Raw genomic sequence first — 47,434 nt, 5'->3', positions numbered from 1 at the left:
CTGGACCTGGTGAACCTGCCCAACAAGGCGGACTTCAAGGCCCGGGTGCAGGGGCTGTGCTGGTGAATTCAGGCGAGTCGCCCTGGTTGAGCGAAGGTCGTTGGCGCTGGGGCCAGCGCCTCGGCTGGCTGCTGGTCTTGCTGCCGCTGCTCATCCTGCTTCCGCAGGTGCTGGGCAGCACCGACCGGGTTCGCCTGCGCAATGCTCTGGTGCTGGATGAGTCGGTCAATCCGGCCATCGACTGGCCGGCGAGTGCGCCACCGCCCAGCTTCAAGCGTGAGCAGGCGCCGGCGTCACCTGTGTTTGTCGAACAAGTGCGCAAACTCGGCTTGGCCGAATTGCCCGGCCCTTGGGAGCGCTCGCTGGCGATCGCTTCCCATCTGCTGAGCTCGGCGCCGGTGCTCACCGGTGGGCCGATCCAGAGCGATCTGCAGAGCACCTACCAACGCATCATTCAGGACGGCGAAGGGTATTGCGGCGATTTCGTGCGCAGCTTCATGGCCCTGGCCCATGCGGCCCAGATTCCGACGCGCAGCTGGGGTTTTGCCTTTGACGGCTTCGGCGGTCACGGCCACATTTGGGTAGAGATATGGAACGAGCCGCTGGGTCGCTGGCAACTGCTCGATGTCTTCAATAACGTGTATTTCAGCCGGGGTCAGGGGCCACTGTCGGCGCACGAGGTGCGCACTGCCTTGCTGGCCCGTAATGCAGAGCTGCGCATGTTGCCTATCGCGCCCAAGGCCCGCCCGGGTTATGTCGAGGAGGTCAAGGCCTGGGAGTACTACCACCGTGGCGAGACTCAGTGGTTCCAGTGGTTAGGCGACAACCTCGAGAGCTACGACCGCGAGCCGGCCGTGCGGTGGTCGGGGGCGCTGTCGCGCAGCCTGGAACAGTTTGCAGCCATCGCCATTGGCGTCTATCCGGGCATGGCAATTTGGCCCATGGCTGAGAGCCGTGACGCCCTCGAACACCTGCACCGACTCAAGAATTTGCTGCCGGTGCTGGGACTGACTTTGACCTTGGGTCTAGGTGTTTGGGTGATCAGCACCTGGCGCTTGCGGGTATTGAGCCCGGCCTTGAGGGCCTGGTCGGGGGCGTATGGCCCTGTGCTGCTGGTCGGTCCCTTGCCGCCACCCTCAGGCGGAATGTCAACGCAATGCGAGCAGCTTTTGCGTTTGCTACGGGAGGATGGGCAGTCGGTTCGCATGCTGAGAACCAACCCACCGCATCGCCCGCAGTGGGTGAGCCGGGTGCTGGTGCTTAGAGCGGTTTGGCGTTTGCTTCAGTATTCGTGTACCGCCAGTCGCGAAGTTCGGCGTGCCCGGCTTGTGCACATCATGGCCAATTCAGGATGGGCTTGGCATCTGTTCGTTCTACCAGTCGCAGGATTGGCTTTGTTGCGTCAAGTGCCCGTCATCATCAATTACCACGGCGGTTTGGCAGACGAGTTTCTATCGAGCGGGCCGCGTCATGTACGAGCCTTGCTGCGTAGAGTTCAGGTTTTGGCTGTGCCCTCGGTCTTTTTGCAGCGTGTGTTTGCCAAGCATGGCTTGAGCGCTGAGATTATTCCCAACATCATCGACCTTTCTCGCTTCAAGGCCAAGACCCCTGCGGTCGCTGCGAGCGCGCCGCTGCTGCTGGTGGCGCGCAATCTGGAGCCGATCTACGACAACGCCACGGCAATCCGTGCGTTTGCTCGCGTGCTCGAACAGTTCCCGGCGGCGCGGCTGATCGTGGCCGGGGAGGGGCCGGAGCGCGCCGCCCTGCAGCAGCTGTGCGAACAACTGCAGATCGCCGCTGCGGTCGAGTTTGCCGGGCGTGTCAACAATTCCGACATGCCTGCGCTCTACCAGCGCGCCGACTTGGTCCTCAATGCCAGCACCGTGGACAACATGCCCATCTCCATCTTGGAGGCCTTCGCCAGCGGGGTGCCGGTGGTGAGCACCGATGCCGGTGGTATTCCCGACTTGCTGGAGTCGGGCCGCACTGGCCTGCTGGTGCCCGTCGGCGATGCCGATGCCATGGCGGCCGCGGCCTTGGCGGTGCTGAACGATCTGCCGCTGGCTCAGCGGTTCAGTGCGGCCGGGCAGGTCGAAGCCCAGCGCTATGCCTGGGCCGCGGTCAAGCCTTTGTGGCTGGCGGCTTATGCCAAGGCGGGTCAGCCCTTTGGTGCACCAGCGGCGCCGGTGCCGTCTGCCACTGTTTGAGATCTTTGAATCGTGAATCTCTACACCGATCTTTGCGCACAGCTTCTGTTCCCGCTGCACGAGGCCTTGAAAGGTCATGACAGTGTGGCCCGGCTGCGCCTTCTGGAGCACAGCCAGTGGTTGGCGCCGGCCGAGTTGCAGGCCTTGCAACTGGCCCGTCTGCGCGACTTCCTGGGCGATGTGGGGCGCCATGTGCCTTACTATCGCCAGCTTTTCAAGGAGCTCGGCTTCGACCCGGCAGCCCTGCAAAGCTTGGCCGATCTGGAAAAGCTGCCGCGCCTGGACAAGCCCTTGATCCGAGCCCATCAGGATGCGCTCAAGGCCGAAGACCACGGCGTTCTCAGCCGCTACAACACCGGCGGGTCCTCGGGCGAGCCCCTGATCTTTTACATGGGCAAGGCTCGCAAGAGCCATGATGTGGCGGCCAAATGGCGCGCCACGCGCTGGTGGAATGTTGACATCGGTGACCCCGAGATCGTGGTCTGGGGCAGCCCGATCGAGCTGGGCGCGCAGGACCGTGTGCGCCGCCTACGTGACGGGCTGATGCGCAGCCATCTGCTGCCCGCTTTCGAGATGAGCGAGGACAAGCTGGACGCCTTTGTCGCCGACATCCGCCGCATCCGACCGGCCATGCTGTTTGGCTACCCGTCCAGCCTGTCCCTGATCGCGGCCCATGCCATGAAGCGCGGCGTGAGCATGCGCGATCTCGGCATCCGCGTGGCCTTTGTCACCTCGGAGCGGCTCTACGAAGAGCAGCGCCGTTTGATCTCGGAGGCTTTCGCCTGCCCGGTGGCCAATGGCTATGGCGCGCGCGATGCGGGTTTCATCGCCCATCAATGCCCGGCCGGCAGCCTGCACATCAGCGCCGAGGACATGATTGTCGAAACCCTGGACCCGCAGGGCCAGCCGGTGGCCGAGGGCGAGATCGGCGAGATCGTCGTCACCCATCTGGCGACGCGCGATTTCCCCTTCATCCGCTACCGAACCGGCGATATGGGCGTGCTGGGCAGCCAGCCCTGCAGCTGCGGCCGCGGCCTGCCGGTGTTGAAAGAGGTGCATGGCCGCAGCACCGATTTCGTGGTGGCGCAGAACGGCACCATCATGCACGGCCTGGCCTTGATCTACACGGTGCGCGATCTGCCCGGCGTCGAGAAGTTCCGCATCGAACAGCTGAGCCTGGATCACACCCAGGTGCAGGTGGTGCGTAACGCTGAATTTGATTCGGCTGGCGTGCAACGCATCGAGGACGACTTCCGGCGCCGGCTGGGTGCGGCGGTGCGCATCGAGGTGCTGCTGGTGGATGACATCCCCGCCGAAGCCTCCGGCAAATTCCGCTACGTGATCAGCCGCGTCAAGGCTTTTTCATCTTGAGCTCGGGCATGCCACAAAACCCCGGCCATTGGAACGACACACTGACATGCTCACGAAACTTGCCTACAACCTGCTCTCGCCCGCCGGCGCCCGCGGGCGTTTGACTGCCCTCATGTTTCACCGCGTTCTGCCTGAACCCGATGCCATTTTCCCCGGCGAGGTGGACGCTGCGCGCTTCCGCGAGATCCTCGGCTGGCTGAAGGACTGGGCCCATATCATGCCCCTGGACGAGGCGGCCGAACGCCTGGCCAGCGGAAGCCTGCCAGCGAGAGCCTGCGTGCTGACTTTTGACGATGGCTATGAGGACAATGTTTCGGTGGCCCTCCCCATCTTGCAAGAGTTCCGTATGCCGGCCGCCTTCTTCATCGCCACCGGCTTTCTCGGCCAAGGGCGCATGTGGAACGACCGCATCATCGAAGCCATCCGGCATGCACCGGTGGGCACGCTGGACCTGAGCGGCGTCACCGGCGATGAGCGCTCACGCTTTCAAATTGGCGAAGCCGGCAGCCGACGCCAGGCCATCGAGGCGCTGCTCGGCGCCATCAAGTACCGTGCGCCGGACGAGCGCCTTCAGCGCGTCGCTGCCATTGAAACCCTGTGCGGCGGTGCCCACGATCAGGCTTTGATGATGGGCGATGCTGGCATCCGCCAGCTGCATGCCGCCGGCATGCAGATCGGTGCGCATACGGTCAATCACCCCATCCTGGCCACGCTCGATACGGCCGGCATGCGCCGCGAGATCGGTGACAGCAAGGACTATCTTGAAGCCGTGCTGCGTGAGCCGGTGCGTTTGTTTGCTTACCCCAATGGCAAGCCGGGCCAGGACTACAACGCCGACAGCGTGGCCCAGGTCAAGGATCTGGGTTTCCTGGCCGCGGTGAGCACGGTCTGGGGCGCGGCCCGCCAGGGCGACTCGATGTTCGAGCTGCCCCGTTTCACGCCCTGGGACACGAGCCGTTTCCGCTACCGCAGCCGCATCGTCGAAAACCTGATCCGCCACTGAGGCCCGCATGACCGACTTGCGCCGCAGCCAGCTTTCTACCGCGGCGCGTGCCGCGCTTGCGCCTTTTGGACGCGCATCGTCCTGTCGCCTCGGGTCGCGCGTGGGCCTGTGTGGTGCCGTGCTGCTGCAGGCACTGGCATGGCCGAGTCAGGCCGTGGCGCAGGTGCCGGCCAGCGTAGGGCCTGGCTTGGTGGTCGGTGATGGCGAGGCGGGCCCGAGTTGCGCCTTTCTCACCGGCATGGGCGAGATCCGATGGCAGCACCCGGGCGGGGACTGGATCGATACCCAGGGCAAGCCGCAGGGCGATCGTGCCTTCTCGCAGATCAAGCTGCAGCGCGGTATGGGCCGGCCCTTTGTGGAGATGGACCTCAGCAGCCTGGTGCAGCGTTGGCAGTCGACGCCCAGCCTGCCACGCGTGGTCTTGCTGCGCGCCCTGGGTGCGGCCGGGGCCGGTGACATCGTCGACTTCCACAGCAAGGAGTCACCCGACCGAGCCGCCCGTCCCATGCTCAAGCTGGAGTTGGACGACGGAAGCCGCCTGCGCCTGAGCCCTGCGGCCGACACCTTCACCGATTGCAGCAGCTTGAGCAGCCTGGGCCAGCGGCCGGAACTCAAGTTGGGCGGTGGCCGGCATGTGCTGTTGCGATTCGACATCCCCGAGTCGGCCAAGGTCAAGAAGGCGGTGCTGATGCTAACTTCAGACCAGCAGTACGGCAGCGCCTTTATTGACATCGGCAGTTTCGCGCTGTATCCCTCTTTCGTCAGGCCCGCTCAGCTGCAATTGGGACTGGCTGCCAGGTACCCAGGGGACCGAGGCATTGCGGCCCACCCTGAGGTCATGTTCAGCGCTGACTTTGAAGCCTCGGACTGGCTACGCCAGTTCGGCGAACGGGTCCTGCACGGCGATGGTGCTGCAATCGCCGCGAACGATGTGGCCCCAGGCTTTCAAGCTTTGTCTGGCCGTGCGCTCAAGGTCCGCATCCCCAAAGGCCAGAACCTGGGCCTGGATTTGCGCTACAAGTTCAGCGCTCACGGGCAGTCCGAGCCGGAAGAGCTCTACTTCCGCTACTACCTACGCCTAGGTCGCGACTGGCAACCCGTGGTTGACGGCGGAAAGCTGCCCGGCATCGCCGGCACCTATGGAAAGGCTGGCTGGGGTCGGCGAAAGGCCGACGGCAGCAATGGTTGGTCGGTACGCGGCGGCTTTGCAAGGCGTCCGGCAGGGGACCGTTTGATGGCCGAACTCAATGCCTTGAATTTTTACGTTTACCACGCCGACATGAAGGACGAGACTGGCGACCCTTGGGACTGGTCGCTGGGGCCTACGGGTCTGGTGCGCAATGAGCGCTGGTACTGCATCGAGCAGCATGTGAAGCTCAATCAGATCGGTAAGTCCGACGGGCTGGTCGAGGCTTGGATCGACGGCCAGCAGGTCATGAAACGCAGCGGTGTCCGCTTGCGCGATACCAAACGCCTGGCTATCGAGGAGGTCTGGTTCGATGTTTTCCATGGAGGCGTCTCACCTGCTCCTCAGGACATGCATCTCTTCATCGACAACGTCGTGATCGCACGCAGCTACATCGGCCCGATGCAGCAAGTTGCACCGTCCGCCCGGCCCTGAGGCATTCATTCAATGCGCAGGTAGTGCGCTGCCCGTGGCTGCTGCGGAGGGCGAGCTTGATTGCGCTTGGACCTTCTTCATCATGTGATCGGCGATCATTACGATGGCGCACAGGTAGTAGGGAAGGTCAAAGTGGACCAGGGTCAGGAAGGCGCCGCCGACTGCGAAGCCGAGTAGGCTCGCTTGTGCCATTCGCATCAGCAGTGGTAACCAAGGCGCCAAGTCAGGGGCTTTGGCCGCAGCGCTCGAAACTGCGCTTGCTCGTGTCCAGGTCACTACTCCGAGCAGAAGAAACAGGGCCAAGCCAGGAAAGCCATGCTCACCCAAGGCTTGGAAATAGATGCTGTGTGCTACGAGCACTTGGCCGCCCGCGAAGTCATATCCACCCACTTCAATCGCGGGGCCATAGAGGCGAAACACCAGTGGGTTGTCAGTTCCAAAGCCGGCGCCCACCAAGGGTCGATCGACCGCACAGTTCCACAAGGTGGTCCAGGTATACAGCCGCGACATGGCCGAGCCGTCGGCTTGAAAATCCTGGATCGTGTTCATTCGTTTGTTCCAGCTGTCTGGCATAAACACGATGGCCACGCCCAACACCATAACGATTGCCACCAATGTCAGCACGGGGCGGCGGCTCTTCAACCCAAGCATACATGCCATGCTGACAATCGCGAGCAAGGCCCCGCGTGATTGCGTCCCTAACACGCATAGCATGGTGACGAGACCCGAGAACAGCAAGCCACGCCTCAGCCACTTCTTTTCAGTGATTTGATAAAGGTAAAAGAGCAAGGGCAAGATGACCACCAGGGCAACGCCAAGCTCATTGTTTCCCTCGATAACTCCGCCCGATGGACCCCAAACGCGACCGCTACCTCCACTGGCTATGGTGAACAGGCCACCTTTCACGCCGTAAAACGCAAGTGAACCGACCAGTGTCCAGACCAAGACCTCCAATTGTTTGCGTTCGTGAATCAATGCAACCGCCAACATCACCATGAAGTGGATTTTCAGCACCGTCACCAATTGAGCGATGACTTTGTCTGAGCTGTTCAAGGCAAAGATCGAGGTGACGAACATCCATCCGATGAAGAGCAGGTAGACCGTCTTCACACTGCTCTTCGGCCAGGCCATCTTGGGCCGCATGGCGACGATGCCGATCAAGGTGCAGATCGCCACGATCATGGCGAAGGGCAAGCCCCGCGCAAAGCCATAAGCCAGGCGATAGGGAATCATCATGGCCAGCCAGACCCAGACCACAGTGCCGGTCCAGGGGCGTTTGATCACCATGGGCAGCAGGCCCAGGATGATCATGGTGATGATGATGTCTCTCATGGCTTCGGCCGGCTGCAGCGTGCGCGTGTGGGGTTCACGGTCGGGGGGGGGGCGGGCCCGCGAACTCAGTTTCCTTGGAGGCGGTAGTTGGGCTTGTGCTGCTCCAACCATTGCTCCAGCATCATCAAGATCCAGACCATTTCGCCGTAGTAACCGGGGTAGGCAGGCAACTGCTCGTTGAGCAAGGTGTGGATGTAGTCGGCGCGCACCAGGCCGCGTTCGACCAGGGAATCGAGTGAGCGCCGTGCCAGTTTCTGAAGGCCCGGATTCTTGACCGTCCACACGCCGAAGGGCAGGCCGAAGCCTTGTTTGCGCTTGGTGATGATCTCGTCGGGCAGGAAGCCTCTCAGCGCCTCCTTGAAAAACCAACGCAGCTTTTGGCCGCGCAGCTTGAAGTTGCTGGGCAGTTGCAAAGAGAAATCCAGCAAGCCTTGGTCCAGCATTGGGAAGCCCACCGACACACCGGCCAAGCTGGTGGCGGCCCGCACCTTGGGTAAATCGCTCTCGCCCAGGGTGTAGCGCCAGTCATAGGCCAGTTCGCGGTTGAGTTCACTGCAGGGCTGTGGGGTGGCGCGCCAAGTTTGGCGTTGGTGTTCCAGCGGAGCATCCAGATCGAGCTGCTGCAGCAGGGCGGGGCTGAGCACCTGCTCCGGGCCCACCCGGGTGATCAGGTTGTAGTTGCGCAGGCGGTCGGGCATGGGCTGCTTGGCCTGGCGGACATAGCTGCCCGCCTTGCGCACCAGAGGGATGCGGCTCAAGGTGCTGTTGCCAACGATGGGCTCAATCAGGCCGGCGCGCAACACGCCCGGCACCTGGTCGTAAAAGCCGAACAGGCGCTGTGTGGCATAACGCGAATTGCCCCCGTACAGCTCGTCGCCGCCGTCGCCCGCGAGCAGGCGGCTGACACCATCCTCCTTGGCCATCTTGGCGCAGTAGAAGGCGGGCAGCACCGAAGAGTTGCCGAAGGGCTGGTCGAGATGTCCCGCCATGGCCGGAATACTGCGCACCAGGTCGTCGGGGGTGACGTAGTACTCGTGGTGTTCAGTGCCGAAATGGCGCGCTGCCAGGCGCGCGTATTCCATTTCGTCATAGCCCTCTGCATCGAAGCCGATCGAGTAGCTCGCCACGCCCGAAGGGCTTGCGCGCATCAGCATGCCGGCCACCGTCGAACTGTCGGTACCGCCGCTGAGAAAACAAGCGGCCTTGCTGCCATCAAACTGACGCTGTACCGATTGCTCCAGCAGGCGCAGAAATTCCTGTTTGCCGGTTTCAAAACTGAGAGAAGCGTTTTCGCGGAACTCGGGCTGCCAGAACGGTTGGACCTCCAGCCGGCCTTGGTCGAACCAGGCGTAATGCCCAGGCGGCAGGCGATGGATGCCTTTGTAAATGGTGCGAGGCGAAGGAATGCAATGAAAGTACAGGTAGTCGAACAGGGCCTGAGGGTCGAGCTCGGTGGCCTCGTCGGCCAGGGTATCGGCCCGCTCGGCAAAAAGCAGCTGGCCCTCGATCACGCGGTAGCAAAGGCCATAGGTGGCAAAGCGGTCCTGCGCCATGAACACCTGGCCTTGCTCGGTGTTCAGGGCCACGGCAAAGTCTCCTTCGGCACTCTGCGCAGCCGCCGCCGGCCCTTGCTTCAGGGCCTCCAACCATGCGTGCTCCAAGCCCGCCGAAGCCTGGATCGTTTGGATGCCGGTGGACTTGAAACGGGGCTGGCCGAGCACAATGGCTTGAGGCGAAAGGGCGGTTGTTTCCATTGGTGACAATAAGAAAGTGTGAGCGCGGCTTGGTTTTGGCCGAAAGGCGTGACTATAGTGGTCGGGCCCGGGTACTTGGCAACTCAAGCAGGGCGTCCTGGGAAAAATGTGCACGCGCACGGTCTATGGGAAGCAAAGTTTTGAAACCAGAGAATGATTTCATGGGTCCAGGTGAAGAGACCGCTGCGGACGCTGATCGTGAGCGCGCATGGGACGAGCGCCGAGCTTTTTTGCGTTCCTCATTGGCTGCATTGGGTGGCATGTCCTTGACAGCTTGCGGCGGTGGTGGTGGCACTGGGGGTGATGCCGTTTCAATACCTGTTCCGACGCCGGCCCCAACTCCGATACCGGATCCAAGTCCAGCACCCTCGCCGACACCGGCTCCGAAACCTGCTCCGGTACCAGCGCCTGCCCCGGTACCCGCACCGACCCCTTCTCCTGTTCGTGGGCAATTGCCCCAATTCCTCAGCTTCGACGGCGGGAGTGGCCCCAACAGCGTGTACTGGAGCGAACGTCTCAAGCTCGGCTGGGTGAATCCTCGGGTCGGCGACTGGCTGGACGCCAATCGAGTGGCACAAGGTCCAGACCCGTATGCAGTTGGCAACGTGGCACTTGGTTGGGTCAATCTGGAGGTGGGGGCACTGGTCAAACGTTGGCTCGCACAGGGTGTGAATCGCGGTTTTTACCTGCGCAGCAATCAGGATTGGTCTTTCATGTTTGCCGGGCGGGAGTATTCCGATGCCAGCTTACAGCCACTGCTCGAAGTTGTGACCGACACGGGTACCTTTGTGTTGCCAAGTATGTGCAATGCGGCATGGTCTCCGACCTCCACCGCGAGTAAAAACACTCGCGGCAAATTTGAGGTTTCCAAGGGCAATTGGTGCGCGGTCGTGCAGTTCGATTTAAGTAAAGTGTCGGGCCAAGTCAGGACCGCCAGTTTCAAACTGCATTGCCTGGAATTGAAGTACCCCGGCAGTCTCTATGTCTTTGAGTTGGATCCACCGACTTTTAGGATTGGCGCCGGCAGCGGCTTGGTCCAGACAGGTATTGCCAGCAGTTACCCGGGCGACCGTGGAATCGACAAGCATGCAAAAGTCCTTTTTGCCACCGATTTCACAACCATTGATCGGACGCATTGGCAGTCAGGAAGCATGGCTCAGGGCTACAGCCAAGAGATTGAGTCTGCTGCCAATGGCACCTACGTCCGCGGCGTGATCGCCAAGGGGGCCCTGATCGGAGGCGATCTGGAGCGCAATGTGGTCGCCGGGGATGCCAAGGGCGTGCCGGCTGCTGTGGAAACTCGGCTTTTCGCTCGGTACATGGTGTACCTCGAAAAAGACTGGGGCTCGGCGGTTGACGCAAACAAAATGCCGGGCTGGGATGGCCGCTTCGGGTGGTGGAATTCTGCCGGTTATTGGCAATCTACAACGGGAAATGGCGGCTCCCCAGGTTCAGGAAAGAAAACTGCGAATTCGAGTTCGACCGGATGGGTTTACGAGGGAAGCTCCATGCGTGGGCTTGGTGGATCGTCGAGCAACGACGGGAATCCCTATGACTCGCTCTTTACCGTCGCCAACTATATGTACCACTTGGATCAGCCGACCAATTATGGCGAGGTGTTCTATTGGCCAGGCGTGATGCTGAGCAAGGAGCGCTGGTTCTCGATCGAGCATGAGATCGTCATGAATACCATCAGCGGTCCGTTCGATGCTTTGGGAAATGGCGTGGCCAACCGGGACGGGCAGTACCGGGTCTGGGTCGACGGCGTATTGGCCTGGGAGCGCAAAGATTTGCGCTGGCGTCGTCATCCGGAAATGGGCATCCAGGGTTTCTGGCTGGATTGGTACCACGGTGGCACCCTAGCTGCAGCGGCCGATATGCACTTCCGCATGAATTCTGTCGTGATTGCGCGTGAGTACATCGGTCCGCGCAGCTAGGCCAGGGCCCGGGGATTGAGCGGCTGGAAGCGTCAGCCCAAGCGCAATACCTGAAGCCGCTCCGTGGTGCTGCTCACGCGCAAGGCGATATCTTTTTCTCCCAGTCGAGCGAGCCGGAAGCGGCCCCAACTGCCATGTCCGGCGCCGGCCAATGCGGCAGGCCCGGCTTGTCTGCTGACCCGCCAATTTGTGCCGTCCAAGCCGTCAATCCGGTAAAGGCCGCCGTCCTTGGCATTGCTTTGTACCCATAAGCAGGCACGTGCGTGGTCGTACTGCAGGCCCGCGTTCGCCAGTGGGCCGTCGTCGGCCAAGCTGATGCTGTTGAAATCCAGGTGGGAGCCGTCCGTGGAGCTCAGGCTCAGGCGCTCGTGATAGCTCGTCCAGTTGCTGGCCTTGGCATCCAGAGCTTGACCGTGACGCAGCCTCACGCCCATGGCATCTCCGAAAATGGAAACTTGCTCGCGACGCTCGCGCATCAGGGTCCAGGCCCGATTTGCATAGGGCAGCGCCGTGCTGGAGCTGTAGGCATTGAACTTCAGCTGACCCAGGCTTTGCGCGCTCCAATCGGTGGCTTCATAGGCATTCAGATCAAATTTGAAATGTGCAAAGCTGTCGTGCGGACCGTAGATGGCGCTGCCATCTAGAAAAGCCGCACTGTAGGACCAGCTGCCGGTGGCGTTCAATGGGTTGAACCAATGGGCACTGGAATACTGAGCCAGATCCAGGTTCACGATCGCACGGGCACTGCCGGGGTAGAAGAGTCCGCCTGCAGTTGCCCCTGCGCCTGGCAGGCCGGGTGGGATCCAGACCAGACCGTCATAGGTGTGGATGGACGCGGGTACGCCGTGGCGCAGGGGCATATTGGTCGAATTGCCTGAGGACTGGGGAACGATCTTGCCCTGGCTGAAGTCCCAGCTCTGCACCGTATCCAGCGGTGATCGGTTGACGACCCGCTTGAACCGCAGTTGCGCAGCGTACAAAGCATAGATACCGGTTTCGCACTCGTGAGCGTCGCCATGCCCGCCTCCGCTGATGTACATCACCTGGTTCTGGTGATCCCAGGCCGCGCCGCCCCAGGCGCCAATGATGTTGGGGCTGCCATCTCCGCTGCTGGCCTTGGGCTTGGGATAGCGCGGTGTCTCGATCACCGAGTCAAGGACGGCGTCGGCGACAAATAGCCAGCGCATCGCGGGCAATTGGCCCCAGTCACTGATCAGAACTTGTCCAGCCTCATCGCGGTTGGGCGTCCAGATGCTGCCCTCCAGTTGAAGCGCCGGCGCCGGCGTCGGGACTGGTGCTGGTGCTGGTGCTGGTGCTGNGCTGGTGCTGGTGCTGGTGCTGGTGCTGGTGCTGGTGCTGGGCTGGCAGCCCCGCCACCACAGGCCGCCAGATTGGCTGCCAAAGCGGAGGCGCCTCCAAGGCCGATTGCGGATTGAAGAAATTCCCGTCGCTGCAGGTTGCGGCTCATAGCTGTTGATTCCAAGCAAGTCGGGACAGAACGCTGTGGTTGTGCAAGCTACGGGGCACTTCGGTTCAGCGCGAAAGCGATGGCCTGACTCCACAGCCGGGCGGCTTCGTCCAAGCCCTTGCTGGAGAAATGACAACCGTCCCGGCGCAATGTCGGGCCGGCAAGCTCATCGGTGTCCGGACCGAGGAGCAACTGGCTGTGCTCTTGCGTCAAGGTCTGCATTGCCAGACGGATATTGTTCGCCTTGGCCGCCAAAGTCCCAAGCTTGTTTTCAATGCCGTTCGTTTGCTCGAAACGACAGTGGGTTGAGTGGGCGAGCAAAACAGGGGCCCGCAAGCCATCTCCCTGCATCTGACGCAACAGATCGCCCCAGCTTCGCTGGTAAGCGTTGGTCGAGGTGCCTGCCAGCACATCAGCTTCACCCTGTTGCCAGAGCACCAGATCGGGTGTCCAGCCTGCCTTGCTCAGCGCTTGAAGTTCTTGCCGCAATGCCTGGTTCAATGGGCTGCTTGGTCGAGCCCAGTCGTCGATCGTGGTGGACTGGATCGCCAATAGTGCGATCTCGGGGGGGCGAGCCAAGCCTTGTAAGCTCAAGGCGGTCGGCAAACGACTCCAGATGCTGGCACCGTCGCCGCTGGCGCCCGGCAAAGGGTCTTGGGCATTGATGCAGTCGCCGCCGATCCTCATTTGGACCGTGGCTTGTTTCGCACCGAGCTCCACACGGGGACCGTGATTGCCCGCATTGGACTGCCCCAGGATCAACAGCTTGAGCGGTACGGCTTCATCGCCGGCGCATATGGTGTTGGTCGGGGCGACACCGACTCGATGTGCCAGCTCATTGACCAGCCAGGAATCGCGCCGACCTTGCTGCCGCAGTTGCAGAGCGTACCAAGTGGCCAGCGTGCCAATTGCCGTAAGGAGCAGCAGCCATGCCGACCTTCGCTTGCCAAGGCGCCAGCGCGAAGCAGTTCGCTCAGGGTCGTGCGTGTGATCCAATTTTGGCGTCAAACGGAATGAGCCGAGCGGCCTGGCGAGCTTTGCCGCAGCGTCCAGCGGCGCCGGATGGCAGCCATGGCCGGACGTTCGACCATATGGGTGACTGCATGTGCCAAGGCAAGGCTGAAGGCCAGTGCCAATGCAATTGTGAGATCGGTGGGCATCCCCCGGGCCAGCATCTGGTTCATCAAGACCCAGCCGATGTTCTCATGCAGCAGATACAAGGGGTAGGAGATCGCTCCGAGCCAGCCCAGCAGTGACCATCTCAGCAGCGGCAAACGTCCCAGGGCCGCAGCGTGGACCAGGACGGCAAAGACCGTAGCCAGCAAGGCCATCGGCCAGCCCTCACCCCAGCCGATGCAGAGCAGTGCCAGCAGCACGGAGCCCGTGATGCTGCGCTTGAGGCTCGTTGCCGGCGCATGTGAATTTGCGGCCAACTGGGTGAGTTGACGAACACAGATGCCAAGGGCGAACCAGGGCGCGGTGCTCAGAAACAAGGTTCGATGAAAAATCCAAGGGAGGTCAATGGAAAGAAATTGCGCGCAGGCGAGGTAAATGAGCCTGAGCGAGAGAAACATGGCGATGGCGCGATGCACAGCCGACAAGCGCCCGACTCGGTACAACGTGAACATGGCGATGTAGAACAACATCTCCACTTCAAGCGTCCAATAGACCCCGTCCACATGTGGGACATGGGCAAAGCCATGGAGCATCAGTAGATTGGCCGCGGCCTGCCAGGCGCTGACTTCCTTGCCGGGCAGACCAAAGCTGCTGACCACAGCAAAAGTCAGTGCAATCGCCAGCCAGTAGGACGGAAACAGGCGGCTGAAGCGCGAGACCACGAAATCCATGGGCTGCCGGCAGCGGTCCAGGGTCATGAAGATGACGAAGCCGCTGATGATGAAAAACAGATTGACCCCGAGATAGCCCCAGGGCACCGAGAAACTGGCGCTGGTGACTGGGGCAAACAGCTTTTGATGCTGGGCGGTGTAGTGGAACAGCACGACGGCCAGTGCCGCCAGGCCCCGCAATGCGTCGACCTGGTCCAGGCGCACCGAGGACGCGGGTGCCGTGGATGGGGGCGTGGAACTCATGCCGTACGCTTTCGCTGATTGATTTTCTGAACTAGTGCAGTGCCCAGGGTGCTGAACTCCAGCCACAAGGGGTGCTTGAAGGCCCTGATGGCCAAGAGCCATACCGGGATGGACAGCGCTGCCGCTGCAATCAGCATGCGAACGAAATTGTCTGCGTTGAGCGGCGCGAATTGAAGCAGCAGCCATGCCGGTATGAAACTCAGCACCGCGACCAGCGCGCTGCTTCGGCAGGCCGCAAGCAGGTGCTGCAGTCGGAAGCCCACCACCTTGTGCAGCAGCGCATGGGAGAGGGCTGCGGTCCCCAGAGCCGCCAGCAGCAGGCCCCAGCACGCACCGATCAGGCCGAAGGGAAACACCAGCGCCAAAGCCAGCAGGCGGAAACACTGGGTGGCGAACTGCAGCTTGGTCGCCAGGTCAATTCGACCCTGAGCGATCAGCATTTCTCCGGCCAGGTAATAGGGTAGTTCTGCTGCAGCGACCAAGCAGAGAACCTGTGCCAGCGGCACGCTGTCCAACCATTGCGAGCCGTAAAGAATACGGATGGCGGAATAGGCCAGCAGTCCGATGAACAAAAAGAAGGGCCAGCCGATGCCGGTCAACAAGGCCAATGCTTTGATATAGCCCGTCTTGCTGTCTTCACCGGCTCGCGCAGCGCGGGCGAAATACGGCAGGCAGATCGGCATGACGGCGCGCAAGACCGTGCGGTTGAAGATCTCCATCAGGCCGTTGGCCCGGCTGTAGAAGGCGACTGCCGCCATATCGAGCACACGACCGATCACGGCCTCAGGCGCGCTGCGGCCGGCCTGTGAGAACAGGTAGATGCCAGTCGCTTGCTTGCCAAAACGGATGACCTCGCCAATGCCCTTGAGTCCGGGCCAGCGCGGCATGCTGGCAGGCCGCATGAAGTTGGCCAGGCCCACGGTCCAGACAATGGAAGCCAGCGAAGACCAGGCCATGCTCATATAGCCCAGGCCGGCCAGGGCACAGGCCATCACGACCACAAAGCCGACGATGTTGGCGCTGATATTGATCAGGAAGATGGGCCGGTAGTTCATGTCCCGGCGAAAGCAGGCCATGGTGACCGCACCAAAAGGCACCAGCAGAAAGTTCAATGACAGCACGCGCAGCACATCGGTCACGCCGTCCTGGCGGTAGAAATCGCCCACCCAGCTGCTGCCAAAGAAGAGCAGGGCGGCCATCAGCCAAGACACACCAATATTGGCCGCGAGCGAGGCCCGGATCTTGGCCTCGCTCAGTTCTTTCTCCTGAATCAGGTACTCGGCCACGCCGAAGTCCCGGAAGGTCGAGGCCAGGCTGGAGAGCACGGCCGCCACGGCAAAGATGCCGATTTCGGTGGGGTTCAGCAGGCGGGAAATGACCAGAGTGCTCAGTAATTGCAGCACCACGCCCAGATAGTTGTCGGCCAGGGAATAGGCCAGTGAGCGGCGGACAGTGGTCATAGATGGAACAGTTTTGCAGTGCTGTGCTAGGCGTCAATTGCCTGCCGCGCTGGCGGTGCTTGAGCTTGATGGTGCGATCGAAACGGAGGCAGGGGTCGATGCCGGTGGCGAAGGCAAGCGCGAACGATCAGCAGGGGGGGATGCGTTGTTCGCGTCGCTGCCGTCGGTGGGCAACTCGGGAGGTGTAGCACCAAGCCGCTTGAGGAAGGAGCGCATTTCCGTAGATTCCGGCGCCACGCGTAGCCCCTCTGTCAGGATCTCCAGCGCTGCGCCTTTTTGTCCTGCTTTGAGCAACACTTCAGCCCAACCAATGTACGCAGGTGCGTAGCCAGGCTTGATCTGGCGCGCCGTCGCGAACCCATCATAGGCCTTGCCGAAGTCTCCTGTGCGAACGGCGGCCTCGCCGATGCGCACGTATATCTCCGGCAAAAGCCGGAAGTCGTCGGCAGCGTTTGTCAAAACATATTCGAGATCTCTGATCGCAGATGCGTACAAATGCTCACGTTGAGTTGGATTGCTGGTCGATGTAGCTCTTCTGATGCTGACGAGAGCCCAGCAATAGTGATGAACGTGTTGAAATGAGTCGCCCATACGACTGCGCCAGTATGCCCACCTAGGGTTCGTCCAGCTATAGACTGGATAGTTCAGTCTGTCCTGGCAGAAATCCGGAAGTAAGGATATTTCGCCTTTGCTGAGTTTTGCCGGCTGAGCATGTGCCGCCTGGCACATGATAAGAATTGACAAGCATATGGCCGCGCTTTGAGTAAGCCCACTTACTTGTCGGTGTTTCATGATTGCGCGAGTCATAGGGAGGCCTCACAAGGAGTGCTGCTTATCGATCAACAGGCTCAAGGAGCTCGCTGCCTTTGGAATCCTGGTTTGGCTGAAGCTTCTTCTTCAAAGATGCCAGCAATGGGCGAAGGAAGCGGATCAAACATTCACGCGCATGATCCCACATGCCTTGCGGTGTTGAGGTGTTGTACGCCATCCAGCCCCACCGTTCACGACGCTGGCTGACCCATCGTTTCTTGTATGGGTCATCTCCGATCAGGTAGTCGACTTCTCGAACACGGTCTACGTCAATTACGTGCTTCATGAGTTCTGCAGAAAGTATGCTGCCAGGAGCTAGATGCTTATAGTCTTCGTCGTAGGCTAGCTTGTAAATGTCTGCTCGTCCGTGGGCAACAATCCACAGTTGTGCAGCAATTGGGACGTCTTCAAGCCAAACCAAACCCAGTCTAAGCCAGCCGTTTGCGGCGCAAGTACGCATCAGTGATGGAATGAACTCAATATAGGGTTCGGGTTGCTTCCAACTGCGAGAGTAGACTTGGGTGTAGGCCTTCAGTCCGCGATCAAGATCTTCGGGTTGACTAATGATTTCGAGACGACCTTTTTCTTGTAGAAGTTTTTTCAGTCGCCGTCGAATAGTGCTTCGGGAGTTGCTACTTTGCAAGTCCTGGTCGTAATTGGCGCCTTCAGCTATGTTCTCAAACCAGTTTCCAAAGCAAAAATACTCATGAGTCTTCAATCCGGCTTGTCGCAAACCCTCGCCAATTAGGTGAAATGCTGCTGATTCTTGGGCCATTGGCGAGAAGCGAAGGCCGTGTAATTTTGGCAATTGGGCGAGCATCAGCCTAAACATATGGCCCATGTCTTCGGCATTTGCTTCTGGCGCCAATGCAGGGGCATACAAGGCCGTGTAGTAATTGCCTAAGGGGGCCATATGACGTCGGCCACGCTTAGGGTCAAATTCAATTCGAACCGGCAAGACAATTAGCGCATGTTCACCTTTCCGGTAAACAAAAAAACCAGCCTCGTCCTTGGCCGTCATGACGGTAGCGAGCAGGCCTTCGTACCAGTCAGCTCCAAACTGAGTCGATTCGATTTCTGCTGCCCGCATCAAAGCTAGCACATCTGCAGGGAAATCAGACGGCTTGAGATAGTGCTCAAGCCGACCTTCTGGAGTTTGAGTGCTCAACTGTCGGGCCTGCGGATTGAAAAACTGGCGCAGCTGACGGGCTGCGGCGAATGATTTCGCGATCATTGCATGACGTACCAAGCTGAGGTGAACAATGTGGCGTGAGGTGACTCCCCACGCCAACAAGTCATTGTCGGCGTTGGTGTAGAACTCAATTTTTCGACCAGGATAGCGTTCAAATAATGTCTGAATTACCAGCTGGAGAAGTATGCGTCCAGGTGCTAGCCTTGCGTGCGTTTCCTTGTAGGTTGTCTTGAGAAATACCACCGATTCACTACGTAAGATCACAAGGCGAGACGCTACCAGCGTCGACTCAAACCAAAGCTCGAAAATCAACGCTTTCTGACGCACAGCATGTTTGTACATCACTTCTCGATAGAAGTGGAATTGTTGATTGTCTGGCGCTAGTGCAGTCCCTTCTTCACCTTTCCATCCGCTTGCTTCAAGCTCGGCGTAGCGAAGCACCGCCGCCTCAATTTCTTCGGGTGCAGTTATAACTCTGAAATCCGTCTTCGTTGTTTCTTCTTGGCTGCGCCGCAGGTATCGACGCATATTGCTTGCTAACTTTTTGGGGCGATGGTTCCAGTAATCTTCGAACCCGCCAGTCATTGGTATGGATATCGTTCTCGCATGTTCGATGCGGCGAATCTTAGGGTTCGGTGATCCTGATAGCTTTGTGAATGCTGAGTCTATGCAGAGCAAGTCGATAGACCACGCAGGGGCCGGTAGGCGACGAAGTAAGTCGTGCACCATCGAAATGTCGGGCAGTAGCGATGGGGCGATCTGCGCTTGACTGGGGAGAAATGTGGCCCACAAGCCAGCCATGTGCCTATGGACTATGCACATGGCATTAACTTCGGCTTGGTCTTTGTGGATGCAGATCAGCTCATCACCTCTGGAGAAATGCTGAAGTAATGAGTTCACGAACTTGCTGCTCAGCATCGGATGATCATGGAATGAGCGGCAATTGAGCGCATCCCAGGCTTCGGCGAACTGGCCAAGTTCTCTATGAATTCTGTGTATTTGCCAGCCGTCCATGTCCTCGTTCATTTCTCTAGAATCTGACGTAAAGTAGAGGCCATCCAGGTCCACTGCGATTTGCTAATGCTTTGGTGGCAAGGCAGGTGAACAAGGCTCATGCGGTAGTGCTTCGCAGTCGGGCAATTTGAATCAACCATATTGTCCCATCTGCCCAATGGTAGGCCCGCGCGCTTGAGGGTGTCGAAATGTGTCTTGAAATCTTTCAGTAGCAGGGGGAACATATAAGGAATAGTGCCCGCCGGTAGTTCAGTATGCAATGGAGTGGCCTGGCGCAAGGTTTTGCATACCTCCAACCAATTTATGAAATTCTCTCGTCGGCGCGCTTGCAAAGCTTGGATGTTGGTGTGACGAATCAATCGGCTGGCTAGAATTGATTCCTGTGTGAGTTCATCATTTGGCTTGTAGTATGGCGATGCCGAGTCGCAAGCTTCTTCCCATTCATGCGCTTGGCTAAAGTTTGGTAAAAAATCGGCGCGGTTTGTTGATCTGGTTCTAAGCGTCTTAATTCCGAAGATATGTTGCCAAAGCACTAGGATTTCGCGCCACCTAGGTCCAGTGCTTGGAGTGTGTGTCTCGGATGAGGCGTTAGCATGATCGTGCTGTGAAGACCAAAGTAGGCCGCCTTCTGTAATTGGAAAAAACTTGTATGGGCTTGAAACAATCCAGTCCCCATGAATGCCTGCATCGGGCGCGGGATGCTGCGGACCAAGTGTCAGTATGTGGGCGCAATCTTCGATGAGGCTGATTTTTGCATCGAGGCATATCTGCTTTAATTCCAGCATATTCTCAAGCGATTGTGCAATTCCAAAGTAATGTGGAATTAGCAATGCCTGAATGCGCTGATCGCCATGTTGGTGATGCACGATATTTTTTAGTGCACCTATATCGGGCGTCAAATTTGCATTGACTGGAAAAAGTTTGATCGCCGCACCTAACCGCAGAGCGGGATCCAGCATCGTCAGGCAGTGGTAAGAGGGGGCTAACAGAGCAGTTCCTGGTCCCAGGCCTGAACGGCGCATTGCCTCGTGTAAAGCGTAGCGTCCACGCTTGAATGACTCAGTTCCCCAGGGCGACATCGCGAGGCGCGGATTCACTTGCCATTGCAGGCAAGCAAGCTCTGGTTGCGCCAGCATTGGCACCGCCGCACGCGGGAAGTTGCAAGGGCTTGCGTCAAAGCGCAGGCGACGCAAACCGGGGGTGGGCGCTTGGTTCATGACCGAGCTGAAACTTGTGCTGCCGACGAGTTGACCTTCACGCACAGCCAGGCGGCGGTCGCTTGGGCCACTTGATCGCGTGCCTGCGCGTTCGAAAACGTGTGGTCGGCCTCGGGGAAGTCGGTTCGTGTCACATGTGGGGCCTGCAGCAAGCCCTGCCATGCCGCGTCGGCCTGCGCATGCTCCAGAAATTCCTTGGCGGTCAGGTCCCGTCCGCTCAGGATCAGTAGCAGCGGGGACTTCAGCTCCGTCCAGGCCAGCGCCATTTCTTGCTGGAAGTTCATGGAGGCTGCGGCGCGCGTGCCGGCGCCAGCCCCGCGCGCGCGGCGCAGATTGCCGATCAGGTCGCGCAGCGCTGCGCCGGCCACCCGGCCGCTGAGCAGCTTTTTCCAGAACTCCGGCTGCTTGAGGCGGTCCAGGTAGTAATGCTTGACGGTGGCCTTGGCGAGGCTGGCTTCGGAACGAACCCAGGGGTTGAGCAGACACAGGCCCGCGATGCGTGGGTCGCGGCTGCGCTGCCAGTACATCAGCGCCGCTGAAGCCGCATCGCACAAGCCCCAGATGACCACGCGGCGGAGGCCGGGGTGGGCGCTTTGGAAGGCTTCAATGGCGGTGCCGATGTCGGGTGTGATCTGCTTGAAATCGTGCAAGGGTCCGCTGCTGTCGCCCATGCCACGGTGGTCAAAACGCAGCACCGGAAAGCCCTGGCGCGCCAACTCACGAGCCAGCAAGGTGAACTGGCGGTGGCTGCCGGCGCGGTACTGCGGGCCACCCACCACCACCAGCACACCCAGATCGCCCGGCGATGTTGCGGGGGCGCTCGGCAGCGTCAGCACGGCCTGGAGGGTCTGACCCTCGCAGCTAAAGTTCAAGGACTGCTGGCGGTAAGCGCTTGTCGTCACCGCATTCATGCCATCAGCTCCAGCGTGATGGGCGGCAGATCCGGCGCGTCTTCGATTTCCGTCGTCTGCCAGAACGCGGGGCCTGCCACCACAGCGCTTTGCAGGCGGTAGCCCGCGTTCGCCCATTGTTGGCTCATGGTTTGCGAAGCGGGGCTCAACTCTGGCGCCGTACGTGAGATTTCGATCCAGGCCAGATGCGCTTCGTCATTGCCTTTGCGCTGCGGCGGTTTGAGGCTGGCGGCCTCCAGGCCCTGGGCCAGTGCGGGAGGCAAGCGATAACCGGCGATTTCTACGCATTCACCGTGAGCCAAGGCTTGGCGCACTTGCTCGGCCATGCCTTTTTGCTGACCGTCCATCATGGCGGCAGCGGTTTTCAAGCGAATGAACTGCTGAAGCACCAGCTTGCCCTGGGTGCTGGGTTGCCAGAACAAGTAATGGCAAGGTTCACTCAGTGCTTCGGCCACCGCAGGGGCGAGAAGGCAGCCGGCGCGCAGGCCCCAGAGGGTCAGGGGCGCTTCAGAGCCGACCTGGGCATTCAGGTAGTCGAGGCCGAGCAGGCAGTCCTGGATCCAGCCCTGCCAGGACGCATCGGCAAAGTCGCCGTCGCTGTCGCCGCAGCCTTGCAGATCCAGTTGCAGCACGGCATAGCCGGCTACGGCCAGCGCCCGCGCTTGCAGGGCTGCCATGCGCCGGCTTTTGTTCATTTCCTCGGCGAAAGGCGGCAGGTAAAGCACGCGACCGCGAAGCGGACCCACAGGCCGGTGAAGCAGGGCATAGCGCTGGTCAGCGCTATGAGGGGCATCCAGGAATACGGCGTGCGGCGCGCTCATGCAGGCGTGGTTCAGCCGGCCAGCTTGGCGTCGACAAAGTCCACCAGCGAGCCAACGGTGGCGAAGGTCGCGCCGTCAATTTCATCGTCGTCGGTGACGATGCCCAATTGTTCTTCCAGTCCAGTGATGAGGCTGACCACGGCCATCGAATCCAGCTCCGGCACTGCGCCCAGCAGGGGGGTATCGCGGGTGAAGGTGGCGCTGCGGCCATCCAGACTCAGGACCTCGTCCAGAATCCTCAGGACATGCTTTTCTGTGCTCATTCGGCTGCTTCGGTTGTAGGGCGCGGGGATTGCGCCTGCGGGCATCGCCAGCGGCGTTGCGGCGCGCGATCTTATCAGGCCGAAATGGCGCCATTTCCCTGTGTCGGCCCCCCTGCTCTTGGGGGGCGGAGGTAGTTTTCACGCGCGGCGTGAAAACGGGGCGGCCATTCGCGTGCACACTCCCGCCTGCTCGCTTGTGACGCATGGGTGAAACAGGCTTTGGCTCCAGGCCATGCGCTACATTTTGAGCTCCTGTTTTCTGGCCTGCCTTTTTGCTTGGTGAAGCATGACTGAATCTTGTTCCGCGTCTGTTCGGGAAGCCCATTTGCTGCATGAGTTGATTCTGGTGAGCGCCGCGCGCACGCCCGATGCCCTGGCCGTGACGGCTGGCTCAAGCCATTTGCGCTACGCGGAACTGGCTGATCAGGTGATTGCCTTTAGCGCCGGCCTGATGGCCACGGGCCTGGCGCGTGCCAGCCGCGTGGGTATCTATCTGGACAAGCGCATCGAGACCGTGGTTGGCAGTTTTGGCGCGCCGGCTGCTGGCATGGTGTTCGTGCCCATGAACCCCTTGCTCAAGCCCGAGCAGGTCGGTTTCATCATGGCCGACTGCGCCGTCAGCGTGCTGCTGACCTCGCCCGAGCGCTACGCCTTGCTGCAACCCACCCTCGCGCAAGGCAGCAGCCTGAAGCACATCGTGCTCACCGAAGGCGCGGCCGCCACGCTGCCGCCGCCACCCGAGGGTGTGCGCCTGCACAGCTGGGCCGAGTTCATGGCCGCCCCGGCCTGCGCCGGCCACCGCGTCATCGACACCGATGTGGTCGCCATCCTCTACACCTCGGGCTCCACAGGTCGCCCCAAAGGCGTGGTGCTCTCGCATCGCAATATGGTGGCCGGCGCCAAGAGCGTGGCCAGCTATCTGGAAAACCGGGCGCAGGACACCTTGTTGGCTGCGCTGCCGCTGTCATTCGATGCCGGCTTCAGCCAGTTGACCACGGCCTTCCATGCTGGCGCGCGCGTGGTGCTGCTCAACTACCTGATGCCGCGTGATGTGCTCAAGGCCATGGAGCGCGAGAAGGTCACCGGCCTGACCGCTGTGCCGCCGCTCTACATTCAGCTCTCGCAGCTCGAGTGGCCCGCCGCGATCAACGAGAACCTGCGTTACTTCGCCAACACCGGCGGGCGCATGCCGCGCGAAACCTTGGACCTGCTGCGCCAGCGCGTGCCGGCCGCCAAGCCTTTCCTGATGTACGGCCTGACCGAGGCCTTCCGCTCGACCTATCTGCCGCCCGAAGAGGTGGACCGCCGGCCGGATTCCATCGGCAAAGCCATCCCCAATGCTGAGATCCTGGTGCTCCGCGAGGACGGCAGCGAATGCGCGCCCGAGGAGCCAGGCGAGCTGGTGCACCGCGGCGCCCTGGTGGGCCTGGGCTATTGGAACGACGCCGAGAAGACGGCCGAACGCTACAAGCTGCTGCAGGTTGGCGTGGCTGGGCGCGAAGGCGGCCTGCAACTGCCCGAGTACGCCGTGTTTTCGGGCGACAACGTGCGCCGTGATGCCGAAGGTTTCCTCTACTTCATTGGCCGCCGTGACGAGATGATGAAGACCTCGGGCTACAGGGTCAGTCCGACCGAGGTCGAGGAAATCCTCTATGCCACCAAGCTGGTCGGTGAGTGCGTGGCCTTCGGCGTGGACCATCCGACCTTGGGCCAGGCCATCCAAGTCATTGCCACGCCGCCGGCGGGCGCGGAAACGCTGGACCTGGCCGCGCTGCAAACGCAGTGCCGCCTGCACATGCCAGCCTATATGGTGCCGGCTGGCATCGAAGCCCAGCCCGGCCCACTGCCGCGCAACCCCAATGGCAAGATAGACCGCAAGCTGTTGTCCACCGCCTGGGTCGAGCGCCAGCAGACTTCGGCCTGATTGATCGCTGAGTCGCCACCCATTCAAAGAAGACGTTCCCGAACCCACCATGTCTGACGCCACGCCCACCCCCAAGCGCGCCCCGCTGCACGCCCCCATGACCCAGTTCCCGCAAGCGGCCGATGGTTCGCTGCAGATCGGCGGTCAGAGCCTCAGCCTGCTGGCCGAGCGCGTGGGCCAGACGCCGTTCTATGCTTACGACCGCGGCCTGTTGCGCGAGCGCGTGGCCCAGCTGCGCGCGGCCCTGCCCAAGCAGGTCAAGCTGCACTACGCCATGAAGGCCAATCCTCTGCCTGCCGTGGTGGGCTGGATGGCCGGTCTGGTCGATGGCATCGATGTGGCTTCGGCCGGTGAGCTGCAGGTGGCACTCAATGCCGGCGCTGATCCGGTCGAAATCAGCTTTGCCGGCCCGGGCAAGCGTGACATCGAGCTCCATCAGGCCGTGGCCGCGGGCGTGCTTGTCAATGTGGAGTCAGCCCGTGAGCTGCCTGTGCTGGCCGCTGCGTCCAAGCGTTATGGTCTCCCGGCCCGCGTGGCCGTGCGCGTCAACCCCGACTTCGAGCTCAAGGGTTCGGGCATGAAGATGGGTGGCGGCCCCAAGCAATTCGGCATCGACACCGAGCAGATGCCCGAGTTGCTGGCCGAGATCGGCCGTCTGGGCCTGGCTTTCGAAGGCTTCCATTTGTTTGCCGGTTCGCAGAATCTGAAGCCTGAGTCGATTTGCGAAGCGCAGCAGAAGTCATACGAGCTGGCCCTGCGCCTGGCGACTCTGGCCCCTTCGCCGGTCAAATTCCTGAATCTGGGTGGAGGCTTCGGCATCACCTACTTCCCAGGTGAACAAGTGCTGGACCTGGCCCCGATTGGCGCCAATCTGCAGCAGCTGGTCGAGCGCGCTGCAGTGGAGATGCCGCAGGCGCATCTGGTCATCGAGTTGGGCCGTTATCTGGTGGGCGAGGCCGGCATTTACGTGACTCGCATCGTCGACCGCAAGGTCTCGCGCGGCCAGACCTATCTGGTCACCGATGGCGGTTTGAACCACCATTTGTCGGCCTCGGGCAATTTCGGCCAGGTGATCCGCAAGAACTACCCGGTCACCATCGTGCGCCAACTCGGCGGCGCGCCGGTCAGCGAGCGCGAGACGGCCTCGGTGGTCGGCCCGCTGTGCACACCGCTGGACCTGCTGGCCGACCGCATGGACCTGCCCGTGGCCGAAATCGGCGATTTGGCCGTGGTGTTCCAGTCGGGCGCCTACGGTGCCAGTGCCAGTCCCGAGCATTTCCTCGGCCACCCGCGCTGCGTGGAAGTGCTGGTCTGATCTCGGTGTTCAGGCGTTGATGCGGAGCCAGGTGGTCTTCAACTCCGTGTACTTGTCAAACGCATGCAGTGACTTGTCCCGCCCATTGCCGCTTTGCTTGTAGCCGCCGAAGGGCACGGTCAGGTCGTCCTCGTCGTACTGGTTGACGTGCACGGTGCCGGCGCGCAGGGCGCGGGCGACGCGGTGGGCGCGGTCGATATGGCTGCTCCAGACACTGGCCTGCAGGCCGTAAGGGCTGTCATTGGCGAGACGAACGGCCTCGGCTTCGTCCTTGAAGCGCAGCACGCTCATCACCGGACCGAAGATCTCTTCGCGAGCGATCTTCATGGCCGGCGTCACGCCGTCAAAGATGGTTGGCGCGACGAAATAACCGCCAGTCTCGATGCGCTGCTGCTCGCCGCCGACGACAGCGCGGGCGCCCTCGCTGCGACCCGATTCGATATAGCCCATCACCGTACCGAGCTGCCCGGCGTCCACCAGGGCGCCCATCACGGTCTTCGGGTCCAGCGGGTCGCCGGCCTGGTATTTGGGGGCTTCTGCGGCCAAGAGGGCCAAGAACTCGTCGGCGATGCTGTCATGCACCAACACGCGTGAAGGCGCATTGCAGCTCTCGCCCTGGTTGAAGAACATGCTGCCGGCCACGGTCTTGGCCGCGCGTGGCAGGTCGTCGAAATCGGGAAAGACCAGGAAGGCTGATTTGCCGCCCAGCTCGTTGTAGACCCGCTTGAGGTTGCTGCGGCCCGCGTACTCCAGCATCTTGCGGCCGACTCGGGTGGAGCCGGTGAAGCCGATGGCGTCCACGTCCATGTGCAAGGCCAGGGCCTCGCCGGCCTCATGGCCGTAGCCGGGAACGACATTGAAGACGCCCGCGGGCAGGCCGGCTTCCAGCGCCAGTTCGGCCAGGCGCAGTGCCGTCAGCGGCGACTTCTCGCTGGGCTTAAGCACCACCGAGTTGCCCGCGGCCAGGGCCGGCCCCAGCTTCCAGGCGGCCATGATCATGGGGTAGTTCCAGGGCACGATGGCTCCGATCACACCCATGGGCTCACGCTGGATCAGGGCCAGAGCATTGGGGCCGGTGGGGGCAATTTCGTCGTAGATCTTGTCCACGGCCTCGGCATACCAGGCGATGCAGCGCGCCGTCGAAGGCACGTCCACCGCCAGCGCGTACTGGATGGGTTTGCCCATATCCAGGGTCTCGAGCAGGGCCAGTTCTTCCTTGGCGGCAAGGATCTTCTCTGCAAAGGCCTGTAGCACGCGCTTGCGTGCCGCAGGCGCGCGGCGCGACCAGCGGCCGTCCTCAAAGGCCGCCCGAGCCGAAGCCACGGCGGCGTCGATGTCGGCCGCCTGTCCGCGCGAAACCAGCCCCAAGCTTTTGCCGTCGAGTGGAGAGATGCAGTCGAACTGCAAGCCGGCCAGCGTGTCCCGGCGTTGCCCTTCGATCACCGGTCGGCCGTCGATCTTGAGGGCGGCGGCGCGTTCATGCCAGTTGATGGCGGCAGGGCTGGGGCGGTTCATGGTCGGGAGGCTTTCGGTGCGGAGTTCAGAGGAATCAGAATTTGACCACCATGGCCGCGCCCAGCAAGCTGTTGCTCTTGCGGAAGCTGCCGTCCTTGACCTGCTCGAACACGCTGACATTGGCGCGGTCCAGCCGGTATTCGAGCTTGAAGCTGGTGTTCAGGTCGTAGAGGTAGTTCAGGCCCAGCGACAGCGCCGTGCGTGTGGCGCCTTTCTCGGCATCGCCGAAGATCAGCTCGCCACTGTCCGCGTCGCGGCCGACGATGGCCGGGCCGATGCCGTTGCGCGGGTCAGCGCCATAACCGAGCAGGCCACCGCCATGCTTGTCGTTCTTCAGCCAGTCCAGCCGCGCAATGCCCTCGACGCGCGGCGAGAATTTGTAGGCCGCCAGGCCCGAGAGGCCCAGCCATTGGGCGGTGCGCAAAGCGCCGGTTTCCGGGTCCGGCGTGATGGCGGCACGTTTTTGCTGGCCCAGGCTCAGCTGGCCCTGCACGGTCCAATCGCCCCGGATGAAATAGCCGTCTACCTCAAACAGGTGCAGCTCGGTGTTTTTGGTGCCGCCGACCCCATTGGCTGCCTTGCCGTGCACGCCGGCAAAGCCGAAGCCTTGGAACTCGCCGCGCGCATAGTCGACCCGGTAAGCCAGCACCGGCGCCTTTTCGCCGGACGGCAACTTGGAGGCATTCATATTGGCGAGCACGGCCTTCGTGATCCATTTGCCACGGGTCAGCTCGACACCGGCGCCGGTGTAGGCGGTGGGCAGGGTGAAGTCGAACAGCAGGTTGTGGGTGATCAGCTTGTTCTGAGTCGGCGGCAAGTACTCGTAGCCTGACCAGTCCGGGATGTGGCCGGCGATCATGCGGGTCTGCAGGTCACCGAGGGGCACCGACACCGAGGCTTCCTGAACGATGCCGCCATTGCCGATGACGGCATCGGTACCGCGGTTGGGCGAGAGGGTCAGGCGCCAGCGCGTGCCGTTGTCGGTTTCCTTTTGAAAGTCCAGGGCCAAGGTGCCCATATAGGAGTTGTCGTAGTTGAATCCGTCGTTGGCGACATTGTTCAGAAACTGGAAGCTGGCCCGGTTCTGCGCCCGGTTGTAGATGTAAGTCGGCTCCATATAGCCGCTGATCTTCAGGCCCTTGGTGCCCATGGCCTCGGCGTTGTCTTCCAGGGCTTCGGTTTTGACGGCGATGCGGTTGAACTCCTGGACCTGCTGCGGTGTCATGCCCCACTGTGCCGTCGCGGGCGCCGGCGCGGCGGCTTTCTGCTCCGCGGCCTTCAGCTTGTCTTCCAACTGTCCTACGCGCTCCTTAAGCTCGCGCAGCTCTTTGAGCAGTTCTTCATTGCTCTGGGCCCGCGCGGCGCCAGGGTAGGCAGCCAGGAGAGCCAGGCTCAGTGCGGCCAGCAGGGGGGCGACAGTCTTTGCATGCGAGTGGGGTTTCATGGCATCGGCTCCTTGGTTTTGTGGGTCGGTTTCAGCCGCCGCGCTGGGCGGCCGCCATATCGAGACTGCGCCGGCGTTCGGCGCGTGCAATCAGGTAACTGGCCAGCACCACGCCCAGGGCCACCAGCACGATGATGACGGTGGCGACGGCATTGATGCTGGGGCTGACACCCAGCCGGGCGCGCGAGAAGATCACCAGGGGCAGGGTGGTGGAGCCCGGCCCGCTCAGGAAAGCCGAGAGCACCACATCGTCCAACGACAGGGTGAAGGTCAGCAGCCAGGCCGAGAGCATGGACTGCGTGATCATGGGCAGGGTGACCAGCGCAAACACCTGTAGCGGTCGAGCGCCCAGGTCCATGGCGGCTTCTTCCAGCTGCGGGTTCAGCTCGGACAGGCGGGCTTGGATCACCACCGTGGCATAGGCCATGCCGAGCAGCAGATGACCCAGCCAGATCGTCAGGGCGCCGCGTTCCGGGAAGCCCAGGGCGCGCTGCAGCGACACCAGCATCAGCAGCAGGGACAGGCCCACGATGACTTCGGGCATCACCAAGGGCGCATTGACCATGCCGGCAAACAAGGTGCGCCCCTTGAAGCGCTTGTATTTGACCAGGGCGAAGGCCGCAAACGTGCCCAGCAGCACCGAGGCGCAGGCAGTGGCAAAGGCGATCTCCAGCGAGAGCTTGAGGCCGCTGAGCAATTCGCTGTCCTGCATCAACTCGACATACCACTTGAAGGTGAAACCGCCCCAGACCGAGGGCAGCTTGGAGTCGTTGAAGGAGTAGAGGATCAGGGTGAAGATGGGCAGGTAGAGGAAGGCGAACACCAGGCCCAGCCAGCTGCGCGCGAACCACCGAGTGGCCTTGGGGCCGAGCAGGGCGCGGTTCATGGCTGGCCTCCTTTGCCGCGGCCGGCGGCCGGTCCGGCCTGGCTTTCGGCCTGGTAGCGGTTGAACAAAGCCAGAGGCACGATGATCAGCAGAATCATTACTACGGCCACGCTGGAGGCCATGGGCCAGTCGTTGTTAGAGAAAAACTCGTCCCAGAGCACGCGGCCTATCATCAAGGTCTGCGGCCCGCCCAGCAGCTCGGGGATGACGAACTCACCCACGCAGGGGATGAAGACCAACATCGCGCCGGCAATGATGCCCGCCTTGGACAAGGGCACGGTGATGCGCCAGAAGGCCTGCCAGGGTGTGGCGCCGAGGTCGCTGGCCGCCTCCAGCAGGCGCAGGTCCAGCTTGGCCAGGTTGGCGTAGAGCGGCAACACCATGAAGGGCAGGTAGGTGTAGACCATGCCCACCACCAGGGAGAAGGGCGTGTTCAGCAGCTTGCCCAGCGCTGGAATCATGCCGGCCGAGTAAAGCAGCTGATCCAGCCCCAGGCCGGTGATCGCTTCGGCCACCCAGCCATGTTCGCCCAGCAGGCCTTTCCAGGCGTATACGCGCAGCAGGAAGCTGGTCCAGAAGGGCAGCATCACCAGCATCAGCAGGGCCGGCTGCAGGCTGGCCCGGGCGCGTGCCATGAAGTAGGCAAAGGGGTAGCCGATCAGCAAGCAGCCCGCCGTGGTAATGGCTGCGTACTTGAGGCTGGCCAGATAGGCCTTGAAGTAGAGCTCATCCTGGGTGATGAAAATGTAGTTGCTGGTCTTGATGGCGATGCGCAGCATGCCGTCGGCATAACTGAGCAGGTCTTTGAAGTGCACGGTCTCCATCTCGGAGACACTGATTTTCAGGACGATCAGGAAGGGCAGGGCAAAGAAAGCCAGCAGCCAGGCGTAGGGCAGGGCGATGACGGCGCTGCGGCCGGAAAGCAGCTTGGCCCTCATTGGGTCAGCACCACCTGGGCCGTGGGCGACCAGTGGGCCCAGACCTGCTGGTCCCAGCTCAGCGGGTCGGCGCGGTGGCGCTCCAGATTGCTTTCGCTGACCTTGATCACCTGGCCGCTGGGCAGTTGCAGGTGATAGACAGTGAAGGCGCCGAAGTAGGACAGGTCGCGTACCGTGGCTCGCACCTGATTGAACTCGCCTTCGGGCTTCTCACTGCTGAGGCGGATCTTCTCGGGCCGCAGGGCCACGCTGACTGCCATGCCGGCCGTGCCGGTGATGCCATGGCCGACATAGTGCTGGCAGTCCGCGCAATCGATCACCACATGGTCGGGCTCGTCGACGCTGAGCTGGCCCTCCATCAAATTGACGTTGCCGATGAAGTCGGCCACGAAGCGGGTGGCTGGGGTCTCGTAGATGTCGGCCGGTGCACCCACTTGCAGGATGCGGCCCTCGCTCATCACGGCGATGCGGGTGGCCATGGTCATGGCCTCTTCCTGGTCGTGCGTCACCATCACGCAGGTCACGCCCACGCTTTCGATGATGTTGACCAGCTCGATCTGCGTTTGCTCGCGCAGTTTCTTGTCGAGCGCGCCCAGCGGCTCGTCGAGCAGCAGCAGCTGTGGCTTCTTGGCCAGGCTGCGCGCCAGAGCCACGCGCTGCTGCTGGCCGCCTGAGAGCTGGTGGGGTTTGCGTTTGGCGTACTTGCCCAGCTGCACCAGCTTGAGCATGGCTTCGACGCGGCTGGCGATTTCGTCCTTGGGCAGGCCGTCTCGGCGCAGGCCGAAGGCGATGTTGTCCCAGACGCTGAGGTGGGGAAACAGCGCATAGCTCTGGAACATCATATTGATGGGCCGGGCGTAGGGCGGCAGACCCGCCAGGTCCTGCCCATTCAAGATAATGCGGCCGCTGCTCGGCGTCTCGAAACCGGCCAACATGCGCAGCAAGGTGGTCTTGCCGCAGCCCGAGGAGCCGAGCAGGGCGAAGATCTCACCCTTGGCAATGTCGATGGACACCCTGTCCACGGCGACAGCGCCGCCGCCGAAGTCCTTGACCACGTTGTCGATTTGCAGGTAGTTGGTGGACATGGGGGGAAGAGGTGAATGGGTGAACAGGTGAACAGGTGAATCGTGAATCGTGAATCGTGAATCGTGAATGGCGAGTTCCGGGGCGGCTGCGCGAGGTTGTGGTTCACCTGTTCACCCATTCACTTGTTCACTCCTCTCGACTCACAGCCCCGTCTTGAAGCTCGTAAAGATCCGCGTCATCTGACGCCGCACATCGTTGTTGATGGCATCGGGCGCGGCCATCTTCTTCATGTCGCTGTCGCTGAGGAAGACGCTGGGGTTGTTGGCCACATCGGGCTTGACGAATTTCTTGGCCTCCTTGTTCGGGTTGGCGTAGAAGACCTTGTTGGTCAGGCCGGCGTGGACCTCGGGGCGCAGGATGTAGTTGATGAATTTGTGGGCATTGCCGGGGCGCGGTGCGTCGGCCGGGATCACCATCACGTCCATGAAGATGATGCCGCCGCTCTTGGGGATCAGGGCCTCGATCTTCTGGCCGGTCTTGCCGTCGATGGCGCGCTGGCGGGCGATGTTGATGTCGCCGGAGTAGCCCATGGCCACGCACAAGGAACCATTGGCCAAATCGTTGATATAGCCCGAGGAGCTGAACAGGCTGACATGGGGACGCACGGCTTTGAGCAAGGCGGGCACGGCGGCAAAGTCGCCGATATTCTTGGTGTAGGGCGGCTTGCCCAGGTAGTGCAGCGCGGCCGGCACCACCTCGGTAGCGGAATCCAAAAAGCTGACGCCGCAGCTCTTCACCTTGGCCATGTACTCGGGCTTGAAGATCAGGTCCCAGGCGTTTTCGGGCATGGGCATGCCACCCAGGGCGGCCTTGACCTTGTCGACATTGATGCCCACGGTCGAGAAGCCCCAGAGCCAGTTGACGAAGAACTCATTGCCTGGGTCCAGCTTGGACAGCTGGGCCTGCACTTCGGGGTCCAGGTTTTTGTAGTTGGGGATCAGGCTCTTGTCGATCTTGCGCAGCAAGCCTCCGTCGGCCTGCATCTTGGCCCAGTAGCTGGAGGGCACGACGATGTCGTAGCCGGTCTTGCCTGCCACCAGCTTGGCATGGACGATTTCGTTGTTGTCGAAATTGTCATAACGCACCTTGATGCCGGTTTCCTTCTCGAAGTTCCGGATCGTGTCCTCTGCGATGTAGTCGGACCAGTTGTAGACGTTCAGGACCTTCTCTTCCTCTTGCGCCCGTGCCGGGCCGGCCGCAGCCAGCAAGGCAAGAGCCGGGGAGAGTGCACAGACGAGGCGACGCAGGGCGGGCGACAGTTTCATGGTGTGGAGTTCCCGAAAAGTTCAGTCAATGACAGGACGAAAGGAAGGATGAAGAGAGGTATGAAAACCGGATCGACTGCGCCACAGTCTAGGCATTGGCCGGGCCTCGCCCATTGGCCAAAACCCGGGGCTGCGGTTGGGGCGGTACATGTTCACAGCCAGCCGCGCTTGCCCAGGTCCTCCAAGGTCAGGTCCAGACAGCGGCGGATCAAGACCATCATTTCGTCGATCTGGGCGCGTGTCATCACCAGCGGTGGCGCCACGATCATGCGGTCGCCGACGGCGCGCATGATCAGGCCGTTGCCGAAGCAGTGGCCGCGGCAGACCATGCCGACCTCGAGCTCGCCGTCGAAGGGCGTGGCCGTGGCTTTGTCCTTGACCAGCTGGACCGCGGCCATCATTCCGCAGCTCTGCGTTTCACCGACCAGCGGGTGCGTGTCCAATTCGGCGATGCGCTGGGCCAGATAAGGGCCGATGTCCTCGCGCACATGGCGCACCACATCTTGCTCGCGCAGCAAGCGAATATTGGCCAGGGCCACGGCGCAGGCGGTTGGGTGGCCTGAGTAGGTGAAGCCGTGGTTGAACTCGCCGCCTTGTTCGATCAGCACGCGCGCCACGCGCTCGCCCACCATCACCCCGCCGAGCGGGATATAGCCCGAGCTGACGCCTTTGGCGAAGGTCATCAGGTCCGGCTTGCTGCCCATGGTTTCGCAGCCGAACCATTGGCCGGTGCGGCCGAAACCGCAGATCACTTCGTCGCTGACCAAGAGGATGCCGTACTTGTCGCAGATGCGCTGGATCTCGGGCCAGTAGCTGGCCGGCGGCACGATCACGCCGCCCGCGCCCTGCACTGGCTCGCCGATGAAGGCCGCCACCTTGTCGGCACCGAGCTCCAGGATCTTGGCCTCCAGCCAGCCCGCGGCCTTGAGCCCAAACGCCTCGCGGCTGAGGCCGGCCGTCTCACCGCGCAAGCCGGCACCATGCTCGAACCAATGCGGCTGATCGATGTGGCTGATGTTGGGAATCGGCAGACCGCCCTGGGCATGCATGCCGCTCATGCCGCCCAAGGAGGCTCCGGCCATGGTCGAGCCGTGGTAGCCGTTCTTGCGGCCGATGATGATCTGGCGCTCGGGCTGACCCAGCACATCCCAGTGGCGCCGCACCATGCGCACTATCGTGTCGTTACCTTCCGAGCCCGAGCTGGTGAAGAAGACATGCTGGAACTGCGGCGGGCTGATCTCGGCCAGCACCTCGGCCAGCTCGATCGCCGGCGTGGTGGCGGTCTGGAAGAAGGCGTTGTAGAAGGGCAGCTCCTTCATCTGCGCCGCGGCCGCGTCGATCAGGCTCTGCTGGCCGTAGCCGACATTGACGCACCACAGGCCGCTCATGGCGTCGAGGATTTTGTGGCCCTCGCTGTCCCAGAGGTAGATGTTCTCGGCGCGGCTGATGATGCGCGCGCCTTTTCCGGCCAGGCCTTTGAAGTCGGTGAAGGGATGGAGGAAGTGGCGGCTGTCGGCCGCCTGCCAGTCTTTCGTTGAGCGGCCTGCCGTGTCCGCAAGCGGCTGGGTGTGCAAGGTGTTCATGAGTGTGTTCCTTGGATCGTGGCGTGGAGGGCGTTCAGACGTGCAAGAGCAAATGCTCGCGCTCCCAAGGCGAAATCACCTTCATGAACTCCGCATACTCGATCTCCTTGACCTCGGCATAGACAGTCACAAAGGATTCGCCCAGCACCGCCGCCAGTTCCTTCTCGGCTCGGAGCAGATTGAGCGCTTCACCCAGGCTGCGCGGCAGCTGGAAGTCGCCCAGATAGGCATCCCCCTTGCATTCGGGGCTGGGTTCGATGCGGTTCTTGATGCCCAGATAGCCGCAGGCCAAGGTGGCGGCCAGGGCCACGTAAGGGTTGGCGTCGGCGCCGATCACGCGGTTCTCGATACGGCGCGCGGCCGCGTCGGCCAGCGGTGAGCGTATGCCCACGGTGCGGTTGTCCGTGCCCCACTGGATGTTGATCGGCGCGGCCGTGTGGCGGGCCAGGCGGCGGTAGCTGTTCACGTAGGGCGCGAACAAGGCCATGGCGGCCGGGATGTAGCGCTGCAGGCCGCCGATGTACCAGAAGAACTCGGCGCTGGGCGAACCGTCTTCATTGCTGAAGAGGTTGCGGCCGGTGGCCTTGTTGATGACGCTCTGGTGGATGTGCATGGCGCTGCCCGGCTCGCCGGCAATGGGCTTGGCCATGAAGGTGGCAAACATATCGTGGCGCAGCGCGGCTTCCCGCACCGTGCGCTTGAAGAAGAACACTTCATCGGCCAGACCCATGGGGTGGGCATGGAAGAAGTTGATTTCCATCTGCCCGGCGCCGACTTCGTGGATCAAGGTGTCCACGTTCAGCTCCATCTTTTCGCAGTAGTCGTAGACGTCTTCGAACAGCGGGTCGAACTCGTTGACCGCGTCGATGGAGTAGGCCTGGCGCGAGGTCTCAGCGCGGCCTGAACGGCCGATCGGCGGCTTCAGCGGCATGTCCGGGTCGCTGTTGCGGGCCACCAGGTAGAACTCCAGCTCGGGTGCTACCACCGGGTCCCAGCCCTCGGCCTCAAACAGGCCGCAGACCCGGCGCAGCACCGAGCGCGGCGCGAAGGGCACGAGTTCGCCATTGCGGTCGAAGCAGTCGTGGATGATTTGTGCGGTCGGGTCGATGGCCCAGGGCACCAGGCGCGCGGTCGTCGGGTCGGCGCGCAAGTGCATGTCGCGGTCGTTGGGGCTGATGACGTCGTAGTAGGGGCCTTCTTCTGGAAACTCGCCCGTCACACCCATGGCCACCACCGCCTCGGGCAGGCGCATGCCGCGGTCTTCGGTGAACTTCTCGCGCGGCAGGATTTTGCCGCGCGCCACGCCGGTCAGGTCCGGCACCAGGCATTCGATCTCGGTGACGCGCTGGTCCTTGAGCCAGGCTTCCAGTTCGCTGAAAGTGAAATTGTTTCTGTCGACCATCTTGAATCTCCGTGGGTTCTTGAACCCCGCGCCGCCGAAAGCAAGCGGGGCATTGGGCGCGGGTCTTGAGGGGACGGACGTTCGACAGGAACTCTAGGTCTCGGGGTCGCGCAAGGAGTCGTGGCGGGGTTGGTGAATCTGCTCGCGGTAGTCGCGGCAGGCCCGGCCAAAGGCTTGCAGCAAGGCCATGGAATGCGGGTTGCGTTCGGCCTGCCATTCGGGATGCCATTGCACGCAGAGCGAGAAACCCGGCGCTTCGGCCATGCTGAAGGCTTCGATCAAACCATCGGGCGCGAGCGCCTCGACGCGCAGGCCCGGCGCCAGGCGTTTGACGCCCTGGCCGTGCAGCGAATTCACACGGATGCGGTCCTGGCCCAGCAAGGCCTGCAAACGGCCGCCCGCCTGGATGTGAATTTCGTGTTGATCGGCATAGGCGATCTCCGGCGGTTGGCCTTCCGGCGCGCGGTGATCCTGCAGCCCGGTCTGCTCCTGCACCGCCTGATGCAAGCTGCCACCCAGGGCCACATTGGCCTCCTGGAAGCCGCGGCAGATGGCGAACAAGGGCAGGCCGCGCGCCAGGGCTTTGGGGATCAGCGGCAAGGTCCAGGCATCGCGTTCGGGGTCCAGGGGCAAGGCCGGGTTGTGAACCGCCTCGTCGAAATGGCTGGGGTGCACATTGGATGGTGAGCCGGTCAGCAGCACGCCATCGGCCAGGTCCAGCAAGGCATCGAGGTCTTGCTCTTCGACATTGGGCACGATCAGGGGCAGGCAGCCGGCCAGTCGGACCGCATCGACGTACTTTTTGCCGGCGATATGGTTGGGGTAGTCGCCCACCATGCGCTGGCAGGCGGGCACCAGCACCACCGGCTTTCGTGGTGCTAGCGTGTTGGGCTTCTTGACCTGTGTCACAGCAGATCCTTCAGTCGGTAGTACGCCATGCCCAGCACCAAGGCTGGCATGCGCATCAGTGTGCCACCGGGGAAGGGGCGGTGGCGCAATCTGGCAAAACAATCAAAGCGGCTGGCGTCGCCCGCCATGGCCTCGGCCACCAGCTTGCCCGCCAGCCCCGTCAGGGCCAAGCCATGGCCGGAGAAGCCCTGCAAGTAATAGATATTCTGAGCGGTGCCCAGGCGGCCGAAATCGGGGGCACGGTTCATGCTGATGTCCACAAAGCCACCCCACGCATATTCCATGCCGACGTCGGCCAGCTGCGGGAAGGTCGCGTGCATGCGCGCCGCCATGCTGGCCTTGAGGTCCGGCGGCGTGCGCGTGCTGTAGCTGACACGGCCGCCGTAGAGCAGGCGTCGGTCGGCCGTGGGGCGGAAGTAGTCGAGCACGAAATTGGTGTCGCACACGGCGCTGCGCGAGGGGATCAGGGCATTCAGTCGCTCGGCCTCAATGGCTTGGCTGCAGCCGATGTAGGTGCCGACCGGCATGATGCGATGGGCCAGCTGGGGGGCGATCTGTGGCGCCAGTTCGGGCAGATACACATTGCCGGCCAGCAGCAGGTACTGGGCGCGCAACTGACCCTGGCTGCTGCGCAAGATGATCCCTGTTTGGGCGGCCGTGCCCTGTTCCAGTGCCAGGGCCGGGCTGTGCTCGAAGAGCTGCACCGGCGCGGTGCCCGGGCGACGCGTGGCGTCGCTGAGCAAGTGAGCGAGCGCGCGGCAGTATTTGAGCGGATGCAAGTGGCCCGAGGCCGGGTCATGGACGCCCGCCTGGTAGCGCGGGCTGGCGATCCAGCCGGGCAGCTCGTTCTTGGGAATCCAGCGCTGCTCATAGCCATAGACCTCGGTCATGCGCTGTTGCCAGGTCTGCAGGATTGCGGCCTTGCGCGCGCTGGTGGCCACGCTGAGAAAGCCGTCCTGCCAATCACAGTCGATGGCGTAGTCTTTGCAACGCTGACGGATCAGATCGACGGCTTCCAGGCTCATGGCCCAGATCCGGCGGGCTGTCTCCAACCCAAGCTGATGTTCGATCTCGCCGTGCTCGCAGGCCAAGCCGGCCAGGGCCTGGCCGCCATTGCGCCCGGACGCGCCGCCGCCGATCTCGCCAGCCTCCAGCAATGCCACGCTGAAGCCACGCGCGCTCAGCTCCAGCGCGGCGGAGAGCCCGGCCAAGCCGCCGCCGACGATGGCCACATCGGCCTGCACTGTGCCTTGCAGCGGCGCAAAGGCTGGGCCTTGCGGCGCGGTGGCCGCGTAGTAGCTGTCACGCGCGAGTTGGCGATCGATCTGCAGCAAAGGCATGCAAGCGTCGGGTTGATGGAAGCTCAGGCGGCGCGATGCAAGGCGGCGCGCACGGTGTCGATCAGGCGGTCGATGTGCTGCTTCTCAATGATCAGCGGCGGGCTGAAGGCAATGGTGTCGCCGGTGGTGCGGATCAAGACGCCTTGCTCCCAGCAATCGAGGAAGACCGAGAACGCCCGCTTGGCCGGCTCGCCCGGCAGCGGCGCCAGCTCGACGCCGCCGACCAGGCCCATATTGCGGATGTCGATCACGTGGGGCGCGCCCTTGAGCGAATGCAGGGCCTCGGCAAAGTAGGTCTGCATCTCGCCGGCGCGGGTCAGCAGGCCTTCTTCGGCGTAGGTGTCCAAGGTACCCAGGGCGGCCGCACAGGCCAGAGGGTGAGCGGAGTAGGTGTAGCCGTGGAAGAACTCGATCAGGTGCTCGGGGCCCTGCATGAAGGTGTCGTAGAAGGACTGCTTGGCGAACACCGCGCCCATGGGCACGGCGCCATTGGTCAGGCCCTTGGCCACCGTCATCAGGTCCGGCGTGACGCCAAAGGTCTGCGCGCCAAAAGGTTGGCCGGTGCGGCCGAAGCCGGTGATGACCTCGTCGAAGATCAGCAAGATGCCGTGCTTGTCGCAGATCTCGCGCAGGCGCTGCAGATAGCCCTGGGGCGGGATCAGCACGCCGGTGGAGCCGGCAATGGGCTCAACGATGACGGCGGCGATGGTGCTGGCGTCATGCAGGGCGACCATGCGCTCCAAGTCGTCGGCCAGCTCGGCGCCGTGCAAAGGCTGGCCCATGGAGTAGGCGTTGCGCGCCGGGTCGTGGGTGTGGCGCAGATGGTCCACACCGCTGAGCAGGGTGCCGAACATCTTGCGGTTGGCCACCATGCCGCCGACCGAGATGCCGCCGAAATTCACGCCGTGGTAACCGCGCTCCCGGCCGATCAAACGGGTGCGTGAGCCTTCGCCGCGTACGCGGTGGTAGGCCAGGGCCATCTTCAGTGCGGTCTCCACTGCCTCGGAGCCCGAGTTGGTGAAAAAGGCCTTGCTGAGCCCGGCGGGCGTCAGCTCGACCAGGCGCTCGGCCAGCTCGAAGGCCTTGGGGTGGGCCATCTGGAAGGGCGGCGCGAAATCGAGTTCGGCGGCCTGTTTCTGGATCGCCTCGACGATGCGTGGGCGGTTGTGGCCGGCGTTGACGCACCAAAGGCCGGCAATGCCGTCCAGCACCTGGCGGCCCTTGTCATCGGTGAAGTACATGCCGTCGGCGCGCGTCAGCAGGCGCGGCGACTTCTTGAACTGCCGGTTGGCCGTGAACGGCATCCAGTAGGCGTCCAGCTTGGGATCCGAATCGGGTGCGGTGCTCTGGTTCATGACGGACTCTCCTCAAGACCTGTGATTGAGATCCAGTCTAGAGAGCCTCGCGCGCAATGTGCGAGCGCAATCGCCCCGGTGCTTACCCGAGGTTCTGCACTTTCGTGCCATCATTCATTGAATGGTTCGCACAAAATTCGAAATATGAGTTCAGAAGTGACTTTGGATGCGATCGATCGCAGCATCTTGGCCGAGCTGCAGCGCGACGGCCGCATCAGCAATGTGGAGCTGGCCAAGTTGGTCCATCTCTCGCCCTCGGCCTGTTTGCGTCGGGTCAAACAGCTGGAAGATGCGGGTGTGATTGCCGGCTATGTGGCCTTGCTGAGCCCCAAGGCCATCGGCCAACCGGGCACCAGCTTCACCATCATCAATCTGGAACGCATGACGCCGCAGGCGCTCGGAGCTTTCGAGCAGGCCGTGCGAGACATTCCGGAGATCCTCGATTGCTTCTATGTGGCGGGCACCAATGACTACCTGATGCGCTTCGCCTACAAGGATGCCGAGGACCTGGAGCGCCTGCACAGCAATGTGCTGATGCACCTGCCGGGGGTGGCGCGCAGCAATTCGATGCTGGTGCTGCGCACGGTCAAGAAGACCACGGCGTTTGAGCTCTGAACCCGAGTTGGTCGGACCTTCTGATCGCGGGGCGCGATCAGTCTGGGTTTACATCGCCAGGCCCATCATCAGGGCGGTCAGACCGAAGCCGCCCAGGGCGGCAGCCAAACCCAGGGTCTCGGCCACGAGATGGGCTTGCTTGCCGAGGCCGAAGGTGCCGGCCAGGGAAGGCTGGGCGTCGGCGCTCAGCAGGTACTGTTGCGATTGGGCGAGGAAGAAAGGTGTTGCAGTCATGGCTTTGTTTTGTCTCGTAAGGGCCGCCCTTCTGGGTGGCTTCGAGCGCAATTATCAATGCCATTCGTGAAAACCCTATGACAAAACCAAGGGTTTTTACTTAATTGGTGAAGCTTCACTTGAGCTTCGGGCCGTCTGGAGCAGGGGAAGGAGCTGCACCAGCAGCAAGCTGCCCAGGATCAGGGCGCAACCAGCCAAACCCGCAGGCGCCAGGCGGTCGCCCATCAACCAATAGCCAAATAGGGCGGCAAACAGCGTTTCCGAAGACAGCACGATGGCGGCATCGGCAGCGTGGGCATAGCGCTGCGCCACCACCTGGGCAGTGAAGGCAACGCCAACCGACAGGATGCCGGTGTAGAGAATCGGCGTGGCCGCTGACTGGATGCCGGCGGCGCTGAAGGGCTCGAACAGCAGACCCCAGGCCAGGGCCAGCAGACCGCAGACAAAGAACTGGCCACAAGCGACCAAAAAGGGCGCGGCCATGCGGTCGGCCACGCGGCCGATCAAGAGCACATGCAGACCCCAGGGCAGGGCCGAGGCAATCACCCAGAGGTCGCCGAGGCCAATCTCCAAGTGCTGCGCACCCGAGAGCAGGAAGGCGCCCACCAAGCAGGCCAGGGCGCCCGGCCAGACCGACCAATGCGGCAGCTGGCGCAGCAGCAACCAGCCCAGCACCGGCACCAGGGGCACATAGAGCGCGGTCAGAAATCCGGCATTGGTGACGGTTGTGTACTTGATGCCAATCTGCTGCATCGCCGCACCCAGGGTGAGCAAGGTGCCCAGGCCGAGAATCTTCAGCCCGTCATCGCGGTTCAGGGCCAACTGGCGCCCAGCCAGATGCTGCCACTCGCGCCAGGCCAGGGGCAGCACCACCAGGGCGCCGACCAAGAAGCGCAGGCCGGTGAACATCATCGGCCCCAGCTCCTGCATGCCATGGCTTTGCGCCACAAAGGCCGAACCCCAGATCAGGGCGATGAGGGTCAGCAGGAGATTGGCTTGGATGCGGCTCAAGGGGCTGGGCTTTCTTGGGAGCGAAGGGCGGCAAAAAAAGAGGCGGCGCCGATTATCGCGGCGCCGCCTCTTGCTTCTCGCTTGAGCCCGGGAAGGCGCTCACGCGAAATTGGGGTCAGAGTGATTTTGAGCGGGCGGCCCGAATCACTCCTCGCGGCCGCCGAAGATGCCCAGCAGGGCCAGCAGCGACTGGAACACGTTGTACAGGCTCAGGTAGACGCCCAGCGTCGCCGTGATGTAGTTGGTTTCCTCGCCGTCCTGCACCCGCTTGAGGTCATAGAGGATAAAGGCCGAAAAGATGCCGATGGCCAGCACCGACAGCGTGATCATCAGCGCGCTCGATTGCAGGAAGATGTTGGCAATGCCCGCCACCAGCATCAAGATCATGCCGATGAAGAGGAACTTGCCCATCGAGCTCAAGTCGCGCTTGATCACGCTCGACAGCGAGGCCATGCCCAGGAAGATGGCGCCCGTGCCGGCAAAGGCCGTCATGATCAGCTCGGCACCATTGGCCAGGCCGAGCACCGTGCCCACCAGACGCGAGAGCATCACGCCCATGAAGAAGGTGAAGGCCAGCAGCATGGGAACACCGGCGGCCGAGTTCTTGGTCTTCTCGATGGCGTACATGAAGCCGAAGGCGCCGGCCATGAAGACGATCAGGCCAACCATGGGCGACATGGCCTTGGAAATGCCCGTGGCCACGCCCAGCCAAGCGCCCAGCACGGTCGGCACCATGGACAAGGCGAGCAGCCAGTAGGTGTTGCGCAGCACACGGTTGCGTTCCTGGCGTAGAGCGCCGTCGCCCAGGCCGGTTGAGACATTGTTAAAGCTTGCGTTCATGACAGCTCCTGAGAGTTGAGTGAAGGGAAAACAGAGTTCTTCGAAAAGTTCAAGCCGCGCCGCTGGCCTCGGCCGCCGCAGCGCGGCGCTTGCCCCGGGCGCGGATGTTCAGCGCCTCCACGGCCAGCGAGAAGCACATGGCGGCGTAGATATAGCCTTTGGGTACATGCTGGTCGAAGGCTTCGGCGGTCAGCGCCATGCCCACCATGACCAGGAAGGCCAGGGCCAGCACCTTGACGGAGGGGTGGCGATCTACGAACTCGCCGATCGGCTTGGCCGCCACCAGCATCACCGCCACCGAGGTCACCACCGCCGCGACCATCACACCGATCTGGTCCACCATGCCCACCGCTGTGATCACCGAATCGAGCGAGAACACGATGTCGATCACGGCGATCTGCCCGATGGTCATCCAAAACAGCTTCTGCCCCGCGGCCTTCAAGGCTGCGGCGTCGGCCGCCGGCGGGCCATCCTGCTCCTGCGCCTCCACCTCGACAAAGATCTCATGTGAGGCTTTGTAGAGCAGGAAAAGACCACCGAACAGCAGCACCAGATCACGCCCGCTGATGCCCTGGCCGAAGACCTGGAACAGATTGGCGGTCAGGCCCATGACCCAGCTCAGCGAGAACAGCAGCAGCAGACGCGACACCATGGCAAAACCCAGCCCCAGGCGCCGGGCCTGGTCGCGTTGGGCGGCGGGCAGTCGACCCACTAGGATCGAGATGAAGATGATGTTGTCGATGCCCAGGACGATTTCCAGAGCGGTCAGCATCGCGAAGGCGATCCAAAGATTGGGGTCGAGCAGGATGTCCATGGCGTGTCAGCGAGAGGTAAGGCCAAAAGGGCGGGAAGCCTCAGAGTGCCAAAAAATCAGTGTGGGGAGGCTCGCGCCCGGACTGGCCGGACGGGGCGGCAGGCGTCGGGGCCTGCGAACGCGCTGCAGGCTTCAGCCCGGCAGTCGCGAAGCCAGTCCTTGAGGCGGCCGTTGCGGCCCCTCCAGCGCCGGCGCAACCGGCAAGCGGCAGGGCTGGGCCTGCCAGAGTTCCAGAGGCTCAGTCCGCGCTTGCGCTGCTGTGGAGTTCAGCGCCAGCTCAGGCCATTCCAGGCTGCCAGCATCTTGGCCGTTGCCTGCGTGTTCTTGCTCACCCACGGGGGCCTGCAGATCATGGGCCGCGGGCGCAAATTCAGCGTCGACAGCGGACGGATCGGCCACGGACTGGGCCGGGCTGAGAGCCGCGGCAGCCACTGTCGCGCTCGCCATGATCTGTGCCACCGCCATGTTCTGCGCGAACAGGGTCAGCAGCACGAAGAGCTGGGCAGTGAGGAAAGCGATCAGGCGGGGTGTCACGGGCTCAGTTTAACGCCCTCGCGCCTTCAGGCATCGCGGCCGGCCGTGTCGGGGCGAATGTCGGCCTGCAGATACGCCAATTCCTCGGCACTGAAGCCCGCTGCGCCGCGTGCTGCCAGGTTGAAGGGCGGGCGCAGACGCGGCGCCTGGTACTGCAGCACCAGACCCGGGTAGATGGCGACCGGATCCAAGCCGCGCAGTCGGCAACAGTGCCGATACCAGCGATTGCCGATCTCGACATGCCCGATCTCTTCGCGCAGGATGATGTCCAGGATGGCCACCGCCCGGTGGTCGCCGGCGCGGGCCAGCTTCGCTTGCAGCGGCGGTGTGGCGTCCAGCCCGCGCGCTTCCAGGGTGCGCGGCACCAGGGCCATGCGCGCCAGCACATCCTCGGCCGTGCGCTCGGCCATGGTCCAGAGGCCGTCGTGGGCATCGAAGTCGCCGTACTGGTGGCCCAGGTTTTTCAGGTGCTCGTGCAACAAGCCGAAGTGCTGGGCCTCCTCGGCCGCCACGCGCAGCCAGTCGAGGTAGAACTCGCGTGGCATGCCGGCAAAGCGCCAGACCGCGTCGAGTGCCAGATTGATGGCGTTGAACTCGATATGGGCGATGGCGTGGATCAGCGCAGCCCGTCCCTCCAGGGTGAAGGGCGAGCGATTGGGTACTTGCAGAGCCGACAGCAAGCGTGGCCGCTCGGGTCGGCCGGGCACGCCCTCCGGACGCTGCAACTGCGCATCGGGGTCCAGGGCCAGGCCGTTCTGAGCGTCGACGTAGAGCGCCTGCGCGGCGGCAGCCTTGTCGGCAGGCGAGTTCAGGCAAAGGGTTTGCAGGGCACGGGCGCGGCAGTCCGGAGGCATCATGGGCAAATTATCCCCGGCCCCGCGGCAAAAGCCCCGGGCAGGCGGCTCGGTGTGCTTGGCCGCTTAAAATGTCGGGTTTGCTGCGGCCGGGGGCCGTCCGGGAGTGCGAGATGGCGATTTTCCAGTTGGACGAACACCGGCCCGAAGTCGCCGCCAGCGCCTGGGTGGCTGACAGTGCCCAGGTGATCGGCCGGGTGCATCTCGACGAAGACGTCAGCATCTGGTTCAACGCCGTGCTGCGCGGTGACAGCGAACACCTGCACATCGGCCCTGGCTGCAATATCCAGGACGGCTCGGTGCTGCATGCCGACCACGGCTTCCCGCTGCGCCTGGAGGCGGGCGTAACGGTCGGTCACCAAGTGATGCTGCATGGCTGCACCGTGGGCGAAAACTCACTGATCGGCATCGGCGCCGTGGTGCTCAACGGCGCCCGCATCGGCCGCAACAGCATTGTTGGCGCGGGTGCCTTGGTCACCGAGGGCAAGGAGTTTCCAGATGGCAGCCTGATCGTCGGCAGCCCGGCCAAGGTGCTTCGAGAGCTGACGTCAGCCCAGGTCGAAGGTCTGCGCGCCAGCGCCCGTCACTACATCGCCAACGGCAAGCGCTACGCCAGCGGCCTCCAGAACATCAGCAGCGACTACCCCCAGAATTCCCAAGCCAAACCATGAGTGAACTGCATAAATTCTTGTTCGAAGGCCTGCCCGTGCGCGGCATGCTGGTACGCCTGACCGACAGCTGGCAAGAGGTGCTCAAGCGCCGCGAGACCGTCGGCGCCCACCCGCCCGAGCTGCGCGCTTTGCTCGGCGAGATGGCCGCGGCTGCGGTGTTGATGCAGTCCAATATCAAGTTCAACGGCGCCCTGGTGCTGCAGGTCTTTGGCGACGGCCCGGTCAAGCTGGCTGTGGCCGAGGTGCAGCCGGACCTGAGCTTCCGTGCGACCGCCAAGCTGGTCGGCGAAGTGCCGGCGGGTGCGCAACTCGAGGCCATGCTCAATGTCCATGGTCAGGGCCGCTGCGCCATCACCCTGGACCCCAAGGACAAATTCCCCGGCCAGCAGCCCTACCAAGGCGTGGTGCCTCTGCATGGCGACCAGCGCGAGCCGCTGCAGAAGCTGTCCGAAGTGCTGGAGCATTACATGCTGCAGTCCGAGCAGCTCGACACGAAGCTGGTGCTGTTTGCCAATGACGAAATCGCTGCCGGCCTCTTGATTCAGCGCCTGCCGGTGCAGGGCGAGGGTAATCTGGGCGGTGCCAAGAACGAGGATGACATCGGCCTGTCCGATGCCTTCAACCGCATCAGCATGTTGGCCGCCACCCTGACGCGCGATGAGTTGCTCGGCCTGGATGCTGAGACCATCTTGCGGCGCTTGTTCTGGGAAGAGACGGTGCGTCGCTTTGAGCCCCTGACGCCGCGCTTCGCCTGCAATTGCTCGCGCGAGCGCGTCAGCCAGATGCTCAAGGGCCTGGGTCGCGAAGAGGTGGACGAGGTTTTGGCCGAGCGCGGCAATGTCGAGATCGGCTGTGAGTTCTGCGGCCTGCAGTACCACTTCGACGCGGTCGACGTCGGCCAGCTGTTCGCGCAAGACCTGGCACAAGCAGGCGGCAGCGGCACCGTCCAGTAGGCCCTGAAGCCGCCTCACTTTCTGGCAATAAGCACTGTGGGATTGACGTCCCCGCCCTGATCCCCGACCTTGCCTGCCGGCCCCACATGCGATGGGCCGTGCACAGGCCCGAGGGCCGGGAAGGGCGACGATGGACAACAAGGGCGGCGGATTTCCCTGGACCAGCTTGGCGGTGCTGGTCGCCTTTGTCACCAGCACCCAGCTGGTGCCTCATGCTTTCGATCAGCTGCGGCCGGCCGAGAAGGAGCGGGCGCAAGCGGTCACCGCGGCCGATCTGGAGGTCGAGGCGCGGCTCTGGGAGGACCCTTTTGTTGCCGTGCGCCGCCACGAGTCCGAGCGCCTGGAGCGCTGCGACAAGCTCTACAAAGACGCGGCCAAGGCCACCGATTGCAAGCTCAAGTCGGTGGCGGCGCTGCGCACGCCCAAAGAGCTGTCGCGGCGCCTGATGGGCGACGACGATCTGGATTCCAGTGAAACCCTGGTGCTGGTGGCCCTGGTGCCTGGCAATGCCTTTGTCGGCGCCGAAGAAGGGCGGCGGCGCACGCGCTATGCCGTGTTGGCGGGCCTGCAGGCCAAGGGTTATGTGCCGGACAATGCCGAGCGTCTGGGCCTGCTGCAGCTCGATGAGTCCAAGCTCAGTGCCCAGCCGGCTGCCAGCGACGGCGCGCGGCCCGGTTTGCTGGTGCCTTATGAGTTGCTGTCCGCCAGCGCCCTGAGTGCGGCAGTGGCCACGTCCTCGCCGGCGCGCCCCGTGCAAGCGGCGTCTGGCGTGCCCGACATCGCCGATGCTTCGCGTTACAGCCAGGTGGTCTTGCTCTGGGTGGATGAGACGGCCCTGCCTACGCGCAAGTTGGACTCGCTGGCCTTGATGCTGCACGCCTTGTTCGAGCCCTGGGTGTCCGCCCGGCAAGCGCCTCCGCCATTGGCGGTGATTGGCCCGTCCACCACGGACGCCTTGCGTGTGGCCCTGGCTGATTTGCGCAGCGGCGCTTGGCGCCATGGCCCGGGGCGCGCCTCACGCGAGAGCTGTGCCCTGCCGGCCGGCCAGCGACCATTGGCCCAAGCGCCGTCCACGCAGGACCCTTCCCTGGACGGCTATTGGCATCTCTCCCGTGCCTTGCTCCTGAGCCCCTTTTCGACCGCCAGTGACGACATGCTCAGCGAGCTGGGCGGCAGCAGCCTGGAAGACTACATCGCCTGGCGTTTTTGTCGTTTGCAAGGCGGCCGCCAGGACCCGCCGGTGCGACTGATTCGCAAGATCAGCAGTGACAAGGAATTGCTGGCCCAGTTGACGGGCGAGCTGAGCCTGCGCCTGGCGGCCAGCAAGGACTCGCCCCAGCGCGTGGTGCTGATCGGCGAGCGCGACTCGCTCTATGCCCAGGCCTTGGTCGGTCAGCTGCGCGCCAAGCTATCTCAGAACCCGGCTTTGCAGCTGGAGGAGCTGTATTTCTTCCGCGGTCTGGACGGGGTCACCA

The 47,434-nt window shown here is 62.7% G+C and carries 40 protein-coding genes (1 of these 40 only partly in view); 11 read left to right on the top strand and 29 right to left on the bottom strand.

Going from position 1 to position 47,434, the window contains the following annotated elements; translation table 11 throughout:
- From LNV23_RS14110 to LNV23_RS14095, 4 genes are all read left to right on the top strand, one after another.
- A partial coding sequence (locus LNV23_RS14110; protein WP_263563539.1) for a glycosyltransferase occupies positions 1-2,207 on the top strand: 2,207 nt, incomplete at its 5' end.
- Between the two features lie 12 nt (positions 2,208-2,219).
- Positions 2,220-3,578 carry a phenylacetate--CoA ligase family protein gene (locus LNV23_RS14105; protein WP_263563538.1) on the top strand — a complete coding sequence of 453 codons (1,359 nt, stop codon included), beginning with the start codon at positions 2,220-2,222 and terminating at the stop codon, positions 3,576-3,578.
- 46 nt (positions 3,579-3,624) lie between these two features.
- Positions 3,625-4,581: a polysaccharide deacetylase family protein gene (locus LNV23_RS14100; RefSeq protein ID WP_263563537.1), complete on the top strand. Its 957-nt coding sequence runs from the start codon at positions 3,625-3,627 to the stop codon at positions 4,579-4,581.
- Positions 4,582-4,588: 7 nt separating this feature from the next.
- The gene (locus LNV23_RS14095) at positions 4,589-6,202 is read left to right on the top strand and encodes a polysaccharide lyase (protein ID WP_263563536.1); all 1,614 of its coding nucleotides are present in this window, start codon (positions 4,589-4,591) and stop codon (positions 6,200-6,202) included.
- Between the two features lie 9 nt (positions 6,203-6,211).
- Here the strand turns inward: LNV23_RS14095 and LNV23_RS14090 are convergent, their stop codons facing one another.
- On the bottom strand, positions 6,212-7,534 hold the full coding sequence (locus LNV23_RS14090) for a putative O-glycosylation ligase, exosortase A system-associated (RefSeq protein ID WP_263563535.1): 1,323 nt from the start codon (positions 7,532-7,534) through the stop codon (positions 6,212-6,214).
- A 65-nt stretch (positions 7,535-7,599) separates the two neighbouring features.
- Positions 7,600-9,288: an asparagine synthetase B family protein gene (locus LNV23_RS14085; RefSeq protein ID WP_263563534.1), complete on the bottom strand. Its 1,689-nt coding sequence runs from the start codon at positions 9,286-9,288 to the stop codon at positions 7,600-7,602.
- 452 nt (positions 9,289-9,740) lie between these two features.
- Here LNV23_RS14085 and LNV23_RS14080 point away from each other — a divergent pair, with 452 nt between their 5' ends.
- Positions 9,741-11,225 (top strand): hypothetical protein, encoded by a 1,485-nt coding sequence (locus LNV23_RS14080; RefSeq protein ID WP_263563533.1) that lies wholly within the window; start codon positions 9,741-9,743, stop codon positions 11,223-11,225.
- 32 nt (positions 11,226-11,257) lie between these two features.
- Here the strand turns inward: LNV23_RS14080 and LNV23_RS14075 are convergent, their stop codons facing one another.
- From LNV23_RS14075 to LNV23_RS14030, 10 genes are all read right to left on the bottom strand, one after another.
- Entirely contained in the window at positions 11,258-12,412 is a 1,155-nt protein-coding gene (locus tag LNV23_RS14075) for a hypothetical protein (RefSeq protein ID WP_263563532.1), read from the bottom strand.
- Between the two features lie 329 nt (positions 12,413-12,741).
- Positions 12,742-13,689 (bottom strand): sialate O-acetylesterase, encoded by a 948-nt coding sequence (locus tag LNV23_RS14070; RefSeq protein WP_263563531.1) that lies wholly within the window; start codon positions 13,687-13,689, stop codon positions 12,742-12,744.
- Positions 13,690-13,697: 8 nt separating this feature from the next.
- On the bottom strand, positions 13,698-14,783 hold the full coding sequence (locus tag LNV23_RS14065) for an acyltransferase family protein (protein WP_263563530.1): 1,086 nt from the start codon (positions 14,781-14,783) through the stop codon (positions 13,698-13,700).
- Complete coding sequence (locus LNV23_RS14060; protein ID WP_263563529.1) at positions 14,780-16,243, bottom strand: lipopolysaccharide biosynthesis protein; 1,464 nt, start codon at positions 16,241-16,243, stop codon at positions 14,780-14,782. Before LNV23_RS14060 ends, LNV23_RS14065 begins: the two co-directional genes overlap by 4 nt.
- 33 nt (positions 16,244-16,276) lie before the next feature.
- Positions 16,277-17,035 (bottom strand): tetratricopeptide repeat protein, encoded by a 759-nt coding sequence (locus LNV23_RS14055; RefSeq protein WP_263563528.1) that lies wholly within the window; start codon positions 17,033-17,035, stop codon positions 16,277-16,279.
- A 40-nt stretch (positions 17,036-17,075) separates the two neighbouring features.
- A complete protein-coding gene (locus LNV23_RS14050) occupies positions 17,076-19,259 on the bottom strand; it encodes a GNAT family N-acetyltransferase (protein WP_263563527.1) in 2,184 nt (727 codons plus the stop codon).
- Positions 19,260-19,267: 8 nt separating this feature from the next.
- Positions 19,268-20,476 (bottom strand): DegT/DnrJ/EryC1/StrS family aminotransferase, encoded by a 1,209-nt coding sequence (locus LNV23_RS14045; protein WP_263563526.1) that lies wholly within the window; start codon positions 20,474-20,476, stop codon positions 19,268-19,270.
- Positions 20,473-21,387, bottom strand: a complete 915-nt coding sequence (locus LNV23_RS14040) for a hydrolase 1, exosortase A system-associated (RefSeq protein ID WP_263563525.1) — start codon at positions 21,385-21,387, stop codon at positions 20,473-20,475. Before LNV23_RS14040 ends, LNV23_RS14045 begins: the two co-directional genes overlap by 4 nt.
- Positions 21,384-22,208, bottom strand: a complete 825-nt coding sequence (locus tag LNV23_RS14035; protein WP_263563524.1) for a hydrolase 2, exosortase A system-associated — start codon at positions 22,206-22,208, stop codon at positions 21,384-21,386. The genes LNV23_RS14040 and LNV23_RS14035 overlap by 4 nt, the downstream gene beginning before the upstream one ends.
- An 11-nt stretch (positions 22,209-22,219) precedes the next feature.
- Positions 22,220-22,471 carry an acyl carrier protein gene (locus tag LNV23_RS14030; RefSeq protein WP_263517376.1) on the bottom strand — a complete coding sequence of 84 codons (252 nt, stop codon included), beginning with the start codon at positions 22,469-22,471 and terminating at the stop codon, positions 22,220-22,222.
- Positions 22,472-22,757: 286 nt separating this feature from the next.
- Between LNV23_RS14030 and LNV23_RS14025 the strand changes: the two genes are divergently transcribed.
- Together LNV23_RS14025 and LNV23_RS14020 are read left to right on the top strand one after the other, a co-directional pair.
- Entirely contained in the window at positions 22,758-24,395 is a 1,638-nt protein-coding gene (locus LNV23_RS14025) for an acyl-CoA ligase (AMP-forming), exosortase A system-associated (RefSeq protein WP_263563523.1), read from the top strand.
- Between the two features lie 49 nt (positions 24,396-24,444).
- Positions 24,445-25,710, top strand: a complete 1,266-nt coding sequence (locus tag LNV23_RS14020) for a pyridoxal-dependent decarboxylase, exosortase A system-associated (RefSeq protein ID WP_263563522.1) — start codon at positions 24,445-24,447, stop codon at positions 25,708-25,710.
- Positions 25,711-25,719: 9 nt separating this feature from the next.
- Here the strand turns inward: LNV23_RS14020 and LNV23_RS14015 are convergent, their stop codons facing one another.
- The 11 genes from LNV23_RS14015 to aptA form a co-directional block, all read right to left on the bottom strand.
- Entirely contained in the window at positions 25,720-27,225 is a 1,506-nt protein-coding gene (locus LNV23_RS14015; protein ID WP_263563521.1) for an aldehyde dehydrogenase, read from the bottom strand.
- A gap of 34 nt (positions 27,226-27,259) precedes the next feature.
- A complete protein-coding gene (locus LNV23_RS14010) occupies positions 27,260-28,669 on the bottom strand; it encodes a DUF3138 family protein (protein WP_263563520.1) in 1,410 nt (469 codons plus the stop codon).
- 31 nt (positions 28,670-28,700) lie between these two features.
- Positions 28,701-29,555: an ABC transporter permease gene (locus LNV23_RS14005; protein WP_263517371.1), complete on the bottom strand. Its 855-nt coding sequence runs from the start codon at positions 29,553-29,555 to the stop codon at positions 28,701-28,703.
- The gene (locus LNV23_RS14000; RefSeq protein WP_263563519.1) at positions 29,552-30,493 is read right to left on the bottom strand and encodes an ABC transporter permease subunit; all 942 of its coding nucleotides are present in this window, start codon (positions 30,491-30,493) and stop codon (positions 29,552-29,554) included. The genes LNV23_RS14005 and LNV23_RS14000 overlap by 4 nt, the downstream gene beginning before the upstream one ends.
- Positions 30,490-31,578: an ABC transporter ATP-binding protein gene (locus tag LNV23_RS13995; RefSeq protein WP_263563518.1), complete on the bottom strand. Its 1,089-nt coding sequence runs from the start codon at positions 31,576-31,578 to the stop codon at positions 30,490-30,492. The genes LNV23_RS14000 and LNV23_RS13995 overlap by 4 nt, the downstream gene beginning before the upstream one ends.
- Positions 31,579-31,719: 141 nt before the next feature.
- Positions 31,720-32,844, bottom strand: a complete 1,125-nt coding sequence (locus tag LNV23_RS13990; protein ID WP_263563517.1) for a polyamine ABC transporter substrate-binding protein — start codon at positions 32,842-32,844, stop codon at positions 31,720-31,722.
- A 152-nt stretch (positions 32,845-32,996) separates the two neighbouring features.
- The gene (locus tag LNV23_RS13985; RefSeq protein WP_263563516.1) at positions 32,997-34,427 is read right to left on the bottom strand and encodes an aspartate aminotransferase family protein; all 1,431 of its coding nucleotides are present in this window, start codon (positions 34,425-34,427) and stop codon (positions 32,997-32,999) included.
- Positions 34,428-34,461: 34 nt separating this feature from the next.
- Entirely contained in the window at positions 34,462-35,829 is a 1,368-nt protein-coding gene (locus tag LNV23_RS13980) for a glutamine synthetase family protein (protein WP_263563515.1), read from the bottom strand.
- Positions 35,830-35,922: 93 nt separating this feature from the next.
- Positions 35,923-36,666 (bottom strand): gamma-glutamyl-gamma-aminobutyrate hydrolase family protein, encoded by a 744-nt coding sequence (locus LNV23_RS13975; RefSeq protein ID WP_411910582.1) that lies wholly within the window; start codon positions 36,664-36,666, stop codon positions 35,923-35,925.
- A gap of 68 nt (positions 36,667-36,734) precedes the next feature.
- Positions 36,735-38,078, bottom strand: a complete 1,344-nt coding sequence (locus LNV23_RS13970; RefSeq protein ID WP_263563513.1) for an NAD(P)/FAD-dependent oxidoreductase — start codon at positions 38,076-38,078, stop codon at positions 36,735-36,737.
- Between the two features lie 23 nt (positions 38,079-38,101).
- Positions 38,102-39,433, bottom strand: coding sequence for an omega-aminotransferase AptA (gene aptA, locus LNV23_RS13965; RefSeq protein ID WP_263563512.1), 1,332 nt, complete (start codon positions 39,431-39,433; stop codon positions 38,102-38,104).
- Positions 39,434-39,577: 144 nt separating this feature from the next.
- Between aptA and LNV23_RS13960 the strand changes: the two genes are divergently transcribed.
- Entirely contained in the window at positions 39,578-40,048 is a 471-nt protein-coding gene (locus LNV23_RS13960; protein WP_263563511.1) for an Lrp/AsnC family transcriptional regulator, read from the top strand.
- A 48-nt stretch (positions 40,049-40,096) separates the two neighbouring features.
- On the opposite strand, the gene LNV23_RS13955 is transcribed toward LNV23_RS13960, so the two are convergent.
- The 6 genes from LNV23_RS13955 to LNV23_RS13930 form a co-directional block, all read right to left on the bottom strand.
- The gene (locus LNV23_RS13955) at positions 40,097-40,282 is read right to left on the bottom strand and encodes a hypothetical protein (protein WP_263563510.1); all 186 of its coding nucleotides are present in this window, start codon (positions 40,280-40,282) and stop codon (positions 40,097-40,099) included.
- Between the two features lie 96 nt (positions 40,283-40,378).
- Entirely contained in the window at positions 40,379-41,293 is a 915-nt protein-coding gene (locus LNV23_RS13950) for a DMT family transporter (RefSeq protein ID WP_263563509.1), read from the bottom strand.
- A gap of 144 nt (positions 41,294-41,437) precedes the next feature.
- Entirely contained in the window at positions 41,438-42,133 is a 696-nt protein-coding gene (locus LNV23_RS13945; RefSeq protein ID WP_263517359.1) for a Bax inhibitor-1/YccA family protein, read from the bottom strand.
- A gap of 49 nt (positions 42,134-42,182) precedes the next feature.
- Complete coding sequence (locus tag LNV23_RS13940; protein ID WP_263563508.1) at positions 42,183-42,947, bottom strand: TerC family protein; 765 nt, start codon at positions 42,945-42,947, stop codon at positions 42,183-42,185.
- A 132-nt stretch (positions 42,948-43,079) separates the two neighbouring features.
- On the bottom strand, positions 43,080-43,481 hold the full coding sequence (locus LNV23_RS13935; protein ID WP_263563507.1) for a hypothetical protein: 402 nt from the start codon (positions 43,479-43,481) through the stop codon (positions 43,080-43,082).
- Between the two features lie 26 nt (positions 43,482-43,507).
- Entirely contained in the window at positions 43,508-44,338 is an 831-nt protein-coding gene (locus tag LNV23_RS13930) for a ferritin-like domain-containing protein (RefSeq protein ID WP_411910581.1), read from the bottom strand.
- 110 nt (positions 44,339-44,448) lie between these two features.
- Here LNV23_RS13930 and LNV23_RS13925 point away from each other — a divergent pair, with 110 nt between their 5' ends.
- The 3 genes from LNV23_RS13925 to LNV23_RS13915 all read left to right on the top strand — a co-directional run.
- Positions 44,449-45,006, top strand: coding sequence for a gamma carbonic anhydrase family protein (locus LNV23_RS13925; protein WP_263563506.1), 558 nt, complete (start codon positions 44,449-44,451; stop codon positions 45,004-45,006).
- Complete coding sequence (gene hslO, locus LNV23_RS13920; protein WP_263517355.1) at positions 45,003-45,959, top strand: Hsp33 family molecular chaperone HslO; 957 nt, start codon at positions 45,003-45,005, stop codon at positions 45,957-45,959. Before LNV23_RS13925 ends, hslO begins: the two co-directional genes overlap by 4 nt.
- A gap of 130 nt (positions 45,960-46,089) precedes the next feature.
- Positions 46,090-47,434 carry the 5' portion of a hypothetical protein gene (locus LNV23_RS13915; RefSeq protein WP_263563505.1) on the top strand. Its footprint extends 2,216 nt past the window's final position, so only the first 1,345 of its 3,561 coding nucleotides appear in the window; it begins with the start codon at positions 46,090-46,092; its stop codon lies off the right edge, out of view.

Source organism: Kinneretia sp. DJ1R-11, assembly GCF_025717595.1.
Lineage (GTDB): Bacteria > Pseudomonadota > Gammaproteobacteria > Burkholderiales > Burkholderiaceae_C > Paucibacter_A.
The sequence above is the reverse complement of the archived record's forward strand: the minus strand, read 5'-3'. Positions and strand labels throughout refer to the sequence as shown.

What these genes read in the sequence shown, in the direction of transcription:
- LNV23_RS14060 (WP_263563529.1), bottom strand. Translation starts at nt 16,243, where the DNA reads ATGACCACTGTCCGCCGCTCACTGGCCTATTCCCTGGCCGACAACTAT.
- LNV23_RS13940 (WP_263563508.1), bottom strand. Translation starts at nt 42,947, where the DNA reads ATGGACATCCTGCTCGACCCCAATCTTTGGATCGCCTTCGCGATGCTG.
- LNV23_RS14045 (WP_263563526.1), bottom strand. Translation starts at nt 20,476, where the DNA reads ATGAACCAAGCGCCCACCCCCGGTTTGCGTCGCCTGCGCTTTGACGCA.
- LNV23_RS14085 (WP_263563534.1), bottom strand. Translation starts at nt 9,288, where the DNA reads ATGGAAACAACCGCCCTTTCGCCTCAAGCCATTGTGCTCGGCCAGCCC.
- LNV23_RS13990 (WP_263563517.1), bottom strand. Translation starts at nt 32,844, where the DNA reads ATGAAACTGTCGCCCGCCCTGCGTCGCCTCGTCTGTGCACTCTCCCCG.
- LNV23_RS14035 (WP_263563524.1), bottom strand. Translation starts at nt 22,208, where the DNA reads ATGAGCGCGCCGCACGCCGTATTCCTGGATGCCCCTCATAGCGCTGAC.
- LNV23_RS13985 (WP_263563516.1), bottom strand. Translation starts at nt 34,427, where the DNA reads ATGAACACCTTGCACACCCAGCCGCTTGCGGACACGGCAGGCCGCTCA.
- LNV23_RS13975 (WP_411910582.1), bottom strand. Translation starts at nt 36,666, where the DNA reads ATGGTGGGCGACTACCCCAACCATATCGCCGGCAAAAAGTACGTCGAT.
- LNV23_RS13980 (WP_263563515.1), bottom strand. Translation starts at nt 35,829, where the DNA reads ATGGTCGACAGAAACAATTTCACTTTCAGCGAACTGGAAGCCTGGCTC.
- LNV23_RS14095 (WP_263563536.1), top strand. Translation starts at nt 4,589, where the DNA reads ATGACCGACTTGCGCCGCAGCCAGCTTTCTACCGCGGCGCGTGCCGCG.
- hslO (WP_263517355.1), top strand. Translation starts at nt 45,003, where the DNA reads ATGAGTGAACTGCATAAATTCTTGTTCGAAGGCCTGCCCGTGCGCGGC.
- LNV23_RS14000 (WP_263563519.1), bottom strand. Translation starts at nt 30,493, where the DNA reads ATGAGGGCCAAGCTGCTTTCCGGCCGCAGCGCCGTCATCGCCCTGCCC.
- LNV23_RS13970 (WP_263563513.1), bottom strand. Translation starts at nt 38,078, where the DNA reads ATGCCTTTGCTGCAGATCGATCGCCAACTCGCGCGTGACAGCTACTAC.
- LNV23_RS14010 (WP_263563520.1), bottom strand. Translation starts at nt 28,669, where the DNA reads ATGAAACCCCACTCGCATGCAAAGACTGTCGCCCCCCTGCTGGCCGCA.
- LNV23_RS13930 (WP_411910581.1), bottom strand. Translation starts at nt 44,338, where the DNA reads ATGATGCCTCCGGACTGCCGCGCCCGTGCCCTGCAAACCCTTTGCCTG.
- LNV23_RS14075 (WP_263563532.1), bottom strand. Translation starts at nt 12,412, where the DNA reads ATGCGCTGGCTATTTGTCGCCGACGCCGTCCTTGACTCGGTGATCGAG.
- LNV23_RS14040 (WP_263563525.1), bottom strand. Translation starts at nt 21,387, where the DNA reads ATGAATGCGGTGACGACAAGCGCTTACCGCCAGCAGTCCTTGAACTTT.
- LNV23_RS14015 (WP_263563521.1), bottom strand. Translation starts at nt 27,225, where the DNA reads ATGAACCGCCCCAGCCCTGCCGCCATCAACTGGCATGAACGCGCCGCC.
- LNV23_RS13925 (WP_263563506.1), top strand. Translation starts at nt 44,449, where the DNA reads ATGGCGATTTTCCAGTTGGACGAACACCGGCCCGAAGTCGCCGCCAGC.
- LNV23_RS13960 (WP_263563511.1), top strand. Translation starts at nt 39,578, where the DNA reads ATGAGTTCAGAAGTGACTTTGGATGCGATCGATCGCAGCATCTTGGCC.
- LNV23_RS14100 (WP_263563537.1), top strand. Translation starts at nt 3,625, where the DNA reads ATGCTCACGAAACTTGCCTACAACCTGCTCTCGCCCGCCGGCGCCCGC.
- LNV23_RS14065 (WP_263563530.1), bottom strand. Translation starts at nt 14,783, where the DNA reads ATGAGTTCCACGCCCCCATCCACGGCACCCGCGTCCTCGGTGCGCCTG.
- LNV23_RS14005 (WP_263517371.1), bottom strand. Translation starts at nt 29,555, where the DNA reads ATGAACCGCGCCCTGCTCGGCCCCAAGGCCACTCGGTGGTTCGCGCGC.
- LNV23_RS14090 (WP_263563535.1), bottom strand. Translation starts at nt 7,534, where the DNA reads ATGAGAGACATCATCATCACCATGATCATCCTGGGCCTGCTGCCCATG.
- LNV23_RS14020 (WP_263563522.1), top strand. Translation starts at nt 24,445, where the DNA reads ATGTCTGACGCCACGCCCACCCCCAAGCGCGCCCCGCTGCACGCCCCC.
- LNV23_RS14025 (WP_263563523.1), top strand. Translation starts at nt 22,758, where the DNA reads ATGACTGAATCTTGTTCCGCGTCTGTTCGGGAAGCCCATTTGCTGCAT.
- LNV23_RS13945 (WP_263517359.1), bottom strand. Translation starts at nt 42,133, where the DNA reads ATGAACGCAAGCTTTAACAATGTCTCAACCGGCCTGGGCGACGGCGCT.
- LNV23_RS14030 (WP_263517376.1), bottom strand. Translation starts at nt 22,471, where the DNA reads ATGAGCACAGAAAAGCATGTCCTGAGGATTCTGGACGAGGTCCTGAGT.
- aptA (WP_263563512.1), bottom strand. Translation starts at nt 39,433, where the DNA reads ATGAACCAGAGCACCGCACCCGATTCGGATCCCAAGCTGGACGCCTAC.
- LNV23_RS14055 (WP_263563528.1), bottom strand. Translation starts at nt 17,035, where the DNA reads ATGAAACACCGACAAGTAAGTGGGCTTACTCAAAGCGCGGCCATATGC.
- LNV23_RS14050 (WP_263563527.1), bottom strand. Translation starts at nt 19,259, where the DNA reads ATGGACGGCTGGCAAATACACAGAATTCATAGAGAACTTGGCCAGTTC.
- LNV23_RS13955 (WP_263563510.1), bottom strand. Translation starts at nt 40,282, where the DNA reads ATGACTGCAACACCTTTCTTCCTCGCCCAATCGCAACAGTACCTGCTG.
- LNV23_RS13995 (WP_263563518.1), bottom strand. Translation starts at nt 31,578, where the DNA reads ATGTCCACCAACTACCTGCAAATCGACAACGTGGTCAAGGACTTCGGC.